Raw genomic sequence first — 57,671 nt, 5'->3', positions numbered from 1 at the left:
CAGTCCGCGCTCGCGAATCTGTGCGGCATCGCCGACCCGCTCGCCAAAGTGCCGCGCGTCCTGCGGCTCGGTCCATCCCAGGGTCTTGAGCCAGCCCAGGACGCGCGTTCTCGCGCGCCGCACCTTGTTGAGGAGTTGCTGCTGGGCCTCGAGTTGCGCTTGCAGGCCCGCCACGTTCCCGTCGTCCATGCCGGCCCGCCGGTTCATCAGCCGCTGCAGTTCAGCGTGCTCGCGGTCGGCGGTGCGGTTCAGATCGTCGACCTTCTGTCGCATCCCTTCGAGCTCGACCCGCAGTTCGTCGGCGCGCTCGCCGCGCAGTGTGTACTGCAGATAATCCCGGTGGTGCTCGAGCTGACCGAGGAGCACGTCGGCGCGCTCGACCTTCGTCTGATGCTCGTCGCACAGCAACCGGTGCGCTCGGGCCTTGCGCAGCAGGTCGCGCTGCTCGCGTGCCTCGACGACATCGCGATGGGCCGCGGCCAGGGTGTTGAAGTCGTCGCACAACCCCTTGGCAATGCCGAACGTCTGCGGTTCGTCGAGCATGTTGTCGCGCATGAACGCATTGATGTCCCCCAGGTTCTTCGACGACTGGGTCCGGTGCAGCAAGCGCAGCGCCAGGTCGTGGTCGATTCCCAGGCGCGCCTTGAAGCGCTCTCTGAAGGGCGAGTGTGTGTCGAACGGCGGCGCCAGGTCGGGCAGGTTCTTCGCGAACGAGCGCAGGTTGTAGTCGGCCTGCATGAAGAACGACAGGTCCTTCAGGCTGAACAGACGCTCCACCACCATGAAGCAGCTGCGCACGTCCTTTGCGAGCGTCGACTTCCCCTTGATCCACCACATCCCGACCAGCGTCAGCGTCTGGCCCGTGCCGTTGGCATAAACTTCCGCGACCGCGCTCAAGGTCGAATCCGCCCGCAGGTACTGCGCGGCGATGATGCCCTCTTCCGACTCGTTCGTCGCCCAGGCGCCGCGGATGTAGGTCAGAAGCGTCCGGTCCCGGGTCACCTTGTCGTTGCCACGTGCCGCCGCGTTAAATTCGGAATTCGGAGGCGCCATCAAGGCAGAGTGCGCGTCCAGGATGGTCGACTTGCCCGAGCCGGACGGCCCGACCAACAGGTGGCCGCGCGGCGAGATGTCGAAGACGTGCAGCTTGTTGAACGTGCCCCAGTTCAGGACCTGGATCTGCTTCAGGCGGAACTGCTTTTGTGCGGCCTCGTTGATGTCGCGCTCGGACCACTGCGGGCGCTTGCCATCGCCCACGGTCAGGGGAGTCGTAGGGAGTATCTCTTCGGGGTCGTCGAAGAAGCCCTGTTGGGTATTCAAGTCGGCTCCTCTTCGATATCGTGATCGGTGCCTGCGCTGTCGTAGTGCTGCGCGCCGAGCGCGGCGGTTGCGTCACTGGGGTCGTTCACCGGCGCGCTGATACGCCGATAGGTGCTCAGTAACGCACTCACCTGCTCGTGCGAGAAGACCAGCTTGAGCGCCGGCGACACCTCGAAGCGCTCGCCGCTGCTATTGCGGATCTGGCGCAGAAAGTTGTACTTCTTGGCCTTGTCGATCGCGCCCTCGATCTGCCTGCCGAAGCGGCTCCTGTCGACGTTGTCGCTCGCCTCGTAGGCCTTCAGATGTTCAGTCAACTCCACGCGCGACACGGTCGCCCGTTCGCCGGCGGCGTCCGCCAGCGTCAGCCGCATGCGCAGGAACAGCACAAGCGCCGTGTCCAAGAAAGTCAGACGTACGTCGCGCAGCAGGTGCGGCACGTCGAGCTCGGGCGCGTGAACGGGGCGCGCGAACGCGACCTTCTGATCTGTGTCGATCACCAAGTCCAGGAACACAGCGTGCAGCAGTTGACGCAGGCGCTGTTCGTGGGCGATCAGGATCGGCCACAGTTTGCTGTGGCGTTCGTCGATCGACGGGCCGCGCAGCAGCAGCGCGTAGGCGCGGCGCACGTCGTACGGCAGAGTCGAAGTGTCACCGGCGAACAGCGCCTTCTCCTCGTCAGCCTTCTCGGGCCTGCGGAAATCATCCTCGTCCCCCTCTTCCAGCTGGTCTCCGTCGTCCTCCAGCGAGTCAACACCGCGACTGCCGGCGGTCGGCGTCGACGCCGCCTTGTCGCCGGCCCCGGGCCTGCGGAAGATGGCGGGGTGGCGGCCGCGGCGCTTGCTAATGGAGGTCATGCAGGCAGTCTTTCGTGAAGAGTAGTTGCGCTATGCGGGCCTGGCGCGCGACGCCATCGCGCCCGGTCCACGTGACCAGCTCACGCGGCCGGTAGTCGCGCTCCCGGTCCTCGAGCAAGATGCCGTGCCGCTGGCCGAGCGACATGTAGCCGACGATGGAGGCCAGCCCCTGTGTCACCTCGAACATCCGGGTCAACTCGCCGACGCTGATCTGGCTGTGCTGGCTCAGCGCCAGACGGATGTTGTCCTTGAGCAGCGGGATGTCGATGTCGGCGTTGTCGATCATCTCTCGCATTGCCGCAAGGTCGATCTCCGGTGCCTCGGCGTCGTCGACCGACGTCTCGCCCGGTCGCTGCTGCGGGTCTTCGAGTTCGAGCTGTGCCACCGATCGCAGGCTGCTCGTCGACAACGTGAGGGTGAAGTCCAGCGTCCGCCCGTTGGTCAGTTGGTCCTTCAGCGCCAGCGACTCCGCGATGGTCGCCCGAATCAAACGCTGGATCTGGCGCTGCTCCTGGAACTCGCGGCTCTGCACGAAGGTCTTGAGACTGCGCCCCAGGGTCGCCATGACGTCCTGGACCATGCCGCCTTCGACGAGCAGCACGTCAGTCACCCGGAACAGCCGCCGGCGCTCGTCCATGCTCAACAGCCGCATGAAGGGGCGCGACTCCAGCGCCTCCAGTGCGGCCTTTAGGGCCTCGAACTGCGAGGGGTCCGTCAACAGCCGCCAGAACGCCGAGAACGACTTGCCCTCGTCGCTATCAGCGATCGCGTCGCTGCCGAGAAACACCCTGTCCAGCACCTCGCCGCGCGGTCCCTCGTGCTCCACGAGTTGCCTGCGCAGGTCGCGGTTGAGCCGCTCGAAAGCCTCGCGCACTCGCCTGAAGTCTGCCGCGATCGCTTCGGTCATCGCGACGATGTGGCGTCCGCGCTCGCTGGCGCGGGCAGGCTCCAACGGCGTGACGCCGTGCTTCATGACCTGGCTGATCTCGTTCGTGATGCGGCGCGATTCCTCGTGCAGCGCCTTCAGCCGCGAGGCTGGGTCGGGGTCGGTGTCCGTGGCCAGCCGCAGCATCGAGTCAATCACGACGGCCAAGCCGCTTTCCGTGGCCGCCTGGCGCGGCTCGAGCTGTCCCATCATCATGCGCAGCGCCGGGACCACTTCGGCCGCGAGCTCATAGACCTCCTCGCTGGCCCCTTCAGGGAAGCCTCGGGCCAGCCACTTCGCCTGCACCCACTCACCGATGAGCATCTGCGGCGTCTTGTCGATGTCCTCGCCGCGGACTCGCAGCGCGTCGAGTTCGACCGACAACTTCTCCATAAGGCTGGCCGAACCCAGCTGGGTGGAGGTTTCCGGGAACAGCGACTGCAGCAACGACAGGGTCAACGGCGCCTGCTGCGAAGCGAGCAGCTTCCACATCGGCGCTTCGCGAAGCACCTTCAGTTCGTGTAGAGCCAGAGCTGTCTTCATCGTGCCCAACTCGGCGAACCCGGCCGCCCCATCAACGCCATTTCATCGGGTTCGGTCGAGTCCGCCAATCCAGTTGGTACTCGTGAAGATGCATTGGCCATGGCAAAGTTACGCTAGCCGCCCGGCCTCCGCCACCCAACACAGCGTGTTGACCAGCGCCATCTGCTCAGGGGTGTGGCATTTGATTGCCGTCAGTGCCGGATTGGCGATCACGATCGCCAGGCACTTGGCGCGAGAGACGGCAACATTGAGACGGTTCTTGCTGTACAGGAACTCAAGGTGCCGCGGCAGGTCCTGTTCGCTCGACGTTGTCATCGACACGATGACCAGCTCCGCCTCCTGGCCCTGGAACTTGTCTACCGTGCCAACCCTTGCGTCGGCCGGTAGGCTGCGCTTGAGCAAGTTGACCTGCACGTTGTAGGGCGCCACGACAAGGATGTTGGCGGCCGTCATCGGATGCTCTACGCCTTCCCTGTCGGTGAAGCGCTGGCGCAGTGCACTGGCGTAGATCTCCGCGGCCAACGCCGCCTCCGGCCCGCTGCTCTGTGAGCAGCCTTCGTGCTCGATTGCCGCATGCACGATGCCGGCCGGCCGCAGCAAAGGATGCGCGTCAGGACCGAGCGCCAGGGAGCGGCGTTCGTTGCCATCCTCCGCGTCCAATCTGCCGTCGTACACGGCATCCGAGATGAACCGGCAGACCAGCGGATGCATGCGGTAGCTCGTGGCGAGGAAGATGCCGCGGTCCGGTGCAATCGTTGCGGCGCCGTCCAGGAGCCAGTCCAGCGCCGAGTCGCCCGAACGGCCTGGGTGCACGCCCTGCACCGGCTGGCTCAGCTGCATCTGGTCGCCAAGCAGCACGATGTTCCGGGCGCAGGTGCCAGCGGCGATCAAGTTCGCCAACGCGACCTGGCCGGCCTCGTCGACGAAGAGGACGTCCAGCGCCCGATCAGCGGCAGGGTCGGAGAAGAGCCAGGCCGTTCCTGCCACAAGCTGCGCGTCGGAAGCCCATACGTCGCCGTTCTGGTACAAGTTGACGACGGTGCGGGGTTCCCCGTCGTACTCGGTGCCGGGGCGGTCGCGATTCGCCTTCTTCACGGCCGACACCGCCAGCCAGCGCTCGGCGGCCACCTGCATGACGCCCTTCAGGAGGTGATTGATCGCCTTGTGGCTGTTCGACATGATGCCCACGCGCCGCCCCGCGGCCAGCAGGCCGGCGATCATGCGCGAGCCGGTGTAAGTCTTGCCTGACCCCGGTGGCCCTTGAACGTACAGGCAGGTGCCATCCATGGCCATCGCGGCAGCGAGGCTGCCATCCAGGATCTCCTGTCCGGGAAGGATGATCGCCTCCCCGGGTGACCGACCTTCGAGGCGAGGCGGCTGCCTCCGCAACAGGCGCTTCAACGCAAGGTAGCGGTCGTCGCCGGTGAGCTCGCTGTCGGCGAACCTGAAAAGCGCGTCGACGAGTGCCTTGCTGTTGATCGGCCCGCCCGGTCCGAAACTTACGTGCGCTGGCAGCGGCTGCTTGCTTGGCCCGACCCTGATCGTCACCCGTCGCGACTCTTCGTCGAACTCGATTTTGCCGACAACCTCGGCGGTGTCTGTGCGTGTGCAGTCGTCGCCGCTGGAGAGCTTGGTCTCCTGCTCTGGCGCCAGATAGGTATAGACAGTGGACCGCTTGTCCTGACGCGGCGGATTGGCCGGATCCTGCTGCAGGCCTGCCAGGCACTCCCTGTCCTCAATCAGCTCCTCCTCGTCCCGGTCCATGCGATCGAACAGCGCCCACCAAGTTGGCTTGTCGGCGCGGCGGTGGAAGTCCAGCAACTGGTACGTCAGTTCGGCGGCATGTTGTTCGAAGGACCACTCAGCACGGTTTGCCGGCAATGCGTCGATGAGCCGCTGGCGGTATGGCACCAGCCGAAGCTCGGCTTCCTGGGCCTTCGTCATTGCCGGGGCTTCCCCGCCGGGGACTTCGGCGGCTGGCGCGCCGTTGCCGGTCCTCCACGGCAGGCCCGTCGGCCGTAGCGTCAGCAACCAGTCGCGCAATTGCTGGGTGGACTCGACGTCGTCGCGGTTGTAGTCGGCGATGTCCTGCAGGAGTTGCGCGTTCTGCGTCTCGCGCCAACGCTCGTAGAACACGATGCTCGCGCCAGCGTTCTGGACGTCGCCCGCGCGCGCCGGACGGTAGAAGTGCTCGACGTGCTTGATCGAGTAGCTGGGCTCGGAGATGCGGATTCCCTCGCGTACGACCTTGTACAAGTCCACGAGGGCGCCCTGACGCAGCAGGTTGTCGACCTCCACTTCGCGCGTGGCATGCCAGCTCGCCAGCCGCTTGAGCGCTGTCTCCTCGTAGCTGGCGTAGTGGTAGACGTGGGAGCGGGGATGCTGTTCACGCCACCGGGTGACGAAATCGACGAAGGACTCGAACGCTGTTCTCTCCTCCGTGCGGGAGTGGGCCCAGAACGGCAGGAAGCTCCATGATCCGCTGTCGCGCAACCAGACGCCGAACAGATACTCGAGGCCACCGTCCTCGAGCGGATCACCTTCCATGTCGAAGAACATGTCGCCGGGGTCAGGCGGCGGCAATCGGTGGAAGCCGCGACGCGCCTCGCGGTCGCGCGGCAGCAAGAGGACCTCGCGCTTGCCGGTACGTCGCGCCCGGTCCTGCAGTTCGGCCTGCGATCGCAGCCGCTCCAGGGTGTCAGGGCGCAGGCGCGGGATCGGCGTTCCTGCAGGCAGCGCGGCCAGACGAGCCATCGTGTCGACCCCGGCTACCTGCAGCTTCGCCCACTGGATACGGCTGATGTTGGCCACCTGGCACAGGTGATCATCCGCTATGCGCTGCGCCGCGCAGTGATCTCGCCAATGACACAGGTCGCAGTGCGACGTTGGCAGGGGATAGGTTCCTGGCGTGGCGCCATCGGCCAGGTTTCGAACCCTGGCCTTGAACCGCGCAAGCAGTGAGCGGTAGTAGTGCATGTAGTCGGCACACCGGAACGCGCGTTCCGTCTGGTCGCCCAGTACCACTTGCATCAGCTTCGGTTCTGCCCCCTGCACCGTGGCGAGCAGAGCGCTGTAGAAGGCCAGCTGTACCAGGAACTTTGCCTTGGCCGAGCGCGCGAGCTTGGTGTCGGCCACCTCGTATCGCCAATTGCCGAAGGTCGAGGGCTCGCCGTCGACTCTGCGCAGGAAATCGGCGTGGCCGATAAGCGGTCCCTCGCACAAGGTGGCTTGGTAGATGACCTCCGCGCCCTGGCGCATGGCCTGCAAGGTGCGTGCGACCTTGTCGTCGATGGTGCCGCCGCCGGCCGCGATGTCCACCACCGTCCGCCCCTGCGCTCGCAGTCGCTGCAGGTACGCTCGCTCGTGCTCGTCACCCTTGCGCGCGATCAGTTCGGCAGACTGGTCGGGCACCGATTTGCTGGCGCGCATGTCGGCGTCAGCGAGAGCCTGGAAGTCCAGGACGGTGAGATGCTCGCATTCGAGGTACGCGACCAGATCGGTCGCCGAGAACAAAGTGATGCCGTCGCGCAGTTGCATGGGCGATCAAGCCGGGCTGTCGTCAGTGGCGGCCCGCAGTCGGCCGAGCTGCGTGTCCAGGCCGACCAGGCGCCGGGTGATCTCCTCTTCCATCAGCCGCGCGCGGTTGAGGATCTTCTCGCCGCCACCCACGACGGTACGCGCGGAAGTCTTGATTTCCTCGAAACCGGCGATCTGCTTGCGAATCGCCTCGATGGCCACGTCCATTTCGGCCAGGCTCGCCGCCTCTTCTTCGTCGTGCTGATTGGCGCGGACGCACAGCGCCTTGGCCAGCAGATAGCCGGCTTTCAGTCGCACGTCGGTCGTGGGGTCTTCGGCATCCCAGATGACCACGATGTCCTGGCCCCAACGATGCAGCTCGGGCACGCCGACGGGCGCCGTCCGTGACGAATGGACAAACAGGCACACCGAAGCCGCCCGGTTGCGCCGCGCGACATCGGCTTCTTCCAGCGTTGCCTTCAGCGTGTAGACCCCGCTCTCCTTGGCTTCGACAACGACGGTGGCACCTGGTGTCGCAGAATCCGGGCCCAACGTAACGACGAAGTCGCCGACCTTGCTGCGCGGTATCACCCCGGAGGTATCACCTACGGCATCGAAGATGTCGTCCGCGGCCAAGCAATGCGCCTGCAGCTGCTCGCCCACGCGCTGCTCGAACTCGTTGCCATGAATCGTCGAACGGCGCGCGTCGTCGCGGCGGCTGACGATTCGCTCGAGCATCGACGTTACGCGAAGCTCAAACTCCTGCGAGCGCTTGGTCTGGTCGGTCTCGAAGCGCTCCAGGCGCTGCACGATGCGCGTCAGGCCTGATTCGGGGTTGTCGAGGGAGAACTGGGCGCTGATTTGGCCCTGCGCCTGCTCCACCCGGCCCACTAGGCGCGACAGCGCCGAGTCTTTGTTGTCGAGCGAGAACTCGCCTACTACCGAGGCGACGCGCTCGCCAAGGTTGCGCTCCAGGTCGCCATGGCGGTCTTTGAGTTCGCGTACCAAGCGGCTCAGCGCACTGTCGGGCCGGTCGAGCGAGAACTCGTCGGTGATCGTTTCGCTCTGCTGGAGTAGCGCATTCGACACCTGGCCGCGAATCGCCTCGATGAACGCGTTGCCTTCCTCCGGACTGAGCAGGGACTGCAAGGCGCTGTCGTCGCCAAGGTGCTTGACCAGGAGTTCGTCGAGCGTTCTTCGGGCAGTTTCCACCTGCCCGCCGATCACCGTGGCAAGCTCTCCGTCGTGCCGCAGCAAGCGTTGAATCCGCTCCGTAAAGGCCCCATTGCCGGGGTCGAAGTAGCTGCGCAGCGTCCCGCCGAGGGACTCGTCCAGCAGTTCGCGGTGCTTGTGCAGGCGCTCCTCGAGCGTTCCCAGCAGGCGGTCGCCCTCTTGACGGATAGCGGCACCGTCGACTGTGCCGCGCGCGGCCTTCAGGGACAAGATGCCAATCTTCAGTGCTGTCAACGCCAACTCTTGGCGATCGCGCCCATCGCTAACCTCTGCAAGTGCTGCCGCCGTTTCCGGGTCCGTCACGGGCAAATGCAGGTAGATCGGCTCTACGGTCGCCTTCACGTCTGAAGTCGGATGCGAAGTAGCTAGCAACGTCATATGTACCTCTGCCGCGTCACGTTTTAGACAAGCAAAGGTTATCTGGCGACTAGCTCAAAAACTGAGCCAGCCTCCGGCGGTATGGATTCAGGGCCCCCGATGCGACCCGTTTCGCCAGGCGAGCGCGAAACGACATCTGACGGAGGTGCCAGGCAGATGCGCCATCGTTCGGCGATGGCCGCGGCGCGCCGTTCGCCGATCGCTTGCTCCAGGCAGGCAAGCAAGTCTTCCTGGCGCGGCTGAGCAAAGACCATTCGGTACAGCGCCAGACTGCGCCGAAGTCGGTGATATTTCGACTCGTCCCTGCTCAGCGGGAGCAGCATGACTCGTCGTTCGATCTTGGCGCCGCCATCCAACTCGAGGACCCAGAATGGGACGAGGTCGTTCGAGTCTTTGGGGCGCCCAGCAACTGCGCAACGAAAGACGGCCTCCCAGGGATCGTCGCCGCCGACGACTCCTTCCCGAAGGATGTCCGCGCCATATTGCGCTGCGGCATTCTTCCTGACCGCATAGCCCTTGTATCGATGAACACGACCCTCACGCTGTTCGAGGTCGACCGGGTTTGAGGGCAAGTTCCAGTGAATGACGGAGTGACACCATGGATGAAAGTCCAGGCCTTCCTGTCCGACGGATGTAGATATCAAGACAAACGGCCAAAACGGCGAATTGAAGGCTGCCTGCACCGTCTCCTTGCGAGACACCGCACCCTCCTCGTCGTTCTTTCCCCCAAATCGAAGCGCGAAGTTGCTCCTCAGGCCGGCGCCGAACGGCTCGATTTGAATGCGCCCGTCAGTGGTCGAAACCTCCTCCGGCCGCAGCGTGGCGGTTCGCAATGACATCGCGTCAAACATGGGAGCTGCAAGCGCCGCGAGCGCACTCAATGGATCAGTCCCACCCAGTCCGCAGGACTCGACAAGCACGTGGACATACTCATCCAGTACAGCCTGAAGGTTTCCATCCGCTCCGTACTGAAGAACCCGCTGCCAGTATGAGTCGTCATCGTCGATCGCCTTGAGCAAACCGACGGCGCGCGGCGCGTTGAACTGACTTCTCAGACCCTCCGCAATGCGCGTTGCTGCGCTGAATGCAGTGGGCAAAACGTCCACTGTCAGTGGCCAGTGCCGGGAAAGAGTTCGCAAAGCACAAGTGGCAGGCCCCGCGAGTGCCAACGCTGCCAGAACGTCATACAGATCGGGAGGCACACGCCCAAGCTCGCCAACGTTGCCATCCCAAGACTCCAGCCAATGATCCACATGTGCTTGAAACGCAGACTCAGCATCGTGTTCCTCATCGTCGGTGCCAGAGCGAGCATGCCTCCAGACGTATTCGCACCAACTACGCGAATCTGGGTGACGAGACGCTTCCAAGCGTGTCAGCGCGACCCAGTACCACCGCCTGTCCGCTGGGCCCTGAACGACAGACCGATCGACATGAGACTCAATTGACCCAGCAAGCAGACTTGCCGCACGTTGCCGAACTTGATCAAAGGTGGGCGTAGCCGCGGCCTCCGCAACCAGCTTTAGCGGGTCAATGATTTCAACCAGTGCTCGAGAGGGGAACATCAACATCAATGCGGCCATCCCGCCCAAGCGACCATCACGCTGACGAGAGAACCGCAGGCGTGCAGCAAACCGCTTTGGCATCGCTGCATGGTCGGACCGCACGCCTGATTCCTCGACAATTCGCCTCTCCACCTCATAAGACAGGAGTGCCGCGAGTGCATCGGGCACCACGTTCCAGGCGGAAAAGATCAGATGCTTCGTGACCGACCCTAGGCCGTCGTATGGTCCCGCGGGCTTCCAATACGCCATGGATGGTGGCATCCAAAGCAGCCTCCAAAGCCCCTGTAAATCCAGTTCGCCTTGCAAGGCCCTCAAACGCGGATTTCCTGGATCAAGCCGCTCGTAATTCGCGATCGATGACGGCTGCAGGAGGCTCGCCCGTCCCATTGCGATCAAGTCGCCAATCAAAGAGGCTTTGCGATCCTCATCTACTCGCAGCGCATGCTTGTAGCTGTACTCGCGCATGAAGTTGAGAAGGTATGGACTGGACTTCCAATACTCCAAAGCGTCCGCTTCGCCCAGCCGTTCACCTATGGTTTCCAGCCAGCGAAAGTCACGCAGATCCCGGGCCTCCAACTTCGGCAGCATTAGTCGTTCACCGACCATCGCGTCGGCGCGAATGGTGAATCCGACCCGCTCCGTTCTGCACATGACCGTCCGCAAAGACGATTCGATTCGCGCTTTTGTGCCGCTCAGTGCATCGAGATCTCCTTCGCTCTGCACGCTGAGCAAACCGGTCCGAAACTCCGCAATGTCGTCTTTCAACGCCTGAAGTCTTGCGGCTTCCCCGGGCATGAGAAAGCTCAGAGTACGGAGGAAGTCTGCGTAGTGGTCTTCCTGATCCTCGTCGGACGCGTACATCTTGTATGGCGTGGCCGACAGCAGGAGGACGCGCAAGTCCTGCGAGTAGTTGAACAGTTCGTGTGCCAACTCGGCCGACGGATTCTTGTCTGGGTCGTCGAAGAGCTCTGCGAATCGTTGAAACTCATCAAGAATGACGAGATCCGGCTGCAAGGCCTTCAAGCACGTCTTCGCCAACTCACGCCTTAACGATCCTGTCAGTCGAAGACATCTCTCCGCGTCCGCCTCAGAGATGCTTCTCCTGCGATCGCGATAGATCTCAGCCACAGCATGCAATTCACTGAACAGCTCTGGGCGCTGTGACAACTGCAGTCGGTAGGCGTCGGCAATATCGCCGTCATACGTCAGCGGCGCATCTGCCTCTACGTACCACCCGTCCCCGGCAGTCCCCTTCATGGCGTTCCGAAGTCCCCGAGCGTCAAGTGTCGGAATCTCGCGAAGCATCTGGTATACGAGACGGCGTTCTTCTTTTCGCCCGGTGCGACTGTTCTGCGTAAATGTCGTACCGGGTGTGAAGCTGATGTAGTTGACTGGGTGCGCACGAAGCTGCTCAGTCACCAACGGAAGCAGCGTCAGGCGGGTGGCTCGCGCGAACGACGGCTGCCCTGGCAACATAAGCCGCGCAATGTTTTGCGCCGCGATGTCGGCGTTCGAGCAAACGTAAATCACGTCAATGCGCTCGCCCTTGTCTTTCAGATGCTCGATAGTGCGGGCGATGAGCCCCTTGGCAACCAACGTCTTTCCCAGCCCGACCTCGTCGGCCACAAGAAAGCGTCGAGCCGGGTTATCTGTCGCAAACATCCTGCCGAACGCGTAGTCGACCGTCCGCCTCTGAAAGTCTTTCAGCCCAAGCAGCGCGGCGGATGATTTTCCCATCGCATTCATTGGATGGCCTCTTCCTTCAGCGCCTGCTCGAAGCTCTTCCACATCTCAAGGAATTCCGGTGGCACGATTTCGTCGTGAGCGTCCTCACCCTCCATGGTTAGCCTGGCGATCACCTTGGCAACTTGGATGAGCCTTTGTGGGTCGTGAGCAAACGCCCGCGAGAGCAATTCGAACAGAGGAACTGAATCAAATGCACCGGACCGCCAAGCCGATCGCCACTTCTTGTGCTCGTCTTCGTCAGTTCCGCTCCCGCCGGATTCCCAATCGCCAAGAAGCAGCAAGAGATAACGCACAAAGCCGTCCTTGTTTCGCAATGCCGCGCGAAGGATCTCAAGGTCGCGATCGTCGGGAAAGCCTTGGGTGCGAAGGTCAAGCGCGAAGCTGAGTTCGTGTTCCCCGAGCAGCAAGGCAAAGCCGATGAACGAGGTCAGGTCCTGCTTTGCCACAATGCCTAGCAAGAGCGGTGAGGACCCATCGATGCTCGAGACGTCGATCGCATGCTCGTCCTTGAGGGACAACGGCCAGACTCTCACCGTCGCGCCGTGGCGTTCCACCGCGCCTACGCCGTGAAGGTCCAGTCGCCAACCAGCCTCGGTATGCGCGCAGCGCAAGCAAAGGTCTGCGCCAACGAGTCGCGCGCGCAGATCCTCCAATAGCTTTCGCGCCTGCAACTCTTCGGCCGACTCGGCTGGATCGGAACGAACATACGGCGTCAGCACCGGTCCCAGACCGGCGTCCCCCTGCCAGTCTTCCGGGCGCCCAACCTTGCTGCACCTCCCCACTAGCTCCACCATGAACTCCACGTTGCGGCCGACAACAAGGGCTGCGTCAGTGGCGTTTGCTGAGCCTAAGAACAAGTGTGTGTTCCAACCTCGCTTGCCTATATAGACCTTGGCGTGCAGTCCGCGCAGCGCTCCCGGAAGGTCATCATCTTCATCACCTGACTCCGCGCGATCGTCCAAGACGCAAACACTCTGGAAGCCGCCCGGCACGGGCTCAGCAAGCTTGTCCAGCTCTTCTGGTCGAGCAATCAAGAACAAGGGCGTCGCGGAGAGACCGGCCAATCGTTCAAGGCCGCCCGAGGTGACAAACGGCGACACGACACCCAGCGTGTCCCAAACGCCTCCTGGAGGGCGCGGCAGCCAAGTCTCCAGCTTCCGTCTCGCGCCCAAGACATGGAAATGCATCTCGTCGAATCGACCGGGTAGTTCCCATATGCATCGCATTGCCGTGTCCAACAAGTCCACATGATCCTGCTGTCTGCCCGGTGTCAGGATCTTGTGGCTCATGGACTGGGTTTGCTCGAGGAACGCACGCAATGGCTTGTTCGCTGCGATGGGCTTGCGCCCCACAATGCCCTCCACGTTGAGCGATAGGTCCCACGAGCGGTCGTCGGTGAGATTGCGCGACAGGACGAGTAGTCGCATCTTCGGCGCAGCGGCTGGGTCGGTGGCCGTGAACTTGAGCAGCCAGACCTTTGGATGGAAAGCACCGCCATGGCGCGCCGATACCTCGTGAACCATGCCTTCCAACAAGCCGAGCAGTGAGCTGGCTGCTCGAGGGATTTGCATGCGCCCACGCTGGCAGAACACCGTTAGCTTGCCTGCGGTCCGTCGCAGAGCTTCCAGGATCGGAAGAGGGTCAATCTGGCCTGACCGAGTCTCTGCGGAGCCCAACCAGGCCAAGTGCAAAGGCAGCGCCAGCAGCGTTATGAGATCGAGCGAAAACGTCGTCGCGATGCCGCACTCAAATGAATAGTCTGCGGGGGGTGTCAGTGCGTCAGTGAGCAAGCTGCGCTGTTCCAGGCTGATCATGAGCGTCCCCACCCAAGATGCCACTCGTGCAGGAAGGCGTTGGCGGTCGGCCAGCGATAGTTCAACGGCGCCAGCCCAGCGGCACCACCCCACTGCTTGAGCGCAGCACGATTCGCGAAGCGGGAGCGCGCACCCTTGAGTTTGCGTTCTCGCTGCTCCACCAACTGCCTGGCTGCAACAGACGCTCCAATCTTCCCGCTGTCACCACAAGTCAACGCATGCCAACGCTCGACAAAGCGCTGGGTTTCTGTCGTGATGCTGTGCCCTTTGCCCAAGACCTGAGGCCAGAAATCGGCAAGATTCCACCCCATGCAGCTCGGTGCATCGTCGAGGGCCCACTGAGACAGCTCTTCCTCGTATGTCGCCACCCGATCGTTCCGTGCGTCCAACTCAGCCAATTGAAGGTTGTATAGCAGCGCCGCACCGCGGATCAACGAGTCGAACCGGCGCGCGTTGTCGATGAGGGTGCGGATCCAAAGAGGGAAGTCACCGCACCGAGGGTGCAGCCAGATTCGCTGGGCATCTGTGACCTCGGTATGCCGTGTGAGGTCCAACGCCAACCAGGTGAGCAAAGACTCCGGATGCTCGCGGCGCCAGCGATCCAGCAGAAACTCCGCTTCTTGGCGGGTCAGATCAAGATCGGTTCCGCCCGGGAAAGCCTCTGGACGCAGCTTCACCAAGTGCGGATGCCAGGCTTGGCCAGACGTATCGCCGTCGTGCGCATCATCGTCGTCGCGTCGACGTCGCGACCGAACATGAGCGTGGCGACGATCGGCCTGCGCGAAGTACTGTTGCAGCGTACCGTCGAATCGCCGAAACCCCCACCGTCCTAGGGCGGCCCAATAGACGGAGCTCGGCATCCGCTTCAGCGAGCTGCCGGCCTCGCGGCCAATCACTCCCCAGGCAGTTTCCGGGAGCGAATCGAGCAGTGCAGCGAGAAGGCGATTTTCCGCCTCTCGCGCAGCACCCCCAAACTGTGCGGCAGGTGTTGCCCGGGCATCGAGTTGATCGTATAGCCATGGTATGAAGAAGACATAGCGCAGGCGTGTCTGGATGGTGGACGTTCCCGGGAAGAGTTGGTCCGCGATGGCATCTCGAATCCCACCGATTCCGAGCTCGTCTCGGGACTCTCGCTCTTTGAAGAACGAAAGGATTCTGAGGCTACGCTCGGCGGCAGCGCTATCGTGATCGAGCCAGGTGATCAGGGATGTCACGTCTCATGCCACCCTAGAAGTGGACGACGCTTGCAAGACAAACCCAACAGGCCAATAGTAAGAGGTCATACGAGCATCAAGTCAGGTTAAGGTCCTGTGCTCTGCCACTAGCGCGGGTACAGATCTTCATGACTCAGGCGCTCGCGGTGCACCGTCGCGCGTTGAGCCTGCACATCGTCGTCGACCTCGGCGGCGGGGCGAACCTGACCCAGCGAGAGTGCATTGGTTGCGAGGCCGCAGGCCACTGAAATTCGCTGATAGTCCACGGCGCCGGCATCGAATCCGTCCAGCTTGGAATGGACCGGCAGGTCCAACCAGTTCAGTCGAATGTGGTCAGGGAGAGAACAATTCGCCAACGCTGCCGTGTAGCCCGGCACGTTAACACCGCCGCCAGTCACGAACGTCCTCACGCCCTCGCGCCACTCCGGTGCCATGCGATAGCGCCGCTGCTTCGTCGTGAGCATGACCCGCGCGAAGGATGACCCGACACGGGCAAAGAAGCTCTTGTCACGGGCCTGCGTCTGCTCATGGGCCACGCCAGTGGCCGCGCAGAACTCAGTTGCATCCGTCAGTTCCGAAAATGGCCTGGCGATCGTGGCCCGGGGCGCGTTGTAGTCCCGCAATCGGTTCGCTATGAGGCCAAACGTACCCAATGCCTCCACGGTCGGAACAAAGAACGGGAAGACGTCATCGCCGTCCACGTGGTGGACATTGAAGGTCACCATGTCGACAGTGCCTCCACCAATATCCACCAAGGCATGCAGCCCGTTGCGCCTCTGAGCCGACTGTGCATAGCCGGCCAGCTGCGCCACAAACTCCGGCACAGCATCGGCCTCGGTCAAATCCATCGGCAACGGGCTGTCGGCGCTTGCAGCAACGAGTGTCGCGGCAGCGTAGTTGATCTTCGCAGCCTCCGAGAGACTCAAGGACCATGACAACCGCATCAGTTCCTGGTACGCGCGTCGGCGCCGCTCATCTTCAAATCCGTCACAAGGGATGCCGATGTTCAGGTGCCACCGGATCGGTCGGGTTCCCAGCTTCGGACCGTGGTGCTTGTACACCCAGGCCCGCACATACTGAAGAACCAGCGCCAGGAATACCGCCGCTCTTCGAATGGTCGCGTCATCGATCGACCCAGCGATGAAGTCCTGCTTCAGGCCGGAAATCAGATCGCCGGGGCTTGCCTCTGGATGCTGGCCAAGCCAGCAGCGACCTGTCGGTAGCGCGGAATACTCTGTTGGCAAAAGGTAGCGAGCGGCCGTGCAGACGACACCGTCCCAATCTACGGGGAACACCTTGTCAAGCAGCCCAACGGCTGCCTTCGTGTAGGCGGTCCCGAAGTCGAGGCCAATGAAGGCTTCAACCGCCCGGCCTTTCACGTCATCCTGCTTCTGGGTCATTCGGCCGCTTTCGGTCCAGCCGGGCGGTGGACAAAAATCGCCCTGTCGAGTCAAGGTCGTAGCGCGCGGCAAGTCCAGGGCGCCGGTTAGCTCCGGCTCAACTTGCTCAGCCTGCAGCCTCGCTGGCACCTTCTGCTGCGGCAACACCGGAGTCATAGGCGCCATGGCGCGGGCGGTACCAAGCTTTGCCACCGTCGCCGCTGGGGGTGGCGCCGGAATAGTCCTCTTCGGCGCAACGGGCGCCCCCATCAGACGCTTGGCCCGCTTGAGCCCTTCTCTCCAGTCCGCCATGGTCAGTCCCCCACAACTTCGATCAGGCCGCAGCAGACAAAGTGATTGCTCGGTGTGATCCGCTGCTGACGAAGGATTTGTTCCCGCCTCATCTCCATCCGAGCCTTCAGTTTGTCGATCCTGCCTTGGGTGGCCTTCACCAGGCCAGTTCTTTTGAACTCGACGTGCCGCTGCATCGTGGACTCCAACGTCTGCAGGCGGACACGCAGGTGTTGATCGAGGCCGTGGAGCTGGAACATCGCCCGGTCGCTGTTCTCATCTTGCTTGCGCTGAACTGCCGCCTTAAATCGCTGTTCCAGACTGTCCTCGAGCAAATCAAGCTGCTTCGCAAGTCCATCGCCCTCCTCCTCGGCCGCCGCTTCCAACCAGTCAGCTGCGAAGACGCGAGCCGCGTTGACCAATGACTCGGCCGCGTCGTCGCTGAGTGGCTCGCCCGACTCAAGCGCTACTGCAGCCGGCACCAGCAATTCCTCCGACTTGACGCCCTCGAATGCCCACTTCCGCAGTGCGAAGAAGTAGCGCCCAGGAAGCGCAGACTCCAGGTGTCGACGCTCTAGTCGCATGGCCACAACCGGGTACTGCTCACCACCGGCGTCCAGAAGGCTCGCGGCGATGAATCGAATCATCGGATGGAACTGGTGGATCGCCTCAACGTGTCTGTCCCGATTGCCGGCGATCTTGTTCAAGAATCGACATTGACGGGGCAACCCGTTGCCAAGCGATGTCTGCCCGGCCATGCCGTTCTGCCGGGCGAACTCATCCAACTCTGCCGCGGTCCTGGGAGGCAACTGAATCGTGTACAGGTTGGCCTGCTGCGCATCCTGCAGAAACTGGTGCCCGGGTGAGTTGCGTACCAGGTAGTCCTGCACGTAGATGACCAAGTCGGCCTCGGTCACCCGCCTGGACAACTCCTGAGCTGCCTCAATCCGCTCCAGCACCAGTCCACCATGCGCGATCATCTGCGCCGCGTTTGCCTCGAGCTCCTCCTGTCGTTTGCGGACATTCTCCAAGGCCTGCGCCGCCGTCGCAATTCGCGCCTCCTCCTCAGCGGGGGAAAGCTTGCTCGTCAGCAGCTCGGCCTCGAGTCTCTGGATCGTTTCGCCGATGATCGGCTCGGGTTCTCCCAGCGACTCTGTGAAGATGCGCAGGCGTTCCAGTAGCCGGCCCAGAATGCGCTCGTCGATGGTTCGCTCGTAGAACAGATTCCAAATGTGGATCTTGTCGGCCACCTGACCAAGTCGGTCGATACGACCAATACGCTGTTCGACCCGCATCGGGTTCCACGGCAAGTCGTAGTTGACGAGCACCTTGCAGAACTGGAGGTCAACGCCCTCGGACGCCACCTCGGTCGACACCAGCACGCGAACGTCGGTGCGCTCGGCAAACTCGTTGATGACGTCCTGCTTGCGCTGCTTCATGTTGCCCCAGATGAGCATCGCGCCGACGCCAGCTTCCGACAGCTTCGTTTGCAGGTAGCGCGCGGTAGCTCGGTAAGACGTGAAGAGCACGAGCTTCTCAGACGGATTCGCGGTGAAGTATTCCTGTGTAACCGACAGAAGGCGCTTGAACTTGGAGTCCCCGTCTTCGAGGGCCTGGATGTCCAGATCCCGGGGTCGGTTGTGAAGCAGATACTGCTTAAGTGATGCGCTGATCTCGTCGAAGTCAGACTCGTCGTCCAACTCCTCGGCATCCTCCATGACGGATTGCGACAGGTCTTCGACCAGCCCATCGTCTCCACCGACCCAAGCACGCGCGAACGCGGCCGGGCAACTGCAAACTTGCCGCTGCGGCGTCGCCAGAAGGAAACCGTCCGAGATCCCCCTCTTCCAGGCATAGTCGCGTGTCGTCTCCGTGACGTACTCGTAGAACTTCCGTTCCGCATCGGTCATGGGCACAGACTCGCGCCGAACCTCGCGTACGGGTCGATGGAGTTGCACATCCCGCTTGCGCGTACGCGTCAGCACATGGCCGAGGAGGTTGATGCGCTCCAAACTTGTGGCCAAGTCGGCCCGGTAGGCCACGGATTGAAGCTGGTCGGACGTTGGGGGCTGCTGCAGAAGCGTGGCCAGCTGCTTTGACTCGGACAGCAACGGCGTCTCCGACGCGTCGCGCAGGTGCTGCACGATCTCTTCAACCGTGCTATCGCGTCGCAGGGCAGCGTCACGAGCCCTCACGAGGGGCTGGTTGGCCTCAATCATCTCCCTGAAGCTACTCTGAAACTGAAAGTGCTCCGGATCACAAAGGCGCAGCAACTCGAACAGGTCCTGGTTGTGCAGGTTGATCGGTGTGGCCGACAGCAGCACCCGGCAATGCGAGACCTCTCTAAGCAACTCGCCAAGCCGGTTGGCGGCACTTTCTGGGTTCCGCATGTAGTGGGCCTCGTCGAAGATCACGAGATCGACGAGTGGATCGCTGCCTTCGTTCTCCGACAACAACTCGGCCAACGCCGCACGATTGGACTTCGCCTCGATGCCGCCTTCGGCCGAGGGGCGCCAGTTCTTCGGAGGACGCAGCGAGTGATAGCTCGCGATCCAGGCCTTCATCGGGCCATAGGCCGATGATCGGCGCAACTCTTCGGTCAGTGACTTGGCGTTGACCACCGTGGCTTCGATGCCGAAGCGATTTCGCAATTCTTCCTGCCACTTGTCGGTCAGCATCGCCGGACAGACAACGAGCAGCCGGCGCATATCTTCGCGTGCTCGGAGTTCGGTCCAGATGATGCCGGCTTCGATCGTCTTGCCGAGGCCGACCTCGTCGGCAATGAGCAGGCCATCGGCCGGCGACTCCAGCAAGGTCAACAACGGGCGGTACTGATGGGCATAAAAGTCGGTGTTGGTGATCCCCATCGAGTAGACGAGGTTCGCGAGCCGGCCTGACAAGTGCACCTGGGTGAGGTTGCGGCGCAAGTCGGCTGCGCGGCCAAACCGCCCCATTTCGAGCACGGCATATGGGTCATTCAGGCTGCCGCTGTCCCGTTGTTCGATCTGGTCCTCGGCGACATAGTCAGTGCTGCCGTCCTGGTGCCAGCGAACCTGGACGTACAGCCCGCTGGCTCGCTGGCGCGACTGGCCGGTGGTTGTGCCAGTCTTCCCAGGATTGTCGTACCGCCTTACCTCTGCTCCACGATCCCACGCCATCCTAGCTCTCCCTTGAGACCAAGCATCCTTGCACGCCATCAGCTCAATAGCTGAGCTACCTCAACGATTTATAGCGACCCTTTCCTGATCGTCGTCAGCTGCGGTTGCTCATGCTGCAGCGCGTCGTAGTCCAGGCTCGCTCCGCCCAAGGCGACGGCCATGCGGCCTCGAGACGCTCCAAATGTGCTGATCCCAGCTCGATCTTCCGGTAGGGTCACTTTGACCTGCAGGCGCCTGCCGTCAATCTCCACTGGCTTCTCAATGGCCTTGCGCAGGAATCCGATCGTGCCGCCTCCACCCGCCATTACCAAATCGAGCCGGCTGATCGAGTGGGTGGGTTTGTTCATCCACGAGGTGATGGTCGAAGCGTTGGCATGGACACTATTTTCAAGCTCGCCCCGAATCGCTCGCGCCATGCTCTTGGCCTCCGGGTGAGACTGCATGTCTTCCAACTGCACATCGGTACCGAGTTCCTGCACGTAGCCGTTCGTGAACAGTGTTTCCTTGATGCCGCGGATCCTGGCCTTGGCGTCCGCAAGCGCCAGCGCACTCGGCTTGCGCGCGCGCGACTGGATCAACTCCAAGACGATGGCGTCGATCTGGTTCCCAGCCTTGAACACACTCACCGGTTGCCCCAGCGGATAGAGCTTGCTACGCACCGACGAGGCGCTGTCCGGCACCAGCGACTGGAAGAGGCCAATGTCGGTCGTACCGGCGCCAACGTCGATCACGGCACAGATCCTGACGAGGTTGTCCTCATTTGGAAGCAGTTCCGCCGCCGCTGCCACAGGCTCGATCACATCCACGTCCGAGTGTCGGGAAGGAGATTTCGACTGCGTGTATTCGCGCAGCGTGGCCGCCGTCACGGTACCCCATTCGCGGTCCAGCGCCATCTGGCGAGCCTGGCAGCTCAAGCGGACAAGCGCGGCATTCGCAGCACTCTTCACCTGAGCCGGCCAGACGGGGTGCGCGATACGCAAGTCCAGTCTCTTCAGCGTGTCTGCACTGATGCCGTCGGCCTCGGCAGCCGCTCGAAGGGCGTAGGCCAGGAGACCGGCCAGCAGGTCCTCGCGGCTCAGCTCCAGGCCTTCCGCAGCGGGATCGGCCAGCCTTTCTGGCTCTCGCAGCCAGAGCTTCGGACTCACCTCGTAGAGGGTCGGGATGCCCGTGTCCTTACGCGCCACGACGGCGCGTTCACCGTAACGAACATACCGGCCCTGCGCATCGATATGGACTTCGCTGCGGATCGACGCGTCGTCCAGCCGCGACTTCGTCACACGCCCGATGTCGAGCACCTTCAACTTGCCGCTGGGCAGGCGCCGCACGGCCCGGATCGAACTGGTCCCGAAATCGATGCACAGCACTCCACTCATGTTGTTCCACTCCCATGGCAATCTGTTGTTCGCAGTTCTTCTTCGTGTTCATCAGACCGCGGCTACCAGTGCTGCAACGAGGACACGCGCCGACCCATCAGCCCTGCGCACTTGCACGCCGGGCCGAACAATTCGGACCTGACTAGGGGCTACGGCCTCCTCGGCCGTCAGGTGGTGCGACAAGGGGTCGTAGCTCACCACGTCCCCCTTCTCGCCCATCGGCTCAACGCCCGCGGTCCCGGCGGCCTGGAGCAGCATCGCGCTCAGCGACGCCGCTCGGTTGGCATCTGGCAGTTCTGCCACGAACGCATCCCAGGCTGGCAGCAGCCGAGCGAAGATGGCCTCGGTGGCGTATGTATCCGGACTGGACGGCGCATCAACCACCCCCACCACAGCAAGATCCGCCATCGCGGGAGCCACCGCGGCGGCAACGACGATGTGCTCATCCCAGCGCGGATATGCTGCTCGCCACGTCGGCAGCATGGGCCGCCAATGGTCCGCTGCCGCCGTCCCAGCGCGCTCCACGTCTGCCATCAGCAGTGAAACCGTCGCGAGCGACAGTGCATCCGCTCCTACGGCCACTTGCTTCGACACGGCGCCCTTCGCTGTGACCGCCGAGAGGCGCCCCACCGTCATCACGAACACCGGCTGGAGCAGCAAGGCCGGTATCACTGCCGCTTGCTCCTGTAGCAAGTGCAGCAAGGAGGCGGCGCTGCTGCCGAATGCCTTTTCATCGGTGGCCGCGGGGCGGACAGACTCGCAGAACGCTCCGACCAGCGCCGAAGCGCATTCGGCGAGCTTCCCGGCAGCCTCTGGTTTCGACGGCTTGAGCAGCCTTGTGGCCTCTTTGAGCAGGGCTGCTGTTCGCTCAGCAGATTTGGCGGCGGCAACCTGCGGTGCATAGAAGTCCCGCGTGAAGCTCAGGTTGTCCGCAAACGTTGTGCGAGCCCACTTCAGCAAGTCGGGAACGAACTCCTCCGGTGAAGTGGGGTCGGTGAGAGCCTGCTCGGCGTACGGCCGCGCCCACACCGTGGTTAGCTTGGCGAGTGCGGTCAGTGCCGCCTGTTGTTCGTCCTTCGCCAGCAGAGTCGCCAGTGGAGGCGGCGTCGTTTCTGCCCAGCGAGACAGCTTGATGGCGCGCTTGCGCGCCTCTTTGACGCCGAGCGACTGGGCTAACGCGAGCAGCGCGACCGCGCGCAGGGCTGCCTTGTCGTTTGGTTCGTTGAGGAATCCGACTGCGAGCATCGACACTGCCCGGCCAGCCTGCGCCTGCCAAGCCTCGTCCTTGGGCTTTGGCTCGTCCAGCAGGGTTCGCAGTAGATCTGAAGGCTGCGGTGGACTGACGTCTGGCACCGCTGCCTCGGCTGGATCGGGGACTTCGTTGCTCATGATCACCAAGAGATTGAGCTCGGGCTTCGGTTGCGGCGTAGAACGACGCGGCCGACTGGGGCAGTGACGGGACCACTCGCGCGGGCCGTGATCGTTGCAGCCAGCCGCGTGCCGCAAGGAGCCGATGGTGCGCTCGAGAACACCACGCTATCGCCCCAACCCTTCAAGGCTGGGTTGCAGCGTCGATCTGGCTGCTGTGAATTCGCTGAACGGCTTGTCGAAGTCAACGTCGGGATAGGCCTCTCGTACACCTGCCTGGAACTTGGGCTCCTTCAACATCTCGAAGGTCACCGCTTTAATCGTCAGGACCAAGCGCATCTCGTTGAGGATGTCATCGACCTTGGGAAATGCCTGGTCCAGTTGCCGGTCGATCCAGCGCGTGATCTGCTCCACCGTGGGCTTACCGACGATGCCCGCCAGCAACGCCTCAGGCGGCTTGGCCTTCAGCCCAGGCAGCACGCTCTGAACCAACTGTTTGCGGGAGTGATCGACCTCCTTCTGAAGTCGGCTCTTCACAGTCCCTGCAAAGGTGGCCACCTGCACCTGCAGCGCCGCCACGGCCGACTCCAGCCGTTGGCGGTTTGACCGCAGCGTGATCGACCCGTAGGGGTTCAGCACACGGGTGTGCACCTTGCGCAGCTTGTCGACGGCTTGCCTGATTTCCTTGGCCTCGCGCCCGATGGTCGCCTCCGGGTCGATGAGTTGGAAGCTGGTGGTGAGCCGCTCGCGCGTGACCTGGTCGGACACGGCCAACAGCAGGTCCTTGGGCAGTGCGACACGTTGGCGGGTGAGCTCGGTACCCACCAGTGAGAGTTCAACGAACTCGACGAAGGCATTGAAGACGTTGACCTTGCGCGCAATGTCGAACTGCTGCGGCGGATCCGCCTGAAGCGCCGCCTGGACCGACGCCAGGGCTTCAGGCTCGGCCGTGACTGCCCCGATCTCAGGCTGAGGCGCTGGAACGGACCGCCCATCCGTGGCAGGCGGATTTGGCGGGCTGATCGCCATCGCCAGTGTGTCGATCTGCGCCGGCATCAGGCGCATCGCATTCGGCGCAACGGCCCTTTCCATGGTGGCGTCGACCAGCAGCGGAGGGGTTGCAAAGCACCATCCCTGGTCGTCGACGATCAGCGTGCCCAGCCGCAGGCCTGGCTCAACCCGTATCGCCACGCCGGCTTGGGACAGCTGGCCGACCGCGTCGAAATGCCCATAGCCAAGGCGCGCCGCCTGCGCCGTGCCGTCCACCACGACGACGACGCGCTCCTGTCCCAAGCTACCGTGGGCCTCGATCAAGGCCGCCGCCACGGGATCGCCAAAGCCGGGAGCGCAAAGCAAGACCCGTTCTCTGGCCTCGCGAATGCGGAGCGCGAGGCCCGCGTCGTCGATAGTTTCGAAGGTAGACATTCAGTCAGATCAGGTCAGGTTGGTCGGGGTCGCCATTGGCCGAACGTCATTCGCCCCTACAGGTCGACGCCGAGCAGGCGCCTATCCGCAGGTGAACCATAGAGAGTCTCTGCCAGCCATGGCCTCTTGCAGAGATGCTTCGGTGGACTGGTCGTCGTCGTGACGATGTACTGAAAAAGGACCGGCTGGACCTCTTCCATGGCTGCTACCAGCTCGAACAACCTTTGGTAGACGCTAAGGCCGAGGTCAGCCTCGCGCGGACTGTCGTGAACGCAGAAGGCCGGGACATGCGTTTTGCCCTCGACGCTCATGCACAGCGCGGCCAAGTCGAAGGCGATCACTTTGAGCGATTCAATGGCGGCGGTCGACCGCGAACCGCCGAGTTCCACGTTCAGCTTTAGGCGGTCGGCGCCGAGGAGCACGCGACCGCTCGACTCGGGTGCAACGAGCGCGCGGATGACGGCGTTGAACTGCGCGGACACCCGATCGAAGGTCGCCCTCTGCGCCGCCTCGCGGTAGCTGCCCAACTGATCGCGTTTGGCCTCGATAACTTCGGATTGCTTGTCGAACTTGCCTCGCGCCGCCTCCAGTTCCTCATAGAGATCTGCCAAACGCTTCGCGCCCTCCTTTGCCACTTGCGCGCCGCGCCAGGCTCCAGAGCGCGCGTCCTGCGATCTTTCCGCGGCGTCGAGTGCCTTCTTCAGCTCACGCTGCCGTGTCCGGGCGGCTGGCAAGGCATTCCCGGCAGCACGCACGGCCTCCTCATTCGCCCTAAGGACCAGTCCGCACTCTCGGACTTTGTCCTCTAGTTCCTGCGCACGCTGTCGCAACGCGTCGAGATCGGGTAGCTTGTGAGACAGCCCGCACCCTTCGGCAAGAGCACGATCAATCGGCACCTCGCAGATGATGCAAACAGGGGAGCTAGCGTCGTGCACCTTCATTTTCCCGGCGCTCAGTTCCCCTCGGAGCGTTGGCAGCAGGGCATTGCGCGCATCGACTGCCGCAGTCGCCGCAGCCTCCTTCTTCTCCAGTTCCGCGACGATGCTTCGCTGCGCTTCGTGCTTCGCCCGCAACTCCGCCACGTTGCCCTGCAAGTCAGCACTGTCGACTTTGGCCAGCTTCGCCAACCTATCGGCCGCCGCTCGTCGCAAAACGTCAATGCACAACTTGCCCTCCGGCAGATCCACTAACGGAAGCCCGACTGCCTCCGCAGCCTCCTTCCGCGAGCGCCTCACTTGCCAGAGCAGGCGATCAACTTCGGTGCCACCTCCCTTGGCACCCTCTTCCAACCTCGCGATATCCGTCCGCGCCTCGATCTCTTCGTTCCCGATCGCCCCCAGCAAGGCCCGCAGCGCCTCCAGCACCCGTGTCTGCGACATCGAGCGCACCGGCGACCCCGATTCCGAATCCGGAGCGCGCCAGTCCAAAACCTTGTCGAATCGGCACTCTTGGTCACGCGTCAGCCACGCAAGCGCGATCAACCAGGGGTCCTGCGGGTGCTCGGCCTGCATCAGTTTTGCAATTGGCTCAGTCAGCACCTGCCGCTGGATCGCCTCGACCAGTGGCACCATGCCACTCGGCTGAGGCGGCAGGGTGGCTAAAAGCGCCTGGGGCTGCTGGCCCTGCACCGCATGGTGCTCGCGTCCGCCGCCCAAGGGGCGAACGACGCCCCACAAGTCACCGCAGACCATCACCTCGGCCGTGACATAGCCGTCGGGAAACGCGGCGGCAATGTGCTGCCGCTGCTCGTCGGCCGAATATCGCTCCTCGCCCAGGCAATAGCGGAGGAGACGGCAGAACAGCGTCTTGCCGCTCCCATGGCCAAGGCGGTTGTTGCTGGCCGCATCGTCGGCGCTCGCGGCGTCCGCTGGGTCAGGTGACCACACGATGTTCAGGCCGGGGCGCAGCGCGATATCGCGAATATGGGTCTTCGCGTCTCTCCACAGAGTGAGCCGGCGTACCCATAGACGCGGCTCGACTTCCCCCACGCGGGGCGTGATGGTCATTGGCGCGTCGGCGAAAAGTTCAGGCTGCCCGCTCATTGACAATGCTTGCCAGTTCGAGCGGCAGCCCCTGCAGCAGGGCGCTCAAGTCCTGCGACTTCAGCCAGCTGACCACCCAGCGCGCGCGGCCATCCGGCCAACCCGATGTGTCGTAGACATCCAGTCCGGGGCCAGAGCCCCAGGTATCCAAGATCATGTCCTCGACCAGAACGCCCCGGGCGCGCATCGTCTTCACGGCAACGCCGAAGCTCGTGCGCGCGCCCGGCGCCAGCGAGCCGATGCCCGAGGGCAGCGCCGCGGCCTGGTTGCCGACGAGCCGCTGCCACTGCGCCGCCAAGGGTTGAGGCGCGAGGCGGGCGAACAGCCTTGGCTCGGCGCACAGCAGGGCCGCCAACCGCGCGTGCTGCGTAGCGGCCGGCGCGGCGAAGGCCTTCAGCACGGCGGCTAGCGCAAGCGTGTCGTTCGTCGCTGGCTCCGCGCCCGCGCCGGCCCAGGCGGCATCCGGGACCGCGGAGACTCCGGCCGAGACGGTCTCAAACGCAGGTACGCCGACTGGTGCAGACGGCGGGGTGGCCTCGGCAGAGCGGTTGGCGGCCGTGCGCTTGGCCTTGCCTTTCGCAGGCGCCTGCGCTTGCGCCACCTCTTCTAGGGCGCGCTGGTGGTTCAGTGCCAGCAGGCGCTTCAGCACTTCCTTGCGGGCGGCGGGGCTGATGGTGTACCGGACGCGGTCGTTCTCGGGCAGGGTCTCGACTTCGACGAAGTCGTGGCCGAGGTTAAGGTCGGTCCACCCGTACGCGTCGCGTGCGGCGTTGTCTAGCGCGACGTGCAGGCGGCGAAGTTCCATCAGGCCATCTAAGCCCGCACGGGCAACGTCGGCGGGCCTCTTGCTGACCTTGGCAACGTGCTCGGGACTGAGGTCACGGGTGTGGAACAGGTTGTAGATGGCAGTCAGGCCAAGCCGCAGCTCGCCCATTAAGCGGTGGCGCCGATCGTGGTACAGCTCACCAATCTGCCCAAGCTCTGGTATCGCTGTCCGCCAGAGGTCACCCGGAAACGGGAAGGTCTCGAAGCAGTTAGACGGCGAGTACCGTAGGTCTTGCTTTAGCGCACTGCTGTAGTAGCGAGCCCACGACTCATGGATTCCAGACTGTAGGACTGAAAAATGGTCCCATCGATCAGTGTCGACAATGAAAAGCGCATTGGTGAAGATCTGATCGGTTCTGTAACTAGAAAACGTGAGGTGCTTCGTAGTGATGGCAGCCGCAAAGCACTTCTTCTTTAGCGCAATACTGCGGTACATATCTACAGAATAGCGACCAAACAGCCACCAACGCTCAGCAAGTTTCTTGTTCGCTGCACCCTCGCGATCCCCATACTTTTGCCGCTCCTCCTTAATGAAGAGCTCCGCGTATGAAAAGGCAGCGGCGTATGTGCGCGCCGTGTCTAGATCATAGTTTTTGAAGCAAATGACACTCCGACTTGGGGACTGCTCGGGGGAAGAGTTGGCCTCTTCTCCATTGAGAATCGGTAGGACCACTTCCGCGTTTCGTGGATCAGCGTCGATCATTTCACGACGAGCGGTATGCGACACAAAGAATGCATCTGCGTACAGCACGGATCCAATGTATCCACGCCCTGATTGAGCTAGCAGGCTGGCTGGTGGGGCGAGATTGTCTTCGTCCTCAAGCAGAGACGAGATGTTCTTCGCAGCTGTGCCGTCAAGGTATCGGGTGTAGTTGTGCTCAGTCTTTGAGAACGAGATCAAAGACACGAACAACTTGGCCCGCCCGGGCCATCTGACGGCCCGAATGGCCATGATGATCTGTGCCCCACGTTGGATAATTGCATCCAGACCATCTTCGCGAACGCCGCCGTCCTTGATCGAGTTTGTTGTTATGAACGCAGCCAAGCCCATCGGATTCAGCAGAGAGTGAATTCTTCGGAGGAAGAAAACTACTAGGTCACTCAGGCCGATTGGCTCGAAAAGCCAAGTAGCCAAGCTGCAGAATCTGTCTCCATATGCATCCCGAATCTTTTTACCCCCAAGATAGGGAGGATTTCCTAGGATGCAGTCGAAGCCACCCGCCGACATCACCTCAGGAAACGCCAGAAACCAGTGAAAGAAGCGCTTGCGCTCCGCGATCGCCCATGCCTCCGCCGTCGCTTGCGTCTGTGGTCTGCCCGTGCCTCGCCAGTAGCTGCGAAATTCTTCGTCGGTGACATGCATCCCCGGCCGGTTTTTGACCTTCGGTAGGTAGAACTGCGCGATCGGGATCGCCGCCAGCTGCTCCATCCACAGCGCCTCGGCCGAGTTCGACAGCACCTCGAAGCGCTCGCGCTTGGCCTCCACCTGCTCGGGCGTGTGCTCCGGCAGCATGTCCAGCGCCCTCCAGCCTTTCAGGGCCTCGTCGAACTGCCGCTCGACCGCCGGGTCAAACTTCAATGCCTTCTGACCACTACGCTCGGCCTTGTTGCGCTGGCGCAGAAGCGCGGCCACTTCCTTGTCGTCCCCCGGCATCGTCGCGAAGGCCTCGTCTGGCACACCACGCGACTCGATGTCCTCTCGCCGCACGTAGCCGACGATGGCGTTTCCGCACTTGATGTGGTGGTCCAGAAAGCTCAGCGGCTCGCCGGGCACATGCGCCTCCAGCCACAGCGCCACCTTGCACAGTTCCACCGCCAGCGGGTTCAAGTCCACGCCGTAAATGCAATGGCGGATCGCGTCGCGCACGGCGGTGCGCATCGCCAACGGCGAAGGCTGGTCCTCGCCGGTGCGCACGACAGCCAGTTCGTGCCCGATGCGCCGTGCGGCGGCCAGCAGGATGTGGCCCGAGCCGCAGGCCACGTCCGCCACACGTAATGACAACAGCGCAGCCTCGGGATCCTTTTCCTTCAGTCGCTCGGCGATCAGGTGCTCGAGCGAGTGCTTGATGAGCGGCTGGACCAGTGCATCAGGCGTGTAGTGCGAGCCCGTGTTGGCGCGCTCGTCGCCCTGCTTGAACGCAAACGTCGTCTGCGCGACATCCGGCAGGATGACGGGTTCGTACTCCAGCAGCCCTTCGTAGACGGAGCCGAACTCCTCGACGTTCAGCGCACCGTAGTTGACGCGAATGAGCTGGCCATTGTCGGGGTGGGTATAGAGGTTGAGCGCCCGCAAGGCGCCCAGCACTGCGTCGTTGCCCAGAGTGCAGCCGATCAACGCGTCGATGGCCCGCGGCTGAAATAAGTCGCCCGCCAACGGCGGCACGCCCATCTTCAGACCGGGCCCGCCGGCCTCGAAGAGGCGAAAGCTTGCCTGCAGCGCTGGCCAGAGGTCGGCATGTCGCCGATCGGCCAGGTACCGCCGCTCGCTCATGCGCCGAAGCCGCATGACGCTGTAGAACTGCTCGTAGATCTCACGGTGGCGCGCCGCCGTGCCGCTCGGGAAGACCAGGCCACGCTCCTCGATGACCATCAGGAAGAGCAGCCGGTAGATCAGCCGAAGAACCTCCTTGTAGAAGTCTTCTGCCGACAGTCGTCCGCCCGCCACCCGCGCGCGGAGGTCGTCATTGGCCTTGTGCTGCAAGAAGCCGTTGGCCAAGCCCAGGATGGCTTGCTCCACCGCTTTGGACAGGCCCTCGCGGATACGTGAGCCGGCGTCGAGCGAATCCTGGTGGTAGCGCTCGATCCAGCTCTGCGCCGCTTCGTCGCGGTTCGCCGGAAGACGGGTGGCATGCAGCAGGCGATACAGGACTGCGAAGTCGGCAAAGAGACCGTCGCTGAAGATGCGGTCGAGGTCGAACTCCAGGTAGGTGAGCTTGATGAGCCGGGAACTGTCGCGCAGCAGGCGGAGCACGCGGCCGTTGGTGACCAGGCCGTAGAGCTCATCGGCCAGATTCAGGTACTCCTGGACCATGGCGTGTGCCGACATACGCAACGCGCCTGAACGTTGCTCTGCCTTGCGGTCCAGGCCTGCTGGGTCCCTGTACCCCGTCACATGAACGACGGTGTCTCCGCGGTTTGCGACGCGGTGGGACAGGGGAAAAAGCTTGCCGTTGACCTCGGCGCTCTTGGGCTGGAAGTCGAGCTGGTAGCCCAGCAGGCCCAGCAGCGGCAGTACCCATTGCTGACGGGTTTCGGTGGTGGCCGGGCTGTCGGCGCGCACCGTTTCGAGCTTGCGCTGAAAAATGCGCCAGTAGTCCTGGGCGTCGGCCCAGGCACGCGCGATCTCGTCCTTGACCTTGGCGGTGCCTTCCAAGCCGAAGTCGGCTGGGCGCTGGCCGGCCAGATCATCCAGCCGGTCGAGGATGTCGGGCGAAAGGATCGAGCCTTCGATGCGAATGCTGGGGTAGATCATGCGTATCGAGGGGCGAGGATGACGGGACAAGGCTGACCGGGCGAGTAGCCCAGCCAATCAAGAATGGAAAGAGCGCCGGCATGTGGTTGGTGCCAGGCCGCCGCATGCTGCCCCGCGAAGCCGGCGAGAAGCTGCGATGCAACTGCTTCATGCGCACCCGAGTCCTGACCGACAACGAAGCCTTCGATCAGGTGCAGCGTGCGATCTCCCAGGTGCTCTTGCACAAATCGAAGGAAATACTGGGCGGCCAGGGCCATCGTCGCGCCAGCGCCCAGGCTCCACCATCGCGGCCTCGTGGCCTGCTCGAACGGCCCCCGAGCACACGGGTTGCCACGGGCGTTGAAGCATGCCGACAGCGGCGCTTCGACGATCAGCACGCTGTCGCCGTGGCGTCGAACGTGGGCCGCCACGTCATCTATGCATTCCCTGAATGTCCGCTTGACGGGACTCAACAGCCCCTGACCATCGGACGATGCGAACCCACATGACCTGGAGGTGCCTGAAAAGCCCAGGTCAACAGCCATGCACGGCATCGCGCGCGTGGCGGTGGCGTGGTCGGCAGACGACAGAGACACGATCATGTCGACTCCGGAAGCAGCACGTAGGTGCCCAACAGGTCCATCGGAAGCACCGGATACACGACCTGAAATCGCTGCTTCTCCATCAGCGAACTGAAGCGCTCATGCGCGTCGACCAAGCGCTTGGATTGCGCTTCGGCAATTTCGACAAAGGCGTCGCCCAGGCTGTCGAGAAGACCGAGTTCGTTGTCCAGGAAGCTGGCGCGGGCCTGCGGCGAAAGGTCGGAGGTTGCCCTCGCCTCGTTGATGAGTGCCTTCGCCGTGGCGTGGTCCAGGAACTCCCTCTGCAGGGGTGTGCCGCGCCAACCCCAAAGCAACATCTCTTCGGCAACGATTTGCTGATGGCTGCGGGATTGTTCGATGACATTGCGGCACCGAAACAGCATCAATGTTGTCTTGACCGTGACCGCACGGGTGCGGATGACGGCCGCACGAGCCGCCCGCTTGTCCTGCCTGCCAATGGTGTTGGCCATGACCACTTGGCACAGCAACTCCACGAACGGGTGGTTGCGGCCCAGATAGTGAAAGCCCTCGGGCGTGGGCGACTTGAACGACACCTGAAGCAGGTCGCCGGCCGGCAAGGCTTCGCGCAGCACTGGAGGCAGATTGCCGGTGACAACTCGATAGCCCTTGCCTTGCGCCACCACCTGAACACCCATCAGGTTGTTCAGCACGCTGGTGACAAAGGTCTCCACGGCCTTGGGGTCGCCGATGGCCTCGTCCACCTCGCGCAGGTCGGCTTCGACCTCGTGCGCCTTGATGGCATGCTGGGCAAAGATGGAGCGCGAGGCCTTCTCTCGTTCAGCAGCGTCATCGAGCTTGCGGGTGACCTTGTCTTTGGCCGCCGCGGCTTCCTCGAAATCGCTGAAATCGAACAGCGTTCCCTGCAATCCTTGCTGGGTGCTGATGGTGCGGCTGGGGTTCAGCAGCAGCGCCTGCGTGATGGTGTCGATGATGCTTTGCGAGTCTTCGGGAAACGGCACGTTGATGCCGGTGGATCGCTTGATCTCCCTGACCTTGCGCAGCAGCACATCGAGCACCACGCCGTCGATCGGGTTGTCGGCGCCATAGAGCAGGCAAGCCTTGACCACCGGCGCCACTTGGCCAAAGCGGTCGACACGGCCTTCGCGCTGCTCCAGCCGGTTGGGATTCCAAGGCAGGTCGTAGTGCAGGACGGCGGTGAACTGGTCCTGGAGGTTGATGCCTTCGCTCAGGCAATCCGTGGCTACCAGGACGCGCAGTTTCGAGCGGCCCATCACCTCGATGCGCTGCTTGCGCAGGTCGTCTGGCAGCTCGCTGGTGATAACTTGCAGGTCCAGCTTGGGGAACTGCCTGCGCAGCAGCGGCTCCAGGTGCTCTGCGACGTACTTGGCCGTTTCGATGTAACGGCAGAACACGACGGGGCAGAACGGCGTTGGTTCGGTCAGCCAGGCCGTGATCTGCCGCGCGGTGGCAGCCAGCTTGCGGTCATGCTCCGCGCCCGCCAACTCCTGCAGGCGCTCTCCGAAATCCTTGAGCTGGCGGCGCTGGTGGTCGGACCAATCCGCGCGCTCCACCACCTGGGTCGGCGCGTTGTCGGCCTCGTGCCCAAACTCAGTGTCACCCACCGGATTCGGTGCGTCGTCGGGGATCGCGTCGCCCTCTTCGGTGCGGCCTGCCTTGGCCAGCGCCGACATGCGGGTGTTGAGCATTTCCACGCCCGCCGACGGGCTGGACATCACGCCGCGCAGCAGCCCGAGCGCCGTCCAGTAGTGGACCCGCTGCTGCCGGCCGCCCTTGACCGGCGCGATGAGCTTGCGCGAGAACTCGATCAGATCGTTGAAAAGCCTGAGGTACTTCGGAGACAGGGCGTAGTTCAGTTCGAAGGCGTCGCGATCGGGGAACGGCGTGTCCTCGCCGAGCCACTTCTCCACGTCGCCGCGCTTGCGCTGTACGAAGTGTCGCGCAAGCTCCCGGCGCTGCGCTTGCGATGCGGCAGGAAGGTCCACTGGCTCGAACTCCGGCTTGAGCAGCCCGAGCAGCGATTGGAACTCTTCGGACTTACCGCTGTGCGGGGTGGCAGTGAGCAGAACCAGGTGCTGGCCAGGCTTGGCCGCGATGCGGCTGACCAAGTGGTAGCGCTGCTGCTGGCTTGCCGAAGCACCCTCCGGCCGAGCGCAGCTGTGGGCCTCGTCAACGATGACCAGCTCGGGGCATTGCTCGATGAACACATCGCGTCGGACATCCGACTTGATGAAGTCGATGCTGATGACCTGGTACGGGTAGTAGTCGTAGACGCTTGTGTCGCCGTGAATCTGCCTGTCCAACCTAGCCTGGGTGTTGGACCGGATGATCACCGCCTCGATGTCGAGCTTGGCGCGGATTTCGGCCTGCCACTGCTCACACAAATGCGGAAGGCAGATGACGGCGAAGCGCTTGATCTTGCGGCGCTCGATCATCTCGCGGACGATGAGAAGTGCCTCGACGGTCTTGCCCACACCCACGTCGTCTGCAACAAGCAGACGCGTCTGGTCCTGCCGCAGCGCCATGATCAGCGGCACCATCTGGTAGGAGCGCGGACGGAAGGACAGCTTTGCCAGGCAGCGGAACGGGCCGGCGCCATTGCGGAACGCCAGACGGGCGGCGTCATGGAGCAGGCGCGCGGTAGCGAAGTCGCCGAGGTCGGCTGACGTGGGTGGTGCGAAGCGGGCATCCTTCGGCTGCTCGCCGCCCAGCGGAAGGTACAGGCCAGTGACCTCGTCTTCGGACCCGCCAAGCGGCTTCAGCACCAATAGTTCCGGGTCAGCCGAGGGAAGCACGACCCAGTCGCGGCCTCGCAGCGACACCAGCTTGCCAGGTTGGAAAGCGACGCTCATTTGACCTTCTTGAAGATGTCAGGACGTGCGGCCACCTTGGCGGCCAAATCGTCCTTGTAGTAGTAGACCCAGACCTCGTCGCCGCGGGCAAGGATGGCTTGCCGCTTGAGCTGGTCGTCCTCCTGAACGGCAGGTTGGTCGTGTGGCGTGCCGTCGCAGAAGACCCAGATGCGTGGCTCGTAGTAGAAGTCGGGTTGAACATAGAGCCCGTCTACGCGCTTCTGGGCTGCGTCAGGCAATCGCAGGCCGTTCTCGTACAGATGGTCGATGAACTTGCGCTCTGTGGACGAGCTGGGATCCAGATGTTTCAACAGGCTGGCGTGCTGATCCTCGTAGCTGGCGTAGCCCTTGTTGGTGTGGATCTCCAACTGGCAAACCGCCAGCTTCGCCAGCGCGTCCCGAATCAGATGCCTGTCGATGATCTGGTGGTCGCGCTGGTTGTAGTAGCTCAGCAAATCGTCATAGGAGGCCGGACCTTTGTATTCAGGATCGTCGAAGCGACACAGCTCTTGCGCCCGCGCGACCACGGCACGGAAAGCGCCGATGTCCTCGACGAATCGGGACAAGATGCCCAGGCTGCCCTCGGCAGCTTCATACAGAAGAATGTTGGGTGCGCTGGCGTCGCCCACCGAGATGACACCGATCTCACTCGACTCGATCTGGAAGACCTGCTCGATTGCGCGTTTCAGTGCGTGCTGCAGCGTGACCACGCCGTCTGACTTCAAGCCTAGAGGCTGCACCGGCACGATGTAAAGGGCATCGGCCAAGTTGGAAGTCCACAGCTTGATGCGTCGGAAGTCCTCCCGTTGAGGCTCGTCGGGATCGGGCATGGACGCACGCCACTCGCCGCTGACCATGCCGATGGGAAAACCATCGGTCTTCTGGGCCCGCCATTTCTCGTTGACATGCACCAACCGCGCTGCGGGCACGAACATCAGGTTGATCAATGCGTCGCCGCCGATCTTGAGACTCGCCCTCTGGACGCGATCCATGTCGCCGCCATCGATGCTGAAGTAGGTCTGGATCGAGAACCCGCGCGAGGCGCGTTCCTCTTCCTCGCATGAGATGCGGTCAACCTCTTCGGCTCTGGACTCCGTCATCTCCATCAGGTCATGTAGATGCTGCTTGTTGGCGTTGTCCGACAGGCTGACACCCGAGAGCGGGCAGTTTTCCAGTTGAAGCTGGTCGCCCACCAAGAAGTATCCGGCCTTGGTGCTGATCTTGGCTTCGGTCAGCGCTGTTTCGGCCTCCTGCACCACCAGCTGACGAACCTGGTACTTGCGCCCGCTGTGGTAGATGACATTGAGCGGCCCAAACTCGCGCAGTGCGATCGACCGCGGCCGGGAGATGAACTCGCCATGAGTGTCCGATGTGGGAAGGAACACTCGCAACGGCAAGCGGGTGAAGTTGTAGCCTGGGAGGAACCCTTCGGAAGCCAGATAGCGATAGGGGTAGAACTCTGACAGCTCTGACGAACCGCCACCGCTGTTGCGGAGCAGATCGAGCTGGCGCGTGGCCTGGTCTTGGCTGCGCTTGTACTTTCTGTACTCCTCGCTGCCCAAGCTGAGCGTGCCGCTCTGGATCTTCTGTGTCGCCTTCTCCAAGGTGCTACGCGCCGTGCGATACAAGGTGCGCCAGCGTTCGATGGAGTGGTTCAAATTGTCGGGGAGCGCATCGAGCGTCTGCTCGATCCACGCGTCGGTGAACCAGTGGCTGGCTCGTGTCTTCAGATCGCCTTCGAAGTCCTTGATGGCACGTTGGAAGGTCGCCCGGATTCGGTCCTTGGTCAGGCTGCCCAGTTGCAGGCCTGAGCGAACACTGGCCAATAGAGGCAGCTCTCGCTTGTCCTCATCCAGAAACCGCGTGATGGATGGCCGACCACCCTCGTTGCTCTCCAGGCCCGGCAGGCCCACTTCGGACACCGCGAGCGCGTTGAGGTGAGTCTGCAGCAGTTCCCGGTTGGCCAAATCGAGCCGAGGCGGCTGGACCACGCCAGCGACCAAACTTGCCTGCTTTCCAAAATAGTGCCTGTCGTGAGGCGAGTAGGTCGAGCAGTAGGTGAACACCAATGCGCCCTGCCCGCCCCGTCCGGCTCGGCCGGCCCGCTGAGCGTAGTTGGCTGGGTTTGGCGGGGCGTTTCTCAAGTGCACGACGCTGAGGCCGCCGATGTCGATGCCCAGCTCCATGGTGGGGGAGCAGTACAGCGCGCTGATCGCCTCGTTGCGAATGCGAACGACATCTTGGTGCTTCTTGTCCGAGTCGAGATACCAGTCCGCCCGAAATCTGTCCTCTCGGTCGCGCCGCTGCTCGACATTGAGCTGGCCGGTGTGGTCCTCTGCACGTAGCCGCTTCGCCGCCGCGAAGTCCCGTCGATACAGGTCCTGGAAGAAGAGGTTCGGCTTCGGCGCCTGCTGCTTGTAGCTGCGACGCTTGATGAGGTCGGCCTTCACTGTCTTGAGGTCGCCTGGCCGCCAGACGAGCTTTTCGATGCGCAGGCGATACAGCGTGATGTTGTCGTTCTTCTCACCTTTGGCACCTTGCGATGCGAGGTAGTCAGCGCCTTCAAGCTTCTTCATCAACAGCTTGATGAAATGGGCGTAGTGGTCGCCGCGCAGGTCTACGTCAAGTTCGCGCTGCTTGACGAAGAGCTTGATGAACTTCCCCAAGCCACTGGCGGGCCCCATGCTCTTGGAAGCGACCTTGGCCGAACGGTGCAAGGTTTCAAGCCGCATGTAGTACGGCTCACGCAGGCTCTCATTCGGATCCAGCGTCCAAGGCGCGCGCAGCTTTTCTCGGAAGAGCTTCTCATGCTCACGGAGCTTGCCTTGGGTAAGGTAGTTCTCGCTGTGAAGCGCGTATTCCAGGCGGAAGAAGTCGAGGATCGCGGTGAGGAACAGCAAGCGATCTTCAACCACCAGCTCACCTAGGATCGGCACGTCATCCCAAAACTTGTCGGTGCCTGCCACATCCGAGAGGTCTGAGTACGCGATCTCAAGGAGCGCGCATTGCTCCAAATTCGGCAGCACGATTCGCCAACTGCGGCGCAGGTCACCGAGCGCGCGGTACAAGAGGAACGTCTGGAAAAGCTCGTCGTACCCGCGCTTGATGTTCGGAAGCTCCGGTTCTTCATTCTTGTTGCCGTACTCAACAAAAGGGAGCTTGAGCGCGTTGAAGACCGCTGCCCCCAAACGCTCGAAGGTCAGGCCAGCATCACCGGCGGCGGTGATCGCGCGCTGAATGCCCGCTCGAAGACGCACGACCTGGACAAAGTCGTTGAAGTGGCCGGCCTGCAGCGCAGCATCCTGACGGTTGTCCGTAAAGCTGATGAGCTTCTGGTCTCTCGCGGCGAAGCCGGCGTCACTGAGGCGGTTCAAGATCGAAAACGTTGTGATCGTCGTCGACGTGCTCCGGCCTTCGCTGCCCAGCTTCGTGAGCTTGGTCCCTTCATTGGTCTTGGTGTCGAAGAACACGCCTGCCGTCGGGTCAAACAGAAGCGGCGAGCGCATGAACCAGCCCCACCACTTCAGGGGTTCAGTCTCCGAGCACCGGCCGGTTTCGTCGAAGTTGAGTCGAATGGGAAAGAATGCGCGCTTGCGGCTGTCCGGGCCGGTGCGAGCCTTGTTCAACCACGAGTCGGGCAGAAATGCGAGATCGTCACGCTCATCCCAGATGTCGTCGCCAATGATCAGGTAGCCGTCCTGTCCTCCATCGTCTTCGTCGCTCGACTCGCGAAACTCGCGAGCTTCAAAATGGTCGCCGACGCGGGTAACACAGATGAAGGCCTGCCCACTGGCTCGGCTGAACACATTCGGAAAGATCGGCTTCTTGCTGTCGTCGTCGTTCTTGAAGACACCAGGCTCAAGCGTGATGAAGCGGTTCTCGTCCTGATCGAGCGTGGTGTAAACCGAACCGGTCTGCGAGATGAACTGGTGGAGCTTGAACGGCAAGACGGTGTAGCGCTTGCCACCGGCCTGAAGACCTAGGTTGATCTGGCTAATCCACTGAAGCAAGTCATCCAATGCGTTGGCTGCGGCAGACTGATCAACCTCTGCATCCGCGGCGAGCAACTGGGCCACCTCGGAAGGCGGTAACGGTTGGCCCCGAAGAAGATGTCCTGCCGACAGCCGAAGCGCAACTCGGTTTTCAAGCCATTTACCAAGCGGATTCGCTCTTAGCGCGTCCAGGCTTGCGGAAGACGTGATGCCAGCTTTGATCGCGCCCTGCAGCGCAGTCGCGTGGGGCAAGGCGTCGCCGTCTGCCAACGAGCGGGCCAGCGACTCTGAAACCACCTGGTCAACCAAGAACTTCCGGCCGAAAAGTACCGTCGCGACGGCCGCGATCTGGACTTTCTGCTGATTCGGATCGTCGCCGGACGCCATGGTGGCTGAAGTTCCGATGCACACCAGCCTTCTTGCGCACTGAGCTTGGATACGTCGGATGAGCATCGCCACATCGGCTCCCTGCCGGCCCCGATAGGTGTGCAGCTCGTCGAACACCAGGTACTTGAGATGCGCGTAGACGCTGTCACGGATGCGGCGCTCCGCTGTTCGCGTGAGCAGCAGCTCCAGCATCATGTAGTTCGTCAGCAGCACATGCGGCGGGCTCTCGCGCATCCGCTCGCGCACTTCCTCCTTCTCCTGGCCTGTGTACTGTCCGAAGGTGATCGGGAACGTCTTGCCGGTAGCTTTCTCGTAGTTCTCCCGATAGCGCTTGAACTCCTCGAATTGGGAGTTGATCAGCGCATTCATCGGGTAGACGATGACCGCGCGGATGCCACCGTCCGACGGGTGGCTGAGCAGGTCGTGGAAGATCGTGCCGATGTAGGTGAGCGACTTGCCGGATCCCGTGCCCGAGGTCACGATGAAGTCGCGATCACCGATGCCAAGCTTGATCGCGTCGACCTGATGCTTGTACAGCGAGTAGCCCTTGAGGATGTCGGGAATGTCCGGGTGGAGGACACCCTTGGCCGCCACCTCATCGACCGTTCCGGCCGATTCGTAGGCGGGGTTGAACTGAAGAAGCGGCTCCGGCCACAGTCGGCCCTCGGCAAGCTTGTTTTCGACGGTTGATCGAATCGCCGGGTCAGCGATGTTCAGGAAACTCTGGATATAGCTGGCGTAGTCTTCGACAACTTGTTTGTGGGTCAGCAGAACGTCCATTTTCTATTTCTCTCCCTTGCCGGCGCAGTGCAGTTCCCAGGCCTGCTGGGTTCGCTTGCGAACGGTCTCCTTGATCGTGCCAGTGTCCGCGATGATCGAAACCTGATCGGCATGCCGCAGGATGTCCATCGCAAGTTCGTTCGGATCGGTATATGGCACCTCCAGTTGGAAGCGCCCATCACCCAGCCACTTGCCTCGCTGGTCCGGGTGCCACTCTTCACGGCTCACCCATTGGGCAGCCTGCGGACTGAAGGCCATCGTCACCCAACTGGGCTTGGCGCCGGCGTAGATGCCGTATCCACCGTCCATCTCGGCTTCGACTTGCTTGAGCGACACATCTTTCGCTCGGGCATCCAGCGATTCGGCGTGTTCGATGGCGTCGAGCGCAAACCTGAGCAGCTTCTCTCGGGTGTGACACCAACCGTCGAGGTACCAAGTCGCTCGGTAATGCACAAGCCGTTGGGGTGACACTGCGCGCTCGCTGACCTCCCCCCGCCCGCGGGTGAGGTACCGCAACTGCAGGCGTTTGCGCTTAAGGAGGGCTTCACCGACCAGCTCAAAAAACTGGCTCGGCACGGGACGCTTGGCCGAGCTGATGATCTTGACCCGCCTCAAGAGCGTCTTTGCCTCCGCCTCGCTGGTGCCCAACATCTGGTGGATGCGGTCGAGGAGCGGTTGAAGGTGGCGGCTGATCACGCCCTCGGAGTCCAGCTCGCTGAGAAGTTGGTTGGCCATCAGCAATGAATAGAGCTCGCGCTCGCTGAACCAGAGGCCCGGCAGCTCGTGTTTTTGGCCACGGTACTCTTGTCCAAACCGGTAGCCGTTGAGGAACCGGTCGTACTCGATCGGTGCGCCGAGCTGGTCCTTGAGGTAGTCCAGATCCCGTTTCAGCGTCGCCGCGGACACCTCCAGCTCGTCCTGCAAGGTCTGAAAGCTCACGTGCCCCCGGTTTCGGATAAGCATCTCGATCTTGTAGACGCGGGCAGTCTTGGTCATGGCGTGGCGGGGTTGGTCGCTCACCACATGAGCGTTACCAACTGTAGCGGGTAGACCACCACCTTCCGTCCCCGTGCCTGGGGAAAGTGTTGGGTTTTCGACGGTTGCCATGCCTCAAATTTGAACGGCCATCAGCTCAAGTCGTGAGCTATCAGGGGTAACCCGCCTCGCTCGTACTCGTTTCGCCGGCCAGGGCGGAGCTCGGTATTTGAGCTAGTGCCCTGCGACGATGCAGCTTCGATCCAGAACTGGAGAGCGCTGATGCCTGCCGACCACCTTTCGCTGTCAACCACCGTCGTCCTAACGCCCCGCCGCTCAGGTCTGAGCGGCGGGGCGGACAACACCATGGAGATCCTCGTGCGCGTGCAGGCGGCCGATTCTCCAGGCGGTGATGTAGCAGACCGCGCGCCGCAGGCGATCGCGCTGGTCATCGACCGCTCGGGCTCGATGGAAGGCCGCCCGCTGGCCGAGGCGCGACGTTGCGCCGAATACGTGGTCGGCAAGCTGCGACCGAAGGACGCTGTGTCGCTGGTGCAGTTCGACAATCGGGTGCAGCGCCTGTGGCCGGCAGTGCCGCTGGGCGATGGGGCGCCGCTGCGCGCAGCGATCGCTGCCATCCACTCTGGCGGCAACACCCATCTGCACGGCGGCTGGCGCGAGGGTGCCGAGACGCTGACCGACGTGGCCGGCACCGGCTTGAAGCGAGTGATCCTGCTGTCCGACGGGCAAGCCAACGAAGGGCTGACCGATGCCGCTGCCATCGCCTCACAGTGCGCAGAATGGGCAGCGCGCGGGGTGACGACCAGCACCTACGGCCTGGGGAACAGCTTCAACGAGGAATTGATGGTTGCCATGGCCCGCGCGGGCGGCGGCAACCACTACTACGGGGACACGGCCGAGGACCTGATGGACCCGTTTCAACAGGAGCTGGAGTTGTTGGGCAACCTGTGCCTGCGTGACCTGCGTCTGTCGGCGATCGTGCCGGATGGCGTGGAGGTGCAGGTAGTCAACGCCCTGCCATCAGTCGAGGGGGGCTGGCGGCTGCCGGACCTGGCCTGGGGTGCGGAGGCCTGGGCGGTGCTGCGTCTGAAGGTACCCATGGGCGCGTTGCCCCCGGTCGGCCAGCTGCTGTCGGTCCTTCGAGTTTCGGTGGAAGGCCGAAGCCTCGAAGGCGAGCTGGTGGCGCTAGAGCGGGCAGGCTTGGCGCTGCCAGTGCTGTCGGCATCGGCGTTCGACAAACTCACGGAGGACGAGCTCGTGTCTCGGCGGCTGGTCGAGCTTGCAGCGGCCGAAGCGTTGTCGCGCATGCGCACGGCGGCGGACCTTGGGGACTGGGCGGCGGTAGACGGGTTGCTCGAAGAAGCAAGTCGCCAGTTCGCCGGCAACGAATGGGTGGCCGCTGTGTTGGCTGCAATGAAAGAGATTGCTGAGAGCCGGTCCCGCGAGCGGATGATGAAGGAGTCGATGTACTCGGCGTCGAAGCTGCGGAGCCGGTTGTCAGCGAAAGATGAAGCCATTCGCTTCTCCGTCGGCGAGGAATCGATCGAGCAACCAGCCTATCTGCGTCGCAAACCTTCGCAGGGCAAGGGTAACCTGTAGCGGTGACTCGGAGCGGTTCTACGCGCTCAAGTTGGTTTGCCTCGACAGCGCACATTGGCGAGCGGCGGCCGTGACGGGCCGCTGCTGGGCAAGCTCATGGTTGGATACTACCGACAGGAGCCATAGCAGTCGCGCCGTCCAGAACCGTGGGGAGTCAATTCGTGAACCAGGAGACCTCGGCAAAGGCCCATGCCAGGACCCCATCCGCCGATGAGGTACTGCGGCGAGTGGGCCGAAACGTCGTGATCTTTCAGCAAGTCGAGCATCTGCTCAAATTTCTGAACACGCATGCTCGCTTCCACGCGCCGGCAAGCAAGTTCTCTGAGCGCTTCGACAAGCACGCCGCCTCCATCCGCAACAAGTCAATGGGGGAACTGGCAGGCAAGCTCGTTGACACCGTGCTCCAGCAGGACTCCGACGATGCGACGCCGGACGTCATCGATGAAGCCTGGTTCGGGTTCCGCTTCACGATCGAAACCAATGCCGAATTCGTCGAACGGCACGCCGGCGAGATGCAGGCGTTGGTTGATCGACGCAACGAACTGGTGCACCACTTCCTGCCAAGATGGCAAGCCACGGTCGAGGGCGCCGCTGACGATGTCTTGGAGTATCTTGACGCTCAACGGGAAGAGGCAGTTCGCATGCTCGAGCGTCTGCAAGGGTGGGCGCGCACGGTAGATGCCGCACGCAAGGAGCACGCGGCCTTCTTCGCATCGGACGAAGGCCAGCGCGAGATCGATCTCCTTCTTGTTCGCAGTAGCCGTCTGGTTCTAATGCTCGGCCAGATCGCCATGGCGACGCCCCGCCAAGATGGTTGGACCTTGCTGTCCAGTGCGGGCCAGTTGATCAAGCGCGACGCACCTGAGGAGTTGCTGGACTTGCGAGCCCGCTTCGGTCAGTCAAACCTCAAGGGCGTACTGCTGGTCGCGGAGATCTTTGACGTTGCGGACGAACCGACGGCAGGTGGTGGTTCGCGGCCGATCTATCGAATAAACCAACGCTGGCACCTGGAAGACCCAGCGCCGCCAGGCGCGCCTCTTCGTCCGTGATCATCGACCACTGCAGGTCCTGCCATGAGCCCTCAAACGTATCTGTCGTTCTGGCACATCGAGATGTCGAACCTTCCGGTCGCGACTTTCACAAGGCGCGCTTTGACGACGGCCGAGGCGCGCAGCATGGTGAATACGGCGCGCGCAGCGGGGACGCTTGTCTGCGTGGCCAAAGCGGATCTCGGAGCGCCCTACTGCGAACCCGAGCGAGAGAGTCATCGACAGCTCTGCGCAGCACTTCGCGAGCACGCCGAGATTGACATCCATCTGAAGGACTTCTTTGGAGAGGACTGTGCCAACCCGCTTTGCTTCGCGGAGATCGGGAAGCAAAGACGCCTTCTTGTCGTCGACTGCCACTATGCCTTCGACGACGTTCGTCGTAGCGATACGACGCCGGCCGCCACCTCTGATGCCGACGAAACCCTCAATGCCCGTACCCGTTCGATGAAGAAGGCAATGAAGATGCACGTCGTGCCCGAGTCGATCGAGTTCCACCTCTTTGAAGCTGTCGAGCCAGCATCTTGAGTGCCGCACCGCGCATTGGCAAAACTGCTACATCGGATCTGAGTCATCGCTCCCTGGTTCGTGCGGTGGCATGCCTTTCCATTGCCACTCGAACTCTGCGGCTGTGATCTCACGCGGTCCGTCGCTCAGGACGGCTCGCACGGGGAGCGAACCGGCGACGTCGACAGTTGGCTCGGTTTCATACGCGTTCGCCACGATGTGGGCCATGGACCTGAAGCGCGACTTGAGGAAGGCCGCAAACTCACCCGCAAGCGTTTGGCCGAGCCAGCTATCAAGAACCGGCAGCAGCCAACACATGGCCCCATAGCAGGAGTCGTACAGCGCTTCATGCTGCAAGAGCTCTGCTTCACGCATGAGCGCAACCAGGCCAGCAATGCCGTCCAAGCTGTTCTCATCAATCAGCCACTCGAGTTCGGTCAATCGGTCCGTCGGCCAGCGGAGACAGCGCCCGTTCCTGAACCGTCCAATGAGCTGATGAGCGATTCCAGGCGGCAGGGCGAGCATTAGCGCATGCACCCCTTGCAACGTTAGCGGTGCCGAGCTGGCAAGGCGCCAGATGGACCAACTGTAGCTGGCAGCGGCGGCTGGATCCATCTCAGACAGCTTTTTCATCAGGACGCCTTGGGGCGCCGAGGCGGCTCGAGGCAGGCTCTTTCCCTTCGCAAGGCGATTCCAGGCGCCATACGTCTTTGCGCCGCCGCCCGACGCTGGATATTCGTGGTTCAGGTCGCGAGGCTTCGGCGTCCTGCCGTACCTCTCTTTGTAGCCCTTGGCGGCGAGGTAGTAGAGCACGCGACCCCGGAACGGATCGGTATCGGGCAGCCACCGTGGCCTCCTCTTTCGGGCAGGGCGGGCTGCCTCCTTGCCCGCCGGCCCTTCGCCGCCAGCTCCGCCCCCTCCCACCATTGAGTCGTTGGCGCCGAGGTCTGGTTCGGCGCCGTCGCTTGGCGCGTCCATGAGTGCCACCCGAAGTTTTCGGTACGCGCGAGTTTAGGCCGCTAAAACGACGCTTTACGGCGCGTCGGGGGTTGGGTTCACTGTGCACGTCGAAGACTGCGAACGCACGAACCTGCATGCATGCCGCTGAAACACCCGCCGAAACCACGGCACTGAGGCGCCTCCTGACGGCCCAGGATGTCGCTCGCGTTCTCGCGGTCTCGGTTCGGAAGTTCGAGCAGATGGTGGCTGGCGGTACCGCCCCACGACACCTGCGGATTGGTCGACTACGGCGCTGGCGGCCTATGGACGTCGAGCTTTGGATTTCGGAGCAGCGAGAGGGCAAACCGCCCTCACTCGGTGCCCGTACAGACACACCACAACCAGAGAAAGGGGGCTTGGAGGCCAAAGGCGCGCGCTGAGCGCGCCGAGTAGCCGTACGTCGCGGGTGGCAGCAGCCGCCCGCACGCCTTCACGTTCCGCGAGGTCCTCGCTGCGACGCACACCGTTGCGGTGACCGGCCAAGCCAGGTGGAGGACGCTTCGCTCAGCAAACGCACCAGGACACGACAGTAGAAAGGCAAAAGCCCCGGAGCGGTTCCCGCCGCTCCGGGGCCTAGGTGTATCCCAATCAGTTTCGACGCCGATTGGTTTCACTGTAGTCCAACCTCCCCGGCTCGTCAACGATCGAGCCGTGGATGGCGACGCCATCTCCATCGAGTCATGCAGGTGCTTGCAGGCACATGCATCGGCCGCTCAGGCCAGCCCGTGCCAGCGAGGCGTACTCCTGTTCGTTCGCGCCCTGCAAAGGGCAAACCGATGGAGTAATGGCATGAAATCAGATCTGTACGCCGAACTCGGCAGCAGCCCCCACAACCAGAGTGGCAACCGCGCTTCAGCGCGACCGCACTGCAGTCCCCGGACCCAGCGTCCGCGCGCTCTCCTCGTCATCCTGGCCGCGATTGCGGCGGCCTCGAAAGGCAGGGACGCGGCATGACCTCAAAGAAATCTCGCCGCGTTTGCGGCAGTTCAAAGAAGGCAGGAACCCGCCTCGGCACCCAGATTCGCGGCGAAATGGCCGAGGCCTATGACAAACGCGGTCATGGCGCCGCCGACCTGGTTTTGCACTACAGCGGCAAGGCCAAGAGCGACGTCGGCCTAAAGGGGGAGCTCGAGTACCTTCACTACCTCTACGCTGAGTCCGATCCAGATGTCGTCCACGCTGACTATTCGCCACTGACTGCGAACACGGCCCTCGTTGGCAAGTCGTTCGCGTCTCTTGTGCACGCGGTCGTGAAAACCCGAGATGAGTCGATCGTATGGCGGCGACTCGTCGAGTCCGAGCCTGACGACACAGATCCGTTGTCCGATCTCAAAGGACTCATCGGCAAGGGCCCGCTTGCCCACGTGAATCGCGTCGAGGTCTGGACCAAGGATCGGCTCGTTGCCAATCCGATGAGGCTGCGCAACTCGCTCAGAGCCATGGGATGGATCAGCGCCGCTCGTCATTGGCCACTAGGCGATCTGAAGGCGAAGGCTCTGAAGCTGATCCGACAGAAGCGATCGGTGACGTTCGATGAGATCTTCTCCATGGGGGAAGGCGCGCACAGGGCGCTGTACGCAGCGGCCGTGCTCGAACTGGCGCACTCCGGCGCCGTCACGAGCGATCTCCGCGAGGTGCCGCTCCACGGCATGACGCTGTTTCACCGCATCGGAGACTGACATGCTGACTCGCACCACCATCACTGATCCGGTCCATCCGCCGTTCAATCTAAAGCCAACTGCGACCCAGTACACCTTCGCCACGATTCCCTATGAGCACAGGAATTGCACTACCTGGCCAGCGGCGCACAAGCCGACTGCGACAGAGCTTCTGCAATGGTTCCCGCATCTCTCGTCGGAGCAGGCCGAACTGAGGGCCAAAGCAATTTCCGATCGCTTTGATCGGCTCGCTAAGGCGATCCGCTCCTACCTTGCCAACGGGTCACTCAAGAAGGCCCTGGCCGAAGCACTTTGCTCGAAGGACGTCTTCTACGCGCAACTCAACCGCTGCCTCATGCCGAATCCGCGAACCGGTGAAGGCATCGTCGGTTGGGCCGGGCTGATCAGTCAACTCCGCCTGAAGGGGTACACCCGTGTGAACGACGGCGAAGGAACTGCCGGAAGTTTTCAGAAGTGGATCGGGGAAGCCACGGAGTGGAGAAGCCTGCTCCACCGCATGATTCTCAAAGGGAACGGCGGCAAAAGTATCGCAGCTCGCAAGCCCGACGTGCGCAGCGTCACGCGGAACTTCGTCGACAAGTTCAAAGAAATCGACAAGGGAACCGGCAAGTCGAAGATCCCGCTCGGGACATACCCGCACGATGGTCGCGGCAACGCGCGCCGCGCCATCGAAAGGTACATCACGAACTTCGTCGCGATGAATTTGGCGGCAACCGCTGTGTGGTTCGGCGAGGACGTCGCTGACAAGCAGCATCTGGGAACCGGGCCGCAGTCCTTCAATCTCGCCGCTGGTCCATTCGATGTGCTCGGCAATGACGCGCACACCTTCGATGTGCTTGGAATCATCATTGTCCAAGGCCCTTCGGGCCCGCAGCGCATACCCGTCGACCGGATCCAGATCGTTGCCAACCTGTGTCATAACAAGCGCGCTGTCACTGGCTACTCCGTGTGCATCCGTCCCCAGATCGAGGCCGCTCACGTCGAAGAAGCCTACCTGATGGGGACGACGCCGTGGCAGCCGAAGAAGCTAACCATTGAAGGTCTCCAGTACGACGAGGGTGCGGGCTTTCCTTGCGGGAGCGTTGAAGGAATCTCCGAGGTCAATCCGTCATCGATCCGCATGGACAATGCGGCTCAGCACTACGCCAAAGGCATCCGCACCCGGCTCCGCCAGTCGCTTGGCTGCGCAATCATCTGGGGTGGCGTGGGCCACTGGTGGCGCAACGCAGTCACGGAAAGATTCTTTGGAACGCTCGAACGATTCGGCTTCCAACGACTGCCGTCGTCGATGGGCAATGGAACGCAAGATCCGCTTCGCGCAGAGAACCCGGTTCTCGAGGCCACCGGCAAGGGGATCGAGTGGGACGAGCTGATTCAGCTGGTGGACGTGCTGCTGGCGAACTACAACGCTAAGCCACACACGGCGCTGGGTGGCGTCAGCCCGCTGGATTCACTGCGTACGTCGCTCAGCGCGCGTCATGCATGCTGGTTCCCGAGGATTCGTCCGCCTCACACCGCCAGTTCGCCGCGCATCGGCATACAGATCGAGCGCCGTAGGATCGGCGGCAGCAAGGAAGACAGAGTCCCACCCTACGTGGAAGTCGGCGAAGTTCGGTACACCAATGAGTGCCTCTCGCCGCAATACGACTGGCTGGGCCTGCCGGTCTATGTGCACATCCCCAAGGACATGCGGACGGTGGAGGCATACCTTGACACTGGTGAGTTCATCGGCGTCTTGAAGTGCATGGACCGAGGCTGGGCGCTTTCTCCGCACTCGATGCAGATCCGACAGGCGATCAATGCATTGATACGGAAAGGCGAGATGCACGTGCCCGCCGGCGGCGATCCGGTGGTGGCCTACCTCGAGCACCTGAGCAGCAAGGCGTCCGAAGCCGCTGCAGAGCATCGCACGCCCCATGTGTCGGCTGAGGCGTCTGCTCTGGCGGACGTTCTGCGTGTGACCGGCGTGCCGAACATCCCTCCAAGGAAAGGCAAGGATGCCGCCAACAAGCCTGTCTACGAAGCCCGCGCCGTGCTCGGCATCGCCCTGCCGGCGGGCTGGCAATAACCAACAAACCTTGGAGTTACATCATGACTCATACCGAAACCGACACCATTGAAAATGTCGCCACTCAATCGGCAACCGCGCCTGACGGCGTCCGGTCCGCCATCACCCCTGTCGCACGCCAACGTACTCGAGAAGAACTTCGGTCTGCTGCATTGGGTGAAGGTCCGGAGCGCGGCTTTCATCTCACCAACCATCCGCTGAACCAGCGGCCGGTGCAGATCCTGACGTCGTCGATCAAGGAGGCCTTCCTGACGATTTGCGAGGCCGCCAAGTTCAAGAGGCCGGGCTGTTCCTTCTCAGCCGACTTCCGAATCGGAAAGTCGACTGCCCTAGTGATGATCATGCGTCAGCTCCCAGGCTCCGTCCCGGGCGTGGCGTTCGGGCTTGTGTCTGCAAAGGATCACGAACTCGTCACGGAGCGGGCGTTCTGGGGCGATGTGCTCATAGCATTAGGACTGCCCATTGATGGCACTGCACAAGACCGTCAGGAACGCGCGCGCGTCGCCATCATCGCTGCATGTGTCGAGGCGGGCGGCAAGCACTTCAGCCTCCTGATTGACGAGGGTCAGAACTGGGATCGGCGCGAGTACACGTGGCTTCGGGACCTGTCAAACCAGCTGCGCGAACAGGATGGCTATGTCTTGACCACTGTCATCTGGGGTGACTTGCGCCTCGATGACGTTAGCGCGAAGTTCCGTGTGACGCGCAAGGATTTGTGGGCGCGGTTCCTGATGAAACCCGAGAAGTTCCACGGTATCCGAAACCTGGAGGATCTGAAGTTCTTTCTCTCCGAGCATGACAACGTTCAGCGGTACGAGTATCCAGCCGGTTCCGGCTTGACCTATAGCGAGTTCTTCCTGCCGAAGGCGTTCGGCGCCGGTTGGCGCCTGGGCAACGAGGCCACCAACCTCTGGGACGCCATGGTGCGGGCTGCGGCAAAAGTCAACCGGAAAGTTGGCGAGGTTGGCATGCAGTGGGTCGGGGAGAGCGTCATTCGCTTTCTGACTTCGAAGATGCTAACGGACGCACCCGAATTCTCGTCGTCACCCGTCGACTGGGACGACGCGGTGGCACTCGCGTGCTTCACTGACTCGTTGCTCTAAAAGCGAGATGGGGATCCCCTCGTTCGGTGGAGCCGTCTGGCGCAATGCGTGGGCGGCCCCGGGCGAGGGTCCCTATACGTTGAGCGCAAAGCTACTTCACGCCAACCGGTTCAGAACCAGCCACATGCAGAAGGTTCTGCGATTGAAGCACCCCACGGGCGCGAGTCTTTTGGCGCCCGAAGCGCGTAGGTCTACGAGTGAGCCATACGCCGTGTGGGGACGACTGTTGCAGGATGCCAGCCTTGCCAGTTGTGCCCCCCGCTTCTATCGCCATCTTGCCGGCGACGAGAGTCTGCGGTACTGCCACATCTGCATGGCTGGCGGATTTCAAGCAGCGGTCGCGCAGATCGACGGCCTGGATCAATGCCTTCTCCACGACGAGCCGTTGCGGTCGAGTTGTCGCGACTGCGGTGCTCAAACACCGCGCTACCGAGTCAAGTCCCCGGATGGTCGCCCGCGCCTCTCTTGCTCGACTTGCGGAACGTCGTTCGGCGGTGCTCGCGGGACGGGCGAGCGGCTCGACGCTTGGGCCGCACCGTGCGACCTCAGTGGCCTGATCCCGATCAACGAGTGGTTGGCACGCGTTGAAGATGCGCAGCTGTTAAATTGGATCAATCTTGACGACTGGCATTGCGCGAGCCTGAACTGCCCTGACCCGGCTGTATTCAGGCGCCGCGCCATTTTCAGAGCCTTGCTCACGGTTCTGCCTGATCCGAGGATTACCACGTCTCAACAGCCGGTCGAGATCTTTGGCCCCTATGCATTGGACGAAGACCCTGCGGCCGCGGAATTGAGCCTTGCAGAGTACTCAGAGATCGCGCACAAGCTGACGCCAGCGCGCAATACCCGTCGACACCACAATGGCTTCCGCACCCCGAGCTTCCGGGTGGAGGTCCCTGTCGATGCGTCCGTACCTCCTGAGGTGCACGCAAAGCTACTGTGGCGGGCACAGTTCGAGACAGGCGCAACGATCGACCCGTTCCGCAGCCCGCCCCTGGAACTCCGCTCTCGAGTAGTGAGCAGCTTCCTCGGGCAACAATGGAACGAGGTCCCGTTTGGTGGCAAGCAAGTCAAGGAGGGGCTGCTGGCCGCGGCCTGGGCTGCTTCTCTGCGCATTGCGCGTGACTGGCACGACCTTGTTGCGCAGTTTCGGAACGAGCATGGCCCCCGCGCCAATCACCACTGGTTGACTGCAAACAGTCGATGGGCGTCGCACTTGGGCTGGTGGGCGGAACATCGGTGTTGCCCTGTTGGCGTCATCTTCAAGCGTGACTCAGGCAGCGCCGGGGCGTCACAGGTGTTCTTCGTGGTTGCGTAGTGGTCGAAGAACCGCCGCAATCAGGACGATTCTGTTCCGCATTCAATTCGGCACAACCTCCGGAAAATACGGCGAGTCGAGCGTCTTCAAGTTGCCATCCCCGGCCCACGAACAGCCTGCGCCAGCTGAGCCACGCGTTTTGCCAGCGCATCGGACGGCATCCAGTCAGGCGGCAAGCACTGCAATGGGGACAGTCCGCCAAGCTGCGGGCGGGGTCGCACAAACCACCGGCGCATGCCCGCGCCGTTGTAGGTTCCGCCAAGTGACTGGAGAACGGTCAACAGCCACAGCCGGCGCGCGTTGGCCATCGATTCCGCCAGGTCCGATTTCGCGACGGCCGACCCCCCGAGGATCTGACAAAGAAGATCGTCACCCAGCATCGCCGCAAGTTGATCGATGGGATCCGACATGACTGGTTATTGATGTGCCGAAAGCATGGGCCACGTTTTGCCGCTTGTCGTACCCGGCGGCGCTACGAGCATCACTTGGACCATTCAAACCGTGACGAGCCTGTCATGACATCAAACGCATCGGTCTGCGCCTCCTCGTCGTGCAGGACCACGCGTGCATCGGGGAACCGTATGAGAAAGATCGTCAGCTCAAACTGGTCCGAGACGATGGCTGACTCTTCGCCCTCCAGCGTCGGATGCCAGATTCCCGCTGGCACGCGGCACCAACTATTGCCAGAGTGCTTCGCCGCTGACTTCAAGCGTTCAATGGCAGATTCCGGAACCGATGTGCCCGGCGCCAGCCAGGCTCGCCTGCTCGACGCGAGCTTGCTCGGATAGGACCAGCAGACAAATTCATCCCGCGCCACCACCAGCATGGCGGCCTCCCCGGTCAACTCCAGCCACTTGAGGGCGGTCGCGGTGAATGAGGTCTGATAGCGCTCGGCAACACCGCCAAGCAGTTCCAGCGTGATCGTCCGCCCGTCAATCTGCTTGCGGAAGTCTGTGGCAGGCATCAGAAGATACGAGGCGAAAACATTCGCCTCCTTCTCCATCTTCTGCGAGGCCTCGCCGTGGTAATCGAGCATCTGGCCCTCGCTGCAACGAAACTCAGTCTGCCGCTGCCGGTGGCAAAAATAATGCCCTAACTCGTGAGCCAGCGTGAAATTGACGCGGCCAGGCACAACGACATCCTCGTCGTACGAGATGCACCAGAACTTCTTCTTGTCGTGCCAGGAAAGCATGCCATCGACGCCGGCGACACCATGCGGAACTACCAAGCCCACGGGATCGGCATAGCGCTGCTTGGTCACTTCTAGCGCCAGCAGCTTCACGTCTACTGGAAAGAGTTGGCCCGACGCTATCCAGAGCTTGGACAGTTGAATGCCCCATCCCTGCGGCGTCGTCGGTTCAGTCATCGTCAATGGCCTTCAAGAACTTCTCGAGCTGGGCGCGCTTCGCCGAATCAAGCTGGCCAATCCGTCGGAAGAAGGCCTTGTCGGCGTCCGATTCTGTGGGCGACTGCTTCTCGTCGTCGAGCAGGTACTCGACGGTCACGCCAAACACGTCCGCGATCTTGCTGATCTTGTCCGCCGAGGGCCTGACGACCGGGCGGTTCTCAAGCTCCCAGATGTAGCTCTTGCTGGATTCAGTCTTCTGGGCCAGATCATCCAGCGTCAGCTTCAGCCGCTTTCGTTCGGCGCGAATCTTGTCTCCAAGCGGTGTAGACAACCGTCGTCTCCTCTTTGGCGGGGCGCGCTGGGCGAACTACCACTCGGCAGCGCGTCATCACATGTGCCATGCGCCCGTGGTGTGTGTGCCGGATCAGGTTATGCGCCCCAAACCTAGGCGGGCAGGCGCATAGCGTCAGTGACCAGGTGGCCGCCGAAAGTTCAGAGTAGACGCATTTTAAGTGCTTGACAAGAGGGTTCTATGGGGGCAGACTGAAAGTGCGCCTACACCGAACATGGTCGTTGGCGCGTCCTTCAACTTTTGGGATACGACCAATGACGACGACAACCAAGACGACGACCATCAAATGCGTGGGCAAGCGCATGAGCGGTGGCCAGGGCCACGAGCACATCAGCAACCTCTGGTGGGTCAAGTGCGATGGCAATCAAGAGACTAGCGAGCGCGGTAACAGTACGCGCGAGCAGATGGTCGCCTACATCGAGGCGAACGGAAACAACTCCGTCTGGTGCCCCGACCGCAACCCGAAGCTCACGGGCGCCTGGGTTCACGTCCACAGCAACGGGCGCATCAAGTACGTGCAGACCGTCGCCGACGGACGCAAGACCGACAACCTGCTGTCCCTGCCCGACATGTAAGCGAGGAGGACCCACCATGTCCGACAAAGTCTTCGTTGAACGTCGACCCCAAGGCGACTATGCCGTTCGCCGCCCGAACTCGCAGCGCGCGAGCGGCGTCGCGCCAACCCAAGCCGAGGCCATCGCGCTCGCGCGCAAAGTCAACCCGGAAGGCCCGGTGCTGGTCGAGCGCGTCCGGACCACCACCGTCGGCAAGCCCGACAAGTGGCGCAAGCCGTAGGATTTCGGTGCGAGCGCACTGACCCTTTGAAGTCTGCAGCTCTCACCGGCGCCGAGGGCTGGAGCGAATAGCGGCAAGAAAGAGGCCGCAAGGGTGGTTTGCGGTGCAAGAGCTGGGCTTGCGGGGGAGGATTGAAGCTCGGCGCTGGTTGCGGGGTAGGATTGCGGCTCAGTGGGCAACCGCAAGAGAGCCCCGTGAGAGACCGTTGTTCTATATGAATCAACGACTTAGCTCAGCGACTCACGGGGGATATTTCTGGCACCCGACTTACCGCTTGCCGGCACATCCGCCAACTCGACCGCCTGCCCGTTCACGAAGGCCCTTCCGTCCCTGACCTCAATCAGCATCGGGCCGAACCGGCTTTCCCAGAGATACCGAAGCACACCTTCGCTGGCGAGCGGCAACTCGGCCTGCGTGTCCGCGTCTCGACGGACAAGAATTTCTGGCAACAGCGGTGCGTTCACGGTCAATGCAAAGAGCTCGGGCCGCGCTGGCCGCGGGCCGATGGTGATGGAAACAAGCCGAGCGGCTCAGAGCCAGGTCCAGAGGCGGCGCAGCCAGACGGGCGCGCGATTCGGCTTGGGCTGATAGAGCTGGCGATAGGTCGATGGCATGATGAACTCTCCTGTGAAGCGATACTGTATCTTCAACCAGTACTGTACGCAATAACAGTTTCTGCAGTCTCGCTCATAGCCTCGCCCACGCCATGGAAAACGACCCGATCACCGCGCTCGACGCCGGCGCGCTCTCGCGCGCCATCCATGCCCGCACGGTCGGCTGCCGCGAGGTGACGGCGGCCTACCTTCGGCGCATTCATGCGCTCAACCCGCGCTTCAACGCGATCGTCAACCTCGCCTCCGACGATGTGCTGCTGCGCCAGGCCGACGAACGCGACGCCGAACTGGCGCGCGGTGAATCGCGCGGCTGGATGCACGGCTTTCCCCAGGCCATCAAGGACACCTCGCATGCCGCCGGCTTCCCGTCCACGCTCGGCAGCCCCTTGCTCAAGGACGCGATGGCCGCTCAAGACAGCGTGATGACGGCGCGCATGAAAGCCGCCGGCTGCATCGTCGTCGGCAAGACCAACATGCCCGAGTTCGGCCTGGGTTCGCACACGTTCAACGAGTTGTTCGGCGCCACGCCGAATGCCTGGGACACGACGCGCTCTTCCGGCGGCAGCAGCGGCGGCGCGGCCGTGGCGCTCGCGCTGCGCCTGCTGCCCGTGGCCGACGGCAGCGACTTCATGGGTTCGCTGCGCAACCCCGCCGGCTGGAACCACATCTTCGGCATGCGCCCCTCGCAAGGGCGCGTGCCGGCATGGCCGGCGCCAGACGTGTGGGTCGCGCAACTCGGCACCGACGGCCCGATGGGCCGCACCGTCCGTGACGTGGCGAAGCTGCTGCAGGTCCAGGCTGGGCACGATGAGCGCGTGCCCTTGTCGATCCGCGAGCCGCTGGCCGCGTTCACCGGCGGTCTGTCGTTGCGTGGCCTGCGGGTCGGCTGGCTCGGAGACATCGGCGGCCACCTGGCGCTCGAGGCGAGCATCGCCCAGGTGTGCGAAGCGGCACTGGAGCGGTTCGAAACCGAAGGGGCGATCGTCGAACCCTTGCCGCTCGGCTTTTCGCCCGATGCGCTGTGGCAGGCCTGGCTTGTGTGGCGGCGTGCGCTCGTGGCTTCGCGGCTCGCGCCTCTGCTCACGAAAGAAGGCGCCCGGGCCCGCATCAAGCCCGAAGCGCTGTGGGAATACGACCAGGCGCAGAGCCTCGGCTTCGCCGAGTTCATGCAGGCAAGCGTGGTGCGTTCGGCATTCCACACGCACATGCTGAGCCTGTTCGAGCGCTTCGACGTGCTCGCCCTGCCCTGTGCCCAGGTCTGGCCCTTCCCCATCGAGCAGCGCTGGCCTAAACACATCGCCGGCCGCGAGATGGACACCTACCACCGCTGGATGGAAGTGACGCTGTACGCCACCTTCGCCGGCCTGCCCGCAATCAGCGTGCCGGCAGGCTTCGACGCCACCGACCGCTGGCCGATGGGGCTGCAGTTGATCGGTGGGCCGCAAGGCGATGCGAAGCTGCTCGAAGTGGCCGCGGCCTATGAAACCGTGCAAGGCGCCCTGCTCTCGCGCCAACCGAGCCCGGGCTGAGACGGCTCAGCTTTCCAGCGGCAGGCCGACGTAGTTCTCGGCCAGCGCGGTCGAAGCCGCGGCCGAGCCGAGCAGGTAGCCGATCTCGGCTTCTTGCAGCTTCTGCCCGAATTCACCGGTGTCCGGGAAACGGTGCATCAGCGACGTGAACCACCAGGAGAAGCGCACCGCTTTCCAGACGCGCCGCAAGCAGCGCTCAGAGTAGGTGTCGATCCCGGCAGTGGTCTTGTCGCCGTAATACTGCATCAGCGCACTGGCCAGGTAGCGCACGTCGGAAGCGGCCAGGTTCAAGCCTTTCGCGCCGGTGGGTGGCACGATGTGCGCCGCGTCACCCGCCAGGAACAAGGAGCCGAAGCGCATCGGCTCGGCCACGAAACTGCGCAGCGGCGCGATGCTCTTTTCGATCGACGGGCCGGTCACCAGCGACTCGGCGGCTTCGGGGTCGAGCCGGCGGCGCAGTTCGTCCCAGAACGCGTCGTCGGACCAGTTCTCGGCCTTGTCGTCGAGCGAACACTGCACGTAGTAGCGGCTGCGTGTGTTCGATCGCATGCTGCACAAGGCAAAGCCGCGCGCGTGGTTCGAATAGATCAGCTCGTGCGCAACCGGCGGCGTTTCAGACAGCACACCGAGCCAGCCGAACGGGTAGACGCGCTCGTAGGTTTTCAGCAACGCTGGCGGCGCGCTCGCCCGGCTCACGCCGTGGTAACCGTCGCAGCCGGCGATGAAATCGCAGTGCAGTTCGTGCGCCACGCCGCCCTGGCGCCACGTCACCCGCGGCTTCTTGCCGTCGAAGTCGTGCAGCGCCACGTCTTCGGCTTCGTAGATGGTCTTGGCGCCGCAGCCGGCGCGCGCGGCCATGAGGTCGCGCGTCACTTCGGTCTGGCCGTAGACCATCACCTGCTTGCCGCCGGTGAGCGCGTGCATGTCGATGCGCTGGCGCGTGTTGCGAAAACCGAGGTTGATGCCACCGTGCACGAGCCCTTCGGCGTGCATGCGCGCGCCAAGCCCGAGCTGGTCCATCAACTCGACCGTGCCCTGCTCCAGCACGCCAGCACGGATGCGGCCGAGCACGTAGTCGCCGCTGCGCTGCTCGATCACCACGGCGTCGATGCCAGCCTGGTGCAGCAGTTGCCCGAGCAATAGGCCCGACGGGCCGGCGCCGATGATGGCCACCTGGGTGCGCATGAGAAATCTCCGGTTCCCGGTCAAATGAGCTCGAAGGCTAGCCGCCGGGGGCTTCGACCTCAATGGACAGAAATCGCAACTGCTTGAACAATTCGAACATGCCCATCAGCCCAAACACCACCGCATGAAAGACCGCCTGCCGTCGTATTCGCTGTATGGTGAACAAGGCCGCGCGGCCGACATCGAATGGCTGCACTGCGAATCGATCGCCGAGCGCAGCCGGCTGCACGACTGGGAGATACGGCCGCATCGCCATGAACTGCTGTACCAGATCCTCTTCATCCGCGCGGGCCAGGCCGAGCTGACGCTCGAGTCTCAGAGCACCCGGGTGCGTGGCCCGTGTGTTGTCACGGTGCCGGCCTTGGCAGTGCACGGCTTTCACTTTTCAAGCGATGTCGACGGTGTGGTCGTGACGGTGCTCGAACCGCACCTGCGGCGCCTGCTTGCCTCAGAGGCGGCGCTGGCAGACCGTTTGCTGCCCTTGCGGCACCACGCGCTCGACCGCGGCGGCGCAGCCGAGGTCGGTGCGGCGGTGCTGGCGTTGCGCACCGAATACCAGGGCACGGCGGCGTGGCGGGCGCTGGCGATCGACGCGGCCCTGCTGCGCTTGCTGCTGGCGCTGGGCCGGCGCCTGCCCGATGCGAACGACACGCCGGCGCCGCACGGTGCGCGCGCGCTCGAACACGTGCGGCGTTTTCGGGGCTTGGTGGAGTCGCGGTTCCGCGAACAACCGGCGCTGTCGGCCTGCGCCGCCGAGCTCGGCATCACGCCCACGCAACTGAACCGCGTGTGCCAGCAGGTGCTGGGGCATGGCGCGCTCGGCGTGCTGCACGCCCGGCTCGTGCTCGAAGCGCAGCGTGAGCTGGCCTACACGAACCTGAGCGTCAAGCAGATCGCATTCGACCTGGGCTTCAGCGACGCCGGCTATTTCACGCGCTTCTTCCAGCGCCGAACCGGCAGCGGGCCGACGGCGTGGCGCAGCGCGGCGGCCGCCGCGTGAAGCGGCGGCGGCACCACGCCATCATCAAGCGGCGACGCGCGACGCCTTCTTGCGGTCGTGTTCTTTCAGGTGCCGCTTGCGGATGCGGATGGTCTTCGGCGTGATCTCGACGAGCTCGTCGTCGGCGATGAACTCGACCGCGTATTCCAGCGTCAGGATGATCGGCGGCGTGATCTTGATCGCGTCTTCCTTGCCGCTCACGCGGAAGTTGGTGAGCTGCTTGCCACGCACCGCGTTGACCACGAGGTCGTTGTCACGTGAGTGGATCCCGATGATCATGCCTTCGTACAGCGCATCGCCGGCCTTCACGAACATGCGGCCGCGGTCGTCGAGCTTGCCGAGCGAGTACGTCACCGCCTCGCCGTCGTCCTGGCTGATCAACACGCCGTTCTTGCGGCCTTCGATCTCGCCTTTGTAGGGCTCGTAGCCGTCGAAGATGTTGCTGATCAGGCCGGTGCCACGTGTCAGGTTCAGGAACTCGTTCTGGAAGCCGATCAGGCCGC

At 62.9% G+C, this 57,671-nt stretch carries 37 protein-coding genes and 1 pseudogene (1 of these 38 running past the window's edge); 12 read left to right on the top strand and 26 right to left on the bottom strand.

Going from position 1 to position 57,671, the window contains the following annotated elements; all coding sequences use genetic code 11:
- The 19 genes from AC30PD_RS00715 to AC30PD_RS00625 all read right to left on the bottom strand — a co-directional run.
- Positions 1–1,320, bottom strand: the 5' portion of a protein-coding gene (locus AC30PD_RS00715; RefSeq protein WP_489533712.1) for an ATP-binding protein. The gene continues 2,136 nt to the left of window position 1, outside the view; the window shows 1,320 of its 3,456 coding nt (coding positions 1–1,320); the start codon lies at positions 1,318–1,320; the stop codon falls past the left edge of the window.
- The gene (locus tag AC30PD_RS00710; RefSeq protein WP_489533711.1) at positions 1,317–2,174 is read right to left on the bottom strand and encodes a DUF4194 domain-containing protein; all 858 of its coding nucleotides are present in this window, start codon (positions 2,172–2,174) and stop codon (positions 1,317–1,319) included. Before AC30PD_RS00710 ends, AC30PD_RS00715 begins: the two co-directional genes overlap by 4 nt.
- Positions 2,161–3,642, bottom strand: coding sequence for a DUF3375 domain-containing protein (locus AC30PD_RS00705; RefSeq protein ID WP_489533710.1), 1,482 nt, complete (start codon positions 3,640–3,642; stop codon positions 2,161–2,163). Before AC30PD_RS00705 ends, AC30PD_RS00710 begins: the two co-directional genes overlap by 14 nt.
- Before the next feature lie 108 nt (positions 3,643–3,750).
- Positions 3,751–7,179 (bottom strand): TM0106 family RecB-like putative nuclease, encoded by a 3,429-nt coding sequence (locus tag AC30PD_RS00700; RefSeq protein ID WP_489533709.1) that lies wholly within the window; start codon positions 7,177–7,179, stop codon positions 3,751–3,753.
- A gap of 6 nt (positions 7,180–7,185) precedes the next feature.
- A complete protein-coding gene (locus tag AC30PD_RS00695; protein WP_489533708.1) occupies positions 7,186–8,733 on the bottom strand; it encodes a hypothetical protein in 1,548 nt (515 codons plus the stop codon).
- 74 nt (positions 8,734–8,807) lie between these two features.
- Entirely contained in the window at positions 8,808–12,068 is a 3,261-nt protein-coding gene (locus AC30PD_RS00690) for a DEAD/DEAH box helicase (protein ID WP_489533707.1), read from the bottom strand.
- A gap of 5 nt (positions 12,069–12,073) precedes the next feature.
- The gene (locus tag AC30PD_RS00685) at positions 12,074–13,891 is read right to left on the bottom strand and encodes a phospholipase D family protein (protein WP_489533706.1); all 1,818 of its coding nucleotides are present in this window, start codon (positions 13,889–13,891) and stop codon (positions 12,074–12,076) included.
- Positions 13,888–15,105 carry a DUF6361 family protein gene (locus AC30PD_RS00680; protein ID WP_489533705.1) on the bottom strand — a complete coding sequence of 406 codons (1,218 nt, stop codon included), beginning with the start codon at positions 15,103–15,105 and terminating at the stop codon, positions 13,888–13,890. The genes AC30PD_RS00685 and AC30PD_RS00680 overlap by 4 nt, the downstream gene beginning before the upstream one ends.
- 107 nt (positions 15,106–15,212) lie before the next feature.
- Positions 15,213–16,505 (bottom strand): hypothetical protein, encoded by a 1,293-nt coding sequence (locus AC30PD_RS00675; protein ID WP_489533704.1) that lies wholly within the window; start codon positions 16,503–16,505, stop codon positions 15,213–15,215.
- Between the two features lie 293 nt (positions 16,506–16,798).
- Positions 16,799–19,933 (bottom strand): SNF2-related protein, encoded by a 3,135-nt coding sequence (locus AC30PD_RS00670; RefSeq protein ID WP_489533703.1) that lies wholly within the window; start codon positions 19,931–19,933, stop codon positions 16,799–16,801.
- A gap of 68 nt (positions 19,934–20,001) precedes the next feature.
- Positions 20,002–21,306, bottom strand: coding sequence for a hypothetical protein (locus AC30PD_RS00665; protein ID WP_489533702.1), 1,305 nt, complete (start codon positions 21,304–21,306; stop codon positions 20,002–20,004).
- Positions 21,307–21,357: 51 nt separating this feature from the next.
- A complete protein-coding gene (locus AC30PD_RS00660) occupies positions 21,358–22,695 on the bottom strand; it encodes a hypothetical protein (protein ID WP_489533701.1) in 1,338 nt (445 codons plus the stop codon).
- Between the two features lie 147 nt (positions 22,696–22,842).
- On the bottom strand, positions 22,843–24,099 hold the full coding sequence (locus AC30PD_RS00655) for a phospholipase D-like domain-containing protein (protein ID WP_489533700.1): 1,257 nt from the start codon (positions 24,097–24,099) through the stop codon (positions 22,843–22,845).
- A 56-nt stretch (positions 24,100–24,155) separates the two neighbouring features.
- Positions 24,156–26,141, bottom strand: coding sequence for a chromosome segregation protein SMC (locus AC30PD_RS00650; protein ID WP_489533699.1), 1,986 nt, complete (start codon positions 26,139–26,141; stop codon positions 24,156–24,158).
- Positions 26,125–30,438: an Eco57I restriction-modification methylase domain-containing protein gene (locus tag AC30PD_RS00645; protein WP_489533698.1), complete on the bottom strand. Its 4,314-nt coding sequence runs from the start codon at positions 30,436–30,438 to the stop codon at positions 26,125–26,127. The genes AC30PD_RS00650 and AC30PD_RS00645 overlap by 17 nt, the downstream gene beginning before the upstream one ends.
- A complete protein-coding gene (locus AC30PD_RS00640) occupies positions 30,435–31,019 on the bottom strand; it encodes a hypothetical protein (protein ID WP_489533697.1) in 585 nt (194 codons plus the stop codon). Before AC30PD_RS00640 ends, AC30PD_RS00645 begins: the two co-directional genes overlap by 4 nt.
- Positions 31,016–33,871, bottom strand: coding sequence for a DUF8741 domain-containing protein (locus AC30PD_RS00635; RefSeq protein WP_489533696.1), 2,856 nt, complete (start codon positions 33,869–33,871; stop codon positions 31,016–31,018). Before AC30PD_RS00635 ends, AC30PD_RS00640 begins: the two co-directional genes overlap by 4 nt.
- Positions 33,868–39,030: a DEAD/DEAH box helicase gene (locus AC30PD_RS00630; protein ID WP_489533695.1), complete on the bottom strand. Its 5,163-nt coding sequence runs from the start codon at positions 39,028–39,030 to the stop codon at positions 33,868–33,870. Before AC30PD_RS00630 ends, AC30PD_RS00635 begins: the two co-directional genes overlap by 4 nt.
- 3 nt (positions 39,031–39,033) lie before the next feature.
- Positions 39,034–40,026 (bottom strand): helix-turn-helix transcriptional regulator, encoded by a 993-nt coding sequence (locus AC30PD_RS00625; protein WP_489533694.1) that lies wholly within the window; start codon positions 40,024–40,026, stop codon positions 39,034–39,036.
- A 261-nt stretch (positions 40,027–40,287) separates the two neighbouring features.
- Here AC30PD_RS00625 and AC30PD_RS00620 point away from each other — a divergent pair, with 261 nt between their 5' ends.
- The 3 genes from AC30PD_RS00620 to AC30PD_RS00610 all read left to right on the top strand — a co-directional run bounded on the left by AC30PD_RS00620 (position 40,288) and on the right by AC30PD_RS00610 (position 43,199).
- Positions 40,288–41,625, top strand: a complete 1,338-nt coding sequence (locus tag AC30PD_RS00620) for a vWA domain-containing protein (protein ID WP_489533693.1) — start codon at positions 40,288–40,290, stop codon at positions 41,623–41,625.
- A gap of 161 nt (positions 41,626–41,786) precedes the next feature.
- The gene (locus tag AC30PD_RS00615; RefSeq protein ID WP_489533692.1) at positions 41,787–42,674 is read left to right on the top strand and encodes a hypothetical protein; all 888 of its coding nucleotides are present in this window, start codon (positions 41,787–41,789) and stop codon (positions 42,672–42,674) included.
- Between the two features lie 24 nt (positions 42,675–42,698).
- Positions 42,699–43,199 carry a hypothetical protein gene (locus AC30PD_RS00610; RefSeq protein WP_489533691.1) on the top strand — a complete coding sequence of 167 codons (501 nt, stop codon included), beginning with the start codon at positions 42,699–42,701 and terminating at the stop codon, positions 43,197–43,199.
- 27 nt (positions 43,200–43,226) lie between these two features.
- Here AC30PD_RS00610 and AC30PD_RS00605 read toward each other — a convergent pair whose 3' ends face one another.
- Positions 43,227–43,811, bottom strand: coding sequence for a hypothetical protein (locus AC30PD_RS00605; protein WP_489533690.1), 585 nt, complete (start codon positions 43,809–43,811; stop codon positions 43,227–43,229).
- Positions 43,812–44,272: 461 nt separating this feature from the next.
- On the opposite strand from AC30PD_RS00605, the gene AC30PD_RS00600 reads away from it, so the two are divergent.
- From AC30PD_RS00600 to AC30PD_RS00580, 5 genes are all read left to right on the top strand, one after another.
- Positions 44,273–44,557, top strand: a complete 285-nt coding sequence (locus AC30PD_RS00600) for a helix-turn-helix transcriptional regulator (protein ID WP_489533689.1) — start codon at positions 44,273–44,275, stop codon at positions 44,555–44,557.
- A gap of 570 nt (positions 44,558–45,127) precedes the next feature.
- A complete protein-coding gene (locus AC30PD_RS00595) occupies positions 45,128–45,856 on the top strand; it encodes a hypothetical protein (protein WP_489533688.1) in 729 nt (242 codons plus the stop codon).
- Position 45,857: 1 nt separating this feature from the next.
- Positions 45,858–47,924, top strand: a complete 2,067-nt coding sequence (locus AC30PD_RS00590; RefSeq protein ID WP_489533687.1) for a hypothetical protein — start codon at positions 45,858–45,860, stop codon at positions 47,922–47,924.
- A gap of 23 nt (positions 47,925–47,947) precedes the next feature.
- Positions 47,948–49,027, top strand: a complete 1,080-nt coding sequence (locus AC30PD_RS00585; protein ID WP_489533686.1) for an ATP-binding protein — start codon at positions 47,948–47,950, stop codon at positions 49,025–49,027.
- 124 nt (positions 49,028–49,151) lie between these two features.
- Positions 49,152–50,345: a hypothetical protein gene (locus tag AC30PD_RS00580; RefSeq protein WP_489533685.1), complete on the top strand. Its 1,194-nt coding sequence runs from the start codon at positions 49,152–49,154 to the stop codon at positions 50,343–50,345.
- 86 nt (positions 50,346–50,431) lie between these two features.
- On the opposite strand, the gene AC30PD_RS00575 is transcribed toward AC30PD_RS00580, so the two are convergent.
- The 3 genes from AC30PD_RS00575 to AC30PD_RS00565 form a co-directional block, all read right to left on the bottom strand.
- Positions 50,432–50,755: a hypothetical protein gene (locus AC30PD_RS00575; protein WP_489533684.1), complete on the bottom strand. Its 324-nt coding sequence runs from the start codon at positions 50,753–50,755 to the stop codon at positions 50,432–50,434.
- 71 nt (positions 50,756–50,826) lie between these two features.
- Entirely contained in the window at positions 50,827–51,711 is an 885-nt protein-coding gene (locus AC30PD_RS00570; RefSeq protein WP_489533683.1) for an ImmA/IrrE family metallo-endopeptidase, read from the bottom strand.
- On the bottom strand, positions 51,704–52,024 hold the full coding sequence (locus AC30PD_RS00565) for a helix-turn-helix domain-containing protein (RefSeq protein ID WP_489533682.1): 321 nt from the start codon (positions 52,022–52,024) through the stop codon (positions 51,704–51,706). Before AC30PD_RS00565 ends, AC30PD_RS00570 begins: the two co-directional genes overlap by 8 nt.
- 275 nt (positions 52,025–52,299) lie before the next feature.
- Here AC30PD_RS00565 and AC30PD_RS00560 point away from each other — a divergent pair, with 275 nt between their 5' ends.
- Together AC30PD_RS00560 and AC30PD_RS00555 are read left to right on the top strand one after the other, a co-directional pair.
- Positions 52,300–52,620, top strand: a complete 321-nt coding sequence (locus AC30PD_RS00560) for a DUF3892 domain-containing protein (RefSeq protein WP_489533681.1) — start codon at positions 52,300–52,302, stop codon at positions 52,618–52,620.
- 16 nt (positions 52,621–52,636) lie between these two features.
- On the top strand, positions 52,637–52,840 hold the full coding sequence (locus AC30PD_RS00555) for a DUF2188 domain-containing protein (RefSeq protein WP_489533680.1): 204 nt from the start codon (positions 52,637–52,639) through the stop codon (positions 52,838–52,840).
- 227 nt (positions 52,841–53,067) lie between these two features.
- Here AC30PD_RS00555 and AC30PD_RS00550 read toward each other — a convergent pair whose 3' ends face one another.
- A complete protein-coding gene (locus AC30PD_RS00550; protein ID WP_489533679.1) occupies positions 53,068–53,304 on the bottom strand; it encodes a hypothetical protein in 237 nt (78 codons plus the stop codon).
- 242 nt (positions 53,305–53,546) lie between these two features.
- On the opposite strand from AC30PD_RS00550, the gene AC30PD_RS00545 reads away from it, so the two are divergent.
- Positions 53,547–54,983, top strand: coding sequence for an amidase (locus AC30PD_RS00545; protein WP_489533678.1), 1,437 nt, complete (start codon positions 53,547–53,549; stop codon positions 54,981–54,983).
- Between the two features lie 6 nt (positions 54,984–54,989).
- On the opposite strand, the gene pobA is transcribed toward AC30PD_RS00545, so the two are convergent.
- A complete protein-coding gene (pobA, locus tag AC30PD_RS00540; protein ID WP_489533677.1) occupies positions 54,990–56,168 on the bottom strand; it encodes a 4-hydroxybenzoate 3-monooxygenase in 1,179 nt (392 codons plus the stop codon).
- Positions 56,169–56,292: 124 nt separating this feature from the next.
- Between pobA and AC30PD_RS00535 the strand changes: the two genes are divergently transcribed.
- A complete protein-coding gene (locus AC30PD_RS00535) occupies positions 56,293–57,168 on the top strand; it encodes a helix-turn-helix domain-containing protein (protein ID WP_489533676.1) in 876 nt (291 codons plus the stop codon).
- Positions 57,169–57,192: 24 nt separating this feature from the next.
- Here AC30PD_RS00535 and AC30PD_RS00530 read toward each other — a convergent pair.
- Positions 57,193–57,671, bottom strand: a pseudogene (locus AC30PD_RS00530) (translational GTPase TypA); the annotation flags it as partial.

The sequence above is a fragment of the Rhizobacter sp. genome, from assembly GCF_032229685.1.
In the GTDB taxonomy this organism is placed as follows: domain Bacteria; phylum Pseudomonadota; class Gammaproteobacteria; order Burkholderiales; family Burkholderiaceae_C; genus LMDS01.
The sequence above is the reverse complement of the archived record's forward strand: the minus strand, read 5'-3'. Positions and strand labels throughout refer to the sequence as shown.

Excerpts from the sequence above, each read along its gene's own strand:
- AC30PD_RS00640 (WP_489533697.1), bottom strand. The coding sequence starts at position 31,019 with ATGATCGTGTCTCTGTCGTCTGCCGACCACGCCACCGCCACGCGCGCG.
- AC30PD_RS00600 (WP_489533689.1), top strand. The coding sequence starts at position 44,273 with ATGCATGCCGCTGAAACACCCGCCGAAACCACGGCACTGAGGCGCCTC.
- AC30PD_RS00555 (WP_489533680.1), top strand. The coding sequence starts at position 52,637 with ATGTCCGACAAAGTCTTCGTTGAACGTCGACCCCAAGGCGACTATGCC.
- AC30PD_RS00620 (WP_489533693.1), top strand. The coding sequence starts at position 40,288 with ATGCCTGCCGACCACCTTTCGCTGTCAACCACCGTCGTCCTAACGCCC.
- AC30PD_RS00590 (WP_489533687.1), top strand. The coding sequence starts at position 45,858 with ATGCTGACTCGCACCACCATCACTGATCCGGTCCATCCGCCGTTCAAT.
- AC30PD_RS00665 (WP_489533702.1), bottom strand. The coding sequence starts at position 21,306 with ATGAGTGGAGTGCTGTGCATCGATTTCGGGACCAGTTCGATCCGGGCC.
- AC30PD_RS00670 (WP_489533703.1), bottom strand. The coding sequence starts at position 19,933 with ATGGCGTGGGATCGTGGAGCAGAGGTAAGGCGGTACGACAATCCTGGG.
- AC30PD_RS00645 (WP_489533698.1), bottom strand. The coding sequence starts at position 30,438 with ATGATCTACCCCAGCATTCGCATCGAAGGCTCGATCCTTTCGCCCGAC.
- AC30PD_RS00685 (WP_489533706.1), bottom strand. The coding sequence starts at position 13,891 with ATGATCAGCCTGGAACAGCGCAGCTTGCTCACTGACGCACTGACACCC.
- AC30PD_RS00595 (WP_489533688.1), top strand. The coding sequence starts at position 45,128 with ATGACCTCAAAGAAATCTCGCCGCGTTTGCGGCAGTTCAAAGAAGGCA.
- AC30PD_RS00700 (WP_489533709.1), bottom strand. The coding sequence starts at position 7,179 with ATGCAACTGCGCGACGGCATCACTTTGTTCTCGGCGACCGATCTGGTC.
- AC30PD_RS00655 (WP_489533700.1), bottom strand. The coding sequence starts at position 24,099 with ATGTCTACCTTCGAAACTATCGACGACGCGGGCCTCGCGCTCCGCATT.
- AC30PD_RS00690 (WP_489533707.1), bottom strand. The coding sequence starts at position 12,068 with ATGGGAAAATCATCCGCCGCGCTGCTTGGGCTGAAAGACTTTCAGAGG.
- AC30PD_RS00570 (WP_489533683.1), bottom strand. The coding sequence starts at position 51,711 with ATGACTGAACCGACGACGCCGCAGGGATGGGGCATTCAACTGTCCAAG.
- AC30PD_RS00580 (WP_489533685.1), top strand. The coding sequence starts at position 49,152 with ATGCAGAAGGTTCTGCGATTGAAGCACCCCACGGGCGCGAGTCTTTTG.
- AC30PD_RS00675 (WP_489533704.1), bottom strand. The coding sequence starts at position 16,505 with ATGACCCAGAAGCAGGATGACGTGAAAGGCCGGGCGGTTGAAGCCTTC.
- pobA (WP_489533677.1), bottom strand. The coding sequence starts at position 56,168 with ATGCGCACCCAGGTGGCCATCATCGGCGCCGGCCCGTCGGGCCTATTG.
- AC30PD_RS00535 (WP_489533676.1), top strand. The coding sequence starts at position 56,293 with ATGAAAGACCGCCTGCCGTCGTATTCGCTGTATGGTGAACAAGGCCGC.
- AC30PD_RS00650 (WP_489533699.1), bottom strand. The coding sequence starts at position 26,141 with ATGAGCGGGCAGCCTGAACTTTTCGCCGACGCGCCAATGACCATCACG.
- AC30PD_RS00575 (WP_489533684.1), bottom strand. The coding sequence starts at position 50,755 with ATGTCGGATCCCATCGATCAACTTGCGGCGATGCTGGGTGACGATCTT.
- AC30PD_RS00545 (WP_489533678.1), top strand. The coding sequence starts at position 53,547 with ATGGAAAACGACCCGATCACCGCGCTCGACGCCGGCGCGCTCTCGCGC.
- AC30PD_RS00630 (WP_489533695.1), bottom strand. The coding sequence starts at position 39,030 with ATGGACGTTCTGCTGACCCACAAACAAGTTGTCGAAGACTACGCCAGC.
- AC30PD_RS00625 (WP_489533694.1), bottom strand. The coding sequence starts at position 40,026 with ATGACCAAGACTGCCCGCGTCTACAAGATCGAGATGCTTATCCGAAAC.
- AC30PD_RS00635 (WP_489533696.1), bottom strand. The coding sequence starts at position 33,871 with ATGAGCGTCGCTTTCCAACCTGGCAAGCTGGTGTCGCTGCGAGGCCGC.
- AC30PD_RS00585 (WP_489533686.1), top strand. The coding sequence starts at position 47,948 with ATGACTCATACCGAAACCGACACCATTGAAAATGTCGCCACTCAATCG.
- AC30PD_RS00705 (WP_489533710.1), bottom strand. The coding sequence starts at position 3,642 with ATGAAGACAGCTCTGGCTCTACACGAACTGAAGGTGCTTCGCGAAGCG.
- AC30PD_RS00610 (WP_489533691.1), top strand. The coding sequence starts at position 42,699 with ATGAGCCCTCAAACGTATCTGTCGTTCTGGCACATCGAGATGTCGAAC.
- AC30PD_RS00710 (WP_489533711.1), bottom strand. The coding sequence starts at position 2,174 with ATGACCTCCATTAGCAAGCGCCGCGGCCGCCACCCCGCCATCTTCCGC.
- AC30PD_RS00605 (WP_489533690.1), bottom strand. The coding sequence starts at position 43,811 with ATGAAAAAGCTGTCTGAGATGGATCCAGCCGCCGCTGCCAGCTACAGT.
- AC30PD_RS00660 (WP_489533701.1), bottom strand. The coding sequence starts at position 22,695 with ATGAGCAACGAAGTCCCCGATCCAGCCGAGGCAGCGGTGCCAGACGTC.
- AC30PD_RS00560 (WP_489533681.1), top strand. The coding sequence starts at position 52,300 with ATGACGACGACAACCAAGACGACGACCATCAAATGCGTGGGCAAGCGC.